The organism is Lactococcus sp. EKM203L (genome assembly GCF_011800585.1).
Classification (GTDB): Bacteria; Bacillota; Bacilli; order Lactobacillales; family Streptococcaceae; genus Lactococcus; species Lactococcus lactis.
In genome coordinates, this window is record NZ_JAALEQ010000001.1 from 458,883 (window position 1) to 516,553 (window position 57,671).

Sequence of the window (57,671 nt, forward strand, 5' to 3'; positions counted from 1 at the left end):
GCAACACTATTCGAGGAAATTCAACACTCAATCTTGATTTATCTGGTCATACAGGAAATACTTTTAAATTTCCAACAGGTAATACATATCTCTCAGGGGGAAATGGCTATGGCAATACATTAACCAAAGTAGGTTATGGATCAAGTAACGTGATTACCTTGAGTATCAAAACAGGCGATGCGACAGCCAATACATTGGCTTCTGCAATACTTTACGGCGATGGTCAATCTAACGGTAACAGCAACACTTATACTAATGTTGGAACGATTAATATTAATATCCAAAATATGAGTTCGACTACTCCAATGTCAGTAGGTTCAGTTTACGGTACAAATTATACTCAAGCGTTGCAATATAATACTAATATCAACATTTCAGATGGTGTCAATATTAAAGGAAGTGTCAATAGTGGTGGTACAAATGATAACTATCAAACATCAGTAACTACAGGAAAGGCATCAGTCGCTGCTGTTAATCTTGGGGATAATTCATCTCAGTTACCTATTAACATTTCTGGTACACTTGCTAACTTTACGAATGCAAAGATTTCTCCAAACGCTACAGTTAATGTCTCGGGTTCATTTTTAAACGGAAATGGCGCAACAGCGGTAAATCATGCAGCAAGTTACAATACAACTGGGAATTTGATACTAGGAACAAGTTCGACGCTTGCAATCACTTCTTCAAGTTCTCTCATTTCAATTGCAAAGATGACAGTCGGCAGCAATATTACACTCTCGACCCCATATGTTCAAACTTCTGGATTGATTAATCTTTCTGATTTGGATATGTCAACTAATAACGGGAGTTTATTTTGGTCGCCGATAGGAACTGCAACATCTCCAACTAATACTTTTGGCGGAGCTTATTGGGGAACACAAAGGGGATTCCCTGTGTTTACGTTTAATGGTGGAGATACTGCTACAAAATCTGGTGCAGTAAATATTAGTCCTAATAATTTTTCTGGTGTAGATTCAGCAAAAAATTATGCATTTTTAGGAGATTATACAATGTCTTCCCTCTCCACCCCAAGTAATCCAACTTGGATTGGTTATGTTGTTCCAGGGCAGGTACGTGTATATAATACAACTGGTGATGCAGATTCAGGAAATTGGCAACATCATTTAAAATCTAATGTTACAACAGGGAATCCCGTTGCTGGTCAAACGATGCAAGCATGGGCCTCGGTAGCATCTGATACTGATGCAAGTTCTATCAAAGTAATGTATGTGATGGGATATAGTGATAGCACAACAGCTCCCTTTAGCTTCACCGCTAAAGCACCATATTACATAAAATCTAGAACAGCCACGGCATTTGATGGAAAGGTTTTAAATAATTATCCATCAACTAATCCTAATTTTGATGTCAATGCTGGAACTACTGGTGCTACACGTAACTTTGGTACGAGAGACTATTTTGTAGGAAATCAACAAGATGGCACAAACGATCAAGCAATATATGGAAGTTATATTGTACAAAATGTGGCTACTGATAACACCACTAGTCTAAGTGCTGGAAACTATATCCTACCGAATAAAGTTTCTGCAATAAATGCATCATCATTGACTCAAGCACAACTCCAAAAAATTGTTGGTTTAAAAGGAGTGGGTGTAATGACAGATATTACGACGAGTGGTGATCCATTAAGTTCAATAAATAATGCAGGTAATACGATTCAAGATCCTACAACTAGTGATACTAATGTAAAAGATAAATCATATGCAGAAATACCTGTGAGCTGGACTTTGGGAAAAAGTTCTACTAATAGTAATATTGTTGTTGTACCACAGGCAGCAGTTATTTCATCAGATAGCCAGACAGCTCTTAATGTTTATGATGCAAGTATGACAAGTGATGATGCACACGATTTAAAAGATCAAAAAGATCTGGATGGTAATTGGACCTATGCTTTAGCTTTTAAAGCGGATGGAACGATAGAAGAACCAGTGATTAGCAGTCCGTCAAATTTGGTTACAACCTTGCAAACTATACAAGCCAATAATCCAATCATTGACGGAGATGGTAATATTCGTCCTGTTACTTATACTTATAATGGATTATCAAAAGATATTACACTTAATTTAACTTTTGGCTCTATAAGTCTTTCTACACCAAATTCTTACGACTTTGGTACATTAGACGTAAGTCCTAAACCATTAATTTCATGGGCCACAAGTCCTGCCAGTGATGTGGTTGTTACTGACACACGGACAGGTTCTGCCTTGAAGCCATGGTATGTGAGTGTCGCACAAACTCAAGATTTAAAAGGTTTGACAAATAATAATAATTTGGCTTCATATCTTTTCTTCAAAGATAGTACAGGAAGTAAAGTAATTACAAGTGATGCCTTACAGATTTATGCCAATACTTCACCAACTACTGGTACTTTTAAGTTAAATCAAAACTGGAATTCAACCTCTGGTGAAGGAATCCAATTGAATATTCCGGTTGATCATCAAGAGAAGGGAACCTATGAGGGACAATTAACTTGGTCTTTAAATAATGTACCTTCTAATTAGTTGCGTATAGCAATTTTATACAAAGTGGGATTAGTCCTACTTTGTATAACGGACTTATTTTAATTTTATTATAAGATTTTAATCAAAATACTACAGAGATGTAGTTCTAGAAAGAGAACATAATGAAAATTTATCAAAAAGTTTTACTGTTCATTGCCACTATCTTTACTTTAGGGACTGTCAGTAAAGAAGTTCATGCAAATGAATTTAATTTTTCTGTGAACCCGGTTCTTCCAGAAAACCAAATTGGCGAGAGCGGATACTTTAATTTACAAATGAGTCCAGGACAATCGCAAACTTTGACGATTACTCTAAAAAATACTACTGACAAAACAGTAGTGGTTGAAGAAGAAATAGCTAGTGCGACAACAAATATTAACGGTGTGGTTGAATACTCACCAAATAAAATTAAAGCAGATTCAACACTAAAGTATAATCTAGTAGACTATGCCTCAATTCCAAAAGAAGTATCACTACAACCAAACTCTTCACAGCAAGTAAAAGTGAGTGTTACTATGCCAAAGGAAAATTTTAATGGTGTAATTGCTGGTGGAATTACTTTTAAAGAGAAGGACTCAGAGAAAACAAATTCCAATTCTAAGGGATTAAGTATTCAAAATAAATATGCTTACGTTGTTGCTTTACTGATGCAACAAAATAAAAATACTGTTGCGCCTGACTTGAAATTAAATAGTGTAGAGCCTAGTCAGGTTAATTATAGAAATGTAATTAATGCCAATTTACAAAATCCAATGGCTGGATATCTAAATCAAATGTATGTTCAAGCAGAGGTCAAAGGTTTAAGTAATTCTAAATTATCTTATAAGGCAAACAAAGAGATGCTGCAAATGGCACCAAATAGTAATTTTGATTATCCTGTTTCTATTGGTGATGGAAATAAGCTTGAAGCGGGTAAGTATCGTCTATCGATGACAGTATATGGGCAAAAAAATAATGACGGAAAGTTCACTTATGTTGATTCAAAAGGAAAAGAACAAAAATTTGATTATCAATGGAAATTTACAAAAGACTTTACAATATTAGGTAAAACAGCAAGTAAATTAAATTCAAAAGATGTAACTGTTAAGAAGACTCCTTGGTATGAAAATTGGCTTATCTGGTTAGGTTTATTATTAATTCTTTTAGCTCTTTTCTTCTTGTTCTTTATTTTATGGAAGAGACGTAAAAAAGAAGAAGAGGAGCAAGATTTAGAAAAAGAAAAATTAAAAGCTCAACTTGAAGAAATGAGAGAGCAAATAAGTAAAGAAGATAATTCTGATGAGACAGACGTTTAGGTTCTACTTAGATTTTTGAATCATGATTTACATTTATTAAAGTTAAGTAAAAGTAAAACAAATTGCAGGAGGTTTTTTATGGCCGAGAATCAGCTATTCTACCCACGGTTAGAAGAATCAATAAGAATATCAAAAAAGTCTTTTAATCAAGTTGAAAGAGATCTAGGATATCCTAGAAATGCGCTTCATAATTATAAAAACGGTGTGGAACCTTCGGGAATTCGATTGATTGAATTGGCACATTATTTCGGAGTAACACCTGAGTATTTGCTAGGAATAAACAATGACCCAAAAAATAATGGAACTAGAATTATTTTTGAAAGTCTTAATGATTATCAAAAAAAAGATTTATGCATTATTTGTCAAGAATGGTTGTTGTCTTCAAAATAGAGTAAAGAGAGTATAAACTATAAATAAAAAAGCCTCATAAGGCTTTTTTATTTATAAAAATTAATTAGAATTTAATTATTTTTTGGGGCGAACGAACATTGCATCCCCAAAACTGAAGAAACGATATTTTTCATCAATCGCATGTTGGTAAGCGTCAAGAACAAAATCACGGCCAGCAAAAGCAGCGACTAACATGACCAAAGTTGATTTTGGTAAATGGAAATTGGTGTTAAAAGCATCAACAACTTTCCATTCATAGCCAGGTTTAATGAAAATGTCAGTCCAGCCAGAATCGGCTTGGATATCCCCATCAAATTTACTACCGATGGTTTCCAAAGTACGGATTGATGTTGTTCCAGAAGCAACAATTTTGTGTCCACTAGCCTTAACAGCTCTCAATTGAGCAGCCGCCTCTTCAGTTAGACGATAAAATTCGCTGTGCATTTGATGCTCATCAACATTATCCACACTGACAGGACGAAATGTTCCCAAACCAACATGAAGTGTTAATTCAACAATTTCGACTCCTTTGTCAGCAATTTTTTCTAACAATTCAGGTGTATAATGTAGGCCAGCAGTTGGAGCAGCAGCAGAACCATTCTCTTTTGCAAAAACTGTTTGATAACGTTCTTGATCTTCGAGTTGTTCGTGGATATAAGGAGGAAGTGGCATTTCGCCTAAGCTTTCCAAGATTTCAAGGAAAATTCCATTGTATTTGAATTCGACAATTCGTCCACCATGATCAAGAACTTCTACAACGACAGCTTTCAAACGACCATCACCAAAAACGACTTCCTCACCAACTTTCATTTTGCGAGCTGGTTTTGCCAATGTTTCCCAACGATTTTGCCCCATATCTTTAAGCAAGAGGAGTTCAATATGTCCACCTGTTTCAGCGCGTTCACCGTGGAGACGGGCTGGGAGTACTCTTGTGTTATTTAGGACAAGAGCATCGCCAGCTTCAAGTTCATCAATAATATTATAGAAATGTCTATCTTCAAGCTCTTCAGTTTTAGGATCAAGAATCAACAAACGTGATTCAGAACGTTTTTCCAAAGGCGTTTGGGCAATCAATTCTTCTGGCAAATCAAAATCAAAATCATTTATATTCATAAGTTGTTTTTTTATACTACTCAAATCGTATCAAATCTATTCATATCAATGTTTTTGCCATTGATATGTTTTTTATACTACTCTAATATTCTCTTATTTTCGTTGTGCTAGGGGAAACTCTGGGGAAGCTTTTTTTGGTTTACCTAAATAACAATCTTATCAAGTTTTTCAGCTGTTTCATCTTGTATTTTCTTAGAAACGTGACTATAAATCCTTAAAGTCGTACTTTCTTGAACATGCCCCACTCGTGCCATAGTTGCTTTTATAGGAACATTCAATTCTGCAAGAAGTGTAATATGAGCATGCCTTAACATATGATTATTAAATTTACGCTTGGGGTTTTCTCCCAATGCTTTAGTACAGACACTTTTTATAAAACTAAAACAACTTGCTTGCTGAAGAGGATTACCATTTCTATTAGTGAATACAAAATTAAAGTCAAGTTGATGATTTAAAAACCATTCGATTATTTCTATTGAACGAGGATTTAAGTGAATCTCACGTCTTGAACCTCTATTTTTAGGAGGATATAATGTTCTAGAACTATTAAGTGTAGCCTTAGTATCTATGACGTGCTTAATGCTTAACTTTTTATTATTAAGGTCAAGGTCAGTTACCTGTAAACCGCCGACTTCTTCAAGCCTCATTCCAGTTAAAAAAAGAAATTCCATAATTAAAGTATGCCGTATGTCACGTTTAGCGCTTTTGCAATAATTAAGGATTCTACGTAGCTCATCACGGCTTAATCCTTTATTTTCTTCAAATTCGATATCTATCAAGTTTTCTCTTGATTTAGGTAAGAGAATACTATTAATAGGATTTTCAGAGATATACTTCATTTTAGTTGCGAAATTAAACAAACTATATAACACAGCTTTTTTATGCTTTATAGTCTTCAGTTTCCAACTATTACTAAAAAGATAATCCTGTATATTAAGTTGATTAATATTTTTAATTTCCCACTCATTAAATTTAAGAGAAAAATCTTTAATTGCAGAAATGTAGCTTTTATAAGAAGTTGAAGAAATACTTTTTTTCATGGTTTGTAGCCACTTTTCTTTAACAACTGAAAAAGGTGTGAAATTGGTAATAAGATTATCTTTTTCCTTTTTCAATAGAATTTTTTCTTCCAGTAATTCTTTGGCTCGGGCTTTCATAACTTTAGTTTTAGAAGGTAGAGTAATTTGAACTTTTTGAGTTTTTCCTTTCTTGTCAACATATTTTTGAGTGTAACGGACTTGTCCGTTTTTTAATTGTTTTATATACATAGTATACCTCAGTTCTTTAAAAAAATTGAAGCATACAGCATGCTTCAATTATAACATTTTTAGAGAAGTTTAGATGATTTCGATTGTAAGAACGTTTCATAACCTGTTATAGAAATTAATACACGTTTGTAGGAAGGACGGAGTACAAAGGGTTTGAAATTTTTTGAACTTCTCATTTCAGCAATATCTTTATCTATTGTCTTAATAGGTACAGAAAATATTTTTGAAATTTCCTTTTTTGTACCATATTTGCATAAAGTATCATTCATTAAATTTTTCTTTCTGTTTTTTTGTTTGGAAATTGAATCGTTTTGAATCAAGATAAATTTTGAAAAAATAACTCTTATCAAAAACAAATTGTAAAAAGTGGGGGTAGTGTTCCGCAATTAAATCGGTAAAGTCCGCAAATTCTTGGACCTCTGAATCTCTCATGACTTGATAAAGTTGCCCCAGTAAATCAGGGCTATTCTCCGTAAGGAATTGTTCAAGGTTGAAGCCACAGCCACTTTCAATTTCATTGATATCGTATTTTATTTTATCAGGGTTTTCTGCATGTGTGAAATAATCAAACATGCCTTTGGGGGACATTACGACTTCCACGTGTGAAGGGGCATTTAATTTCTCTGAAACGAGGTCGGATACTTGTGTGTAGCTTTTGAGTGATTCAAAAAACAAAGCACCGTGTTTATGTGATTTTTTAAATTCGCCAGTTGTTGAATTGATATCTTTATCATGCCAAGGACTAAGTATAAAAGGAATGTGGAGATCTTCAAGCCTTTCCAGATAATCCTCAGGAGTGGATTCCTGATAAATTAAGAAAGCCCACTTGTTCGAACGTTTCTCTTTTTTCATAATTTTCTCATTTCTTGATTAATGATTATTGATCTATTGGGGGTCGTAGTAACCCCAATAGAATAACTTAGAAGTGGCGCTCTGTGGCTTTCACGTTGTGAGCCACAGCGCCACCCTATTATTTTCTTGTTCCGATAAGCCAAAGTCCGTTTTTATGGCGTTCAAACTCAGAGAAGAAATAAGCGGTGTTACGGGATGAAAGTTCTTCTTTAATTTGCCCTTCAACTGTTTTTAAAAGTTTTTGTCCTTGTTGAGTGTGAGGCACTTTAATTAAAACAGCGACTTGGTGTTGGGTAATATCAATCATTGATTTTCGCATAGATCGATTAAACTGAGCAGTAATAGGGTTTGGGCTGTGAGTGTTAGAGTTCATCTTGATTTTAGAGACCTCTTGTTGGTATAAGAAATGGCGTAATTGAAGGGTTTGGATGATCGATTTCATAAGGTTTATCGGGGCATCTTTAAGGATCCGTGAGAAGAGTTCACATAAGGTGAGACCAAGGAGTATTGTACCTAGTAGAAGGCTAAAATACTCTAATCCAAGGGATAGACTTGTTCCATCCGCTTCCTTTAAACTCTTGATGAACTGTCCAAGGATAAAACAGCACAAGGTAAGCCAAAAGAGGGGGAAACTGAGTGACAATCTTTTCATAAAGGATGTTTTTTTCATAAAATTCCTTTCTTGGTAGAGTAGGTGGGGCAGAGTAAGGGAAGGACTTGATAAGGATGTTCATTGTCAATCACTTGAATTAAGCCGGTTCCCACTCCAATTGGAATGACAATCCCTTCAGGATTAAGATCTGGAAAAAGGAACTGAACCGTTTTATGATTAATGTTACCAACCTGAATCAAGACACTGAGTTGTTCCCGAACCGACACAGGGATAGAATTATAATCAAAGCGTTGTGAAACAAGAAGAAGATGGACTTTCGTTGCTCTTCCCAATAAAGCGATTTGTGAAAGAAGGGAGAAAAAGGCTTCTTTAATGGCTTTGTTCGTTCCTTCTGAGAGTGCTAAAACTTCATCGATGACAAAAGTAAGATGAGTAAATGGGTGCTGAGGATTGTCATAAAGTAGGCGTTGCCGTTCAAGGATCAAGTTTAATCCCTGACTTAATGTCTCATTGATTTCAGATACAAAATCAGACTTTGAGCGGTTGGGGTTAGGATGGATGACAGGGACTTGATTTTCTCTTGCCCAACGTGAGGGAGTATCAAATTTAGGGTCAATGATGATGAGCTCGGAAATTGGTTTTAAAAGGCTCAGAAAGTAAGTCAAAGCATAAGATTTTCCTGAACCTGAATTTCCTGCGATGGCAATAGAGGTAACTTTTTCATAGTCTAAGACCAAATTTTCCATGAGGGGTAATCGTGTCCCTTTGTTGCGCTGGACAAAATCATCTAAATCCTTGATAATGAGCCGTTTTGAAATCCCTTTTTTCCATGGGAAAAAGAAGGCACGTTGGACATGAATGTCCTTAGTATCCAAGGGAATAAAGTAAGCAGAGTTTTGTTTTAAAAGCGTGTAGATAGGGTAGAGTGATGCATTGGCAATCAAAAAAATCTGTTGATAGAGTTCGCTATCTACGATATAGCCTGCTGGAAGACGAGGGATAAAGAGAAAGCCTTCATTCTCCACTTTGATATTAAAACTATTGGTGTAACTGGTTTCACCTTGGATCTGACTGGCAAGTGCCATGTTCAAACTCTGAGTAAGGTATGATTCCAGCGATTGCTTATCCATTATTTGACCTCTTTCACACTTAAAGCTTTAAAGTAGACGTTATAGCCGACCTCACAAGCTTGTAGCTCTTCAAAAGTAACCAATGCTAGGAAATCAGGAAGTTTCACATTTTTTTCAAACTTGACTTCAAAAGGAGGGAGTCCTGATTGAGCGAACCATGCCTTATAAGCCACCACTTCCTCTGTTCGGACTTTATCTATAAATTTGAATTGAGGGGTTAACTCTAGGCTTAGAGAATGAATGGATTTTGAAGCGTCCACAATTTGTGAAGCAAGGTTTGAAGTATAGCCGCTTTGGCGTTTAAGTGAGTTGGTTTTCATAATGAAATTTTTCCTTTCAGGTAAGAAGCAGAATATCGCATTATTCTACTTAGAGAATCATCTGAATCATGATTCAGATGGCAGGCAACCACCAAATTCTTTGCGATGAATTTGATAACTTTATTCTACGTTAGAAAGAAGGTAAAAATATCTATAGGATTGGACTTATTTTTTGAACTTTTGAACACCAAATTAATTACTAAAATTACACCTATAAAAAAAGAGCAAATTTGCTCTTTTTCATTTTTTCTTAAATAGCGAAATCACTAAGCTCCTTCCACACAATGAGATTAATAAAGTGATTTTGAATTCCGACTAAGTTATCAATCATTCCTTCAATATCCTCGTTAATTCTCTTTTGAAAGAGATGGGTGGCCTGGAGATTAACGGATAGAATTCCTGGTATTTTTTGTTCAGAGAAATTAAGGAAATGGCACTCGTTCATAAAAGGGGGGAGATCTAAGAGGTTATCAATAAAATCTTCAATCGTAATTTTTTGAATTCCTTTCCTAAAGGGAGTACTTAAATCTGTGATTCCCTCTATTCCCTCAAAAATATTTTCTTCTTCAATTTTTTTGAAATCTTTTTCATAAACAGGAGCTTTAATTTTAGAAAGGAAATCTACCCATTTGTCCGCAATATCTTTGACCTGTTTTTCTTGTTTTTCTTTATCCGCTATTGGCTCTGTCCGATAATGTTTTGTAGGTGGAAAATACACATCCAATGGAATATTTGTGAGATAAGATTCAGGAAGGTCTGAAACTAAAAACTCATCTATGAGTGCCTTGACCATATAGCCTATTTTAAAAATGCTATTTTTCTTTAACTTTTTAACACACTCAGGGATAATTAATTCTGAAAAATCATGATTAAGCCAGTCGTTGACCTTTTTATTAATTCGGTTATAGTAGAATTTATCGTCTTGTTCGTTAAACACTGAATATATGACTTTTTCGTTGAATGAAGCTAAAAATCTTTCTTTACACAGTTGCCATAGAATAGTGGACATTGTCAAAAAATCAATTGGATTCTCTTCTATCTGTGATTGAGGAGTTTCTTTTCTTAGGTCATACCACCTTCCAAAATCCGCAAAGGTATAGTAAAGGGTAAGGAGTGAATCTTTAACCTTTTGAGATGGAGTACTTTTAGGTGGCTTAATTCTTAATCGCTCTCTTAAGTCAGAAGGCATAAGAGAGGAAGAGAGTTCAGAAAAGAGAAAGGTCACTAGTTTTTCTAAGTCTATCCCTTCTCCAAAGATGAGGGATACTTTGGAGAGAGAAAAATAATTAGAATAGGTGTCCAAGAGTGTATCAGAAATGAAATTTCCACTCCGAGGAACCTCTCCTTTTTCAATTCTCAAAATTGCGGCTTTTTGTCCGTTAGCAATAAGATCAGGAGGAAGGTTAGAGTGTTCATTTTTTCTTAAATCCCTTAAGCGGGAAGCGATGGTATGAGTTAAATGTTTTTGTAAATCAATCATATGACCTCAATTCTATTTAGCTTGCACAACTAAATATCAGTTTTTCTGATATTATATAATAAAAAATAGAATATTTCAATGAAAAAATCAGAAAAACTAATAAAAGAGCAAAGGGATAACATTCAAAAGAGGAGATTTGTTGTAAATAGAACACAGAAAGAGAGGCATTAAAAAGTTTTTAAGAAACAATGTACTATATTCTTATAAAATGTCCACTTCAATGCTTTACTTTATTTAACAATAGCTATTTTTGATTATGATAAGTGATATTTTGATAATTATAGTCTATATTTTCTGGTTTTTTAACTTTATTCTAAGCCTTAATAAACGTTTGTAAAATTTAAGTAAACGCTGTATAATTATTGCGAAGTATCTTAAATAGTGGTCATAGTGTCATTTATAAACGCTTATAGGTTTAGAAAGAGTAGGAATATATAATGAAGAGTTATGAAGGTCAGGCAACAAGTGTTTTGCATACTAATGGATTTAATAAAATATATCCATCTGTATTAGGAGTTTTACGTTTTTCCAGAGAGCTTAATGTCATTAAATTAAAAAAAGCGATTGCCCGTCTAAGTGAAACTATTCCCCAAATATTTTGCCGTTATGAAATTAAAGATAATCGTTTCTATCCAGTGGTAACTGATATAAATGAAGTTTTTCATGAATTATCATTCGATGAGAATCCATATGATTTTTCTTTAGACTTTCAAGAAAAACCTCAACTTCAAGTTTTTTATCAACCTTATCAAAAAGGATATCAGCTTATTTTTATAGTAAGTCATATTTTTTCTGATGGAGCAGGTTTAAAACAAATTATGTCACACCTAGTAAATCTTTATAATGAACCTGAAATTGCTACTCAAATAAATCATCAAAATTTACGTTCCGTATTAGATAATCTACCTAATAAAACTTTTACCTTACCGTCTAAAGCTAATCATCCTGATGTAACTTTAGAATTGCCTTTTCCTGAAACAGATTTAGTAAAATATAGTGATGTCCATCAGGTTATATATCCCCAGGTTAAGTTCTTAAAAGTTCATGAAAAATCTAAAAAGATAGGTTTTACAATAAATGATATTTTGTTAACAGCATATATGAAGATGTTAGCCAAGTATAATCCCAAAGCTGAGAACATACCTCTTTCTTGCCCGATTGACACAAGACAGTTCTTACAAGAAAACGAAAAGCAGAAACTATACATTGGAAACTTTACCGCTCGTTATTCACCCAAACCGTCTGTTAAATTTGAAGAAAGTTTTATTACCTCTTGTCGGAAAGTAAATGAAGAAATGACAGAATTAAAAAAGCAGTATCAATTTTTAGAATCTACTCTTACATTAATTGATAATTATGAAAGTAAACCACTTGATGAATTAAGAAAAATTGCAGATGAAAACTATCATATAAAAGATATTTCCTATACAAATATGTCCTATTTCAAAAGTGAAAAATATACTTTTTTAGGAAATACACTAATTGATTGTTTTACGTCAGGTGCTTTCAGACAAGCTCCAATGTTTCAAATTTGTTTTTCAACATTTGAAGGTCGTTTAAATTTGGTAGCTAATGTAATTGGAGACCAAATCCAACATGAATTTGCAGTGAAATTTTTAAATGAAACTATTGACCAGTTAGACAATTTCTTGAAGAATGATTTATAAGATAATAAATATTTATTTTTTATTTATTTATTTGCAGTTTTATAAAAGTCAAATTGATACAGATTTTGGAAAATGTAAAAATATTAGAAAAAAGGGAAAAAATGAATTATATATTTAGTGGAAAACCTACGATCGAAGATCATCTCAAGATGGTACAGCGTTTGTCCAATAGAACGACCTTTTTGTTTTTAATCGGAGGTCTTATTATTGGAGAAGTAATTTTTACTTTTTTTAAATGGTCTGTATTACTATTAATAATCTTTGCTGTGTTTTATGTACTAATAGTAGTATTAAACTATTTTGTTTTTGTGCCTTATAGAATAAGAAAAAAATATAAAGAAAATAGTTCTATCAATCAAAAGCGTTGTTTTTCTTTTGGTGATGACATAGAAATTGAATTTCCTATATATAAAGTTGTTTACTATGACGACGCAGTTTACATTATTTCAGAAAATAATCAAGCAATGATAGTAAAAAGAGAATGGTTAGAATCTGGGAAATCATGGGAGGAGTTTATTCACTTTATAGATCATAAAGTGGTGCCAAAAATTACTCCGAAAATTTATAGAAGATAATTTAAAAAATATTTTTTTATTAATAGAATTTTATATTATAAAATTCTATTTTTGTTGATTTGGTGTATAATTACTGATATGAAGAAAAAAGTAACGATTAATGATATTGCTAGTATCTCGAAAGTTTCTAGAACAACAATTTCAAGATACCTCAATGGCAAATATGAAAACATGTCTGATAAAACTCGTCAACGTATCGAACAAGTAATTACAGAACTGGATTATCGTCCAAGTAGACAAGCTCGATTTTTAAAATCACAGAATTCCTCACTTATTGGTATTGCAGTTGGAGATATTTCAAATTTTTATACCTCATTGCTTATTAAAGGAATATTGAATCGTCTAAAAACAACTCAATATCATTCTTTGATTATGGATTCTGATTTAAGTCGAAGTCTAGAGAAGAAAAATATCGCAAAATTGATTGATGAACAAGTAGACGGCATGATTATCCAACCAATTGGTGCAACATCTGAAGAATATAAGCAAATTAAGGAGGCTTTTCCAGTCGTTCAAATTGACCGATTTGTTGAACCACTTATTTGGCCAGCTGTAGCTTCTGATAATTTTGAGAAGTCAAAAGAACTTACAGAGTTAATAATTGAAAAAGGATATCAGAGAATTATCGTTGTTTCACCACCAGTAATTCATTCGACACCACGTATTGCAAGGTATGAAGGATTAATTGAAGCTATAACAAATACTGATGTAGAAATCAAAGAAATTATTGCTCCGGAAGCCAAAAATTTAGATGTTAATGATAATTATTGGGAAGCAATAACGGAAATGCTCAATGATGACATAAAAACAGCAATTTACACATTTAACGGACCACTTTTATATGGCTGTCTAAAATTTTTAAAGGAGAAGAAGCTACGAATCCCCCAAGATATAGGATTAGTAGGATATGATGACGAATCTTTTGGAGAAGTAATGGGACCTGGAATTACTGCAATTGAACAAAATTTGGTAGAAATTGGATTTCAAGCCATGGATAGGCTGTTAGAAGCCATCGAAAACAAAACTTCAAAACTAGAAATTACCACTATAGAATCAAAACTTATCAAAAGAAATTCTTTATAAGATAAAGGTCACTACAAATAGTGGCTTTTTTTGTACAAAAAAGCAAAAAGTGTCCAAAAAGTCCATGTGAAAAAAACTATTGCAAGAAAATGAAAACGGATACTTTGAACTTTCTGTTACTTTGATTGTGAAAATGTAAAAGATGTTTTACTAAATTTGTGCTTGAATGTCAAAAATAAAATGCTATACTTTAGTTAACCGATTACGGGAATCGGTTAACTAAAAGTAGTAAGAATCACATCTACAAATAGATAGCATAACCATCCTAAGAATAATAAATGTATAAACCTCAAAGAAAGTTCCATTTCGTTTTTATAAAATAACGAAATATTATTTGGAGCTAAAAATTTATGTGATGTCAGTCTCTTCGAGACTTGCAGATAATTTTTAATTATTAGGAGGTACTTATTAAATGAGTACAATCACCGTTCACCCTGTTGAATCAAAAAAATTAGCAGGAACTCCACAAAATGCTGCAGTAAATACTGGGAGTCATTTTGATAGCAGAATTCCAACACACCAGCAGCTCTTGTATGGTTTCGGAGATTTTGGTAATGGGTTTATGTTTGACCTTGGTCAGGCTTACTTGACCAAATTCTGGATTGATGTTGTTGGAATAGGTCCAAGTACTGTTGCTGCCATCTTCTCATTGACAAAGATTTGGGATGCCTTTATGGATCCAATTGCAGGGTCAATCATTGATGGACGTAAATCTGGACCACGTGGAAAGTTCCGTCCAGTGATGATGATTTCAGCAGTCTTACTCGGAATCATGACAGTGGTTACTTTCTATATGCCAAGTGGTTTAAATATGTCACAAAAAGTGATTTATGCATTTGCAGCTTATATGATTTGGGGACTTATTTATAGCTTTACTAATGCCCCATATGGTTCCCTTGCTTCGGTAATGTCACGTAACCCTCAAGATCGTAGCTTAATGGCAACTGCTCGTCAAGTTGGTTCTGTAGGCGCACAGTTTATATGTGGTGTAGCGTTTGTTCCGTTGATGCTTGTTATGAGTGGTGGGAAGGCTAATGATCATGGTTACTTGATTACTACCGCAATTTTTGCCGCTATTGGTGTTGCGATGTTTGCGATTTGTTACTTTGGTACAAAAGAAAATGTTACGGTTCATCGTGATCCAAATGCTAAAGTTCTTGATTTTAAGACTTATGCAAAGGTAGTATTCACAAACGGTCCTTTAGGAGCGATTGTATTAATGACTTTGTTTACCATTTCAGCAATGAATACAAACAACGCCATGATGATTTTCTATGCGCAATATAACTTGCATAATGTTGGTTTAACACCTATTCTTAATTTCTTCAATATGGGCTGTGCAATTATTGGTGTATTCATGATTCCTACTTTGGTTAAACATTTTGGTCAACGTAAAGTATTGGTAACAAGTTTCGCTATTGGTGTTTCTGCTAATTTGATCAACTTCTTACTTCCAGATAATGTCATTACTTTCACAATTTTTGTATCAATAGGTTATGCTGCTCTTGCAATTCCAAACGGTATCACATGGAATATGGTTTCAAATGCCATTGACTATGGGGAATGGAATACAGGAATGCGTCGGGAAGCAATTACCTATGCAGCATTTAACTTCTCACGTAAATTGGCTCAGTCTCTTGCAGCAATTATCTCAGCTGGTGTACTTGCCGCTACAGGATATGTCGCAGGACACGCCGATGCTTCTGCCCTTCAAGGTATTCGCTCAGTTATGACTTTATACCCCGCTGTTGCATTATTATGTGCCGGTTTAATCATTTTCTTCCTTTATCGTTTGACTGATGAACGTTTTAAAGAAGTGGCAATAGATCTTGATAATGGATGTTGGAAAAACGGTAAGATTGGTGAAACTAACGCACTCAAAAAATAATTAATTAGATTAGATTAGAAATAAACAATTTAAGGAGATATTAAAATGGAACTTTTAGCAGAGGATTTTCTCTTAGAAAACGAAATGGCGAAAACATTATTTCACAATTATGTTAAGGATATGCCGATCATCGATTTTCACTGTCATTTAAATCCTAATGAGATTTATGAAAATAAAAACTACGAAAATATCACAAAGATTTGGTTGAATGAAGGAACTTACGGGGATCATTACAAATGGCGTTTGATGCGTGCAAATGGTATCCCCGAAAAATTAATTACTGGCGATGGTGATGATTTCGATAAATTCATGGCTTGGGCTGAAACTATTGAAAAATCACTTGGCAATCCTCTTTATGAATGGACTCACCTTGAACTCCGTCGGTTCTTTCATATTAATGAAACTTTTAACAGTAAAACAGCACCTAAAATTTGGAAGAAAGCCAACGCTTTGTTGCAAACAGAGGATTTTAAACCACGCAATTTGATTAAAAATTCAAATGTTAAAGCAATTTGTACCACAGATGACCCAGCAGATGATTTACACTTACATAAATTAATTGCAAGAGATGAAGAAAAAGATGGCTTTAAAACATTGCCTGCTCTTCGCCCAGATAAATTGATTCATATTGAACTTCCAACTTATGCAGAATATATGACAAAACTAGGTAGTGCTGCAGGGGTTGAGATAAAAAACTTTGCGGATATTGAAAAGACAATGCACCAACGTTTTGAATTCTTTACTTTAATGGGTGGAGCTTTATCAGACCATTCATTAGAAACTTTCCATTTTGAAGAAGCAAGTCAAGCAGAAGTTGATATAATTATTTCGAAATCTTTGAATAATGAAGTATTAACTCAAAATGAAGTAAATCGTTATGTCACAGCTTTGCTTGTACTCTTGATGAAATTGAACAATGAATTCGACTGGACTATGCAATTTCATATTAATTCAACTCGCAATTTGAATAAACCAATGTTTGAAAAAATTGGTGCTGATACAGGTTATGACATGATTGGAACGCAACCTGATATTGTCGATAGCATACAAAAACTTTATACCAAAGCTTGTACAGAAGGGTTCATTCCTAAGACAATCTTTTATTCACTTAACCAAAATGACTGGTTACAACTTGCAACATTGATGCAAAGCTTCCAAGGTGGAACAGTCCAACGTTTGCAACTTGGTGCTGGTTGGTGGTTCAACGATACAGCTGAATACATGAATAAACAGTTGACTGTTTTTGCTCAACAAAGTCTATTACCAAATTTTGTAGGTATGCTGACCGACTCACGGAGCTTCCTTTCCTATCCGCGTCATGAATATTTTCGCCGCGTCCTTTGTAACTTCTTTGGACGCTTGGTAGAACAAGGTCGTGTACCAAATGATGAAGCTATTCTTGGTAAAGTTGTTCAAGATATTGCTTACAATAACGCACATGATTATTTTGGATTTTTTAAATAAAAAAAGTTTTGAGAATTAGACTAATTTACCCGAAAATCTTTTTTAAGGTTTTCGGGCTTAGTCAGTGTAAAAATAGTTTCTATTAGGAACTATTTGACTCAATAAATATAGAGAGTAGGTTTTGTATGAAAAACATAAAAGATTTAGAGATTAACAAAGAAAATTATCCTGTTAAAGTGATTCAATTTGGTGAAGGTAACTTTTTGAGAGCCTTTATTGAGTGGCAAATTCAACAAATGAATAATAAAGGGTTGTTTAAAGGTTCAGTTGCTGTTGTTCAACCTATTGAGCGTGGAATGATTGACTGTCTTGAGGAACAAAATAATAATTATACGGTTGTTCTTGAAGGGCTCTTAGAAGGTAAAAAAATTCAAAGTGATGAAATTATTAGCGTTATTGATTGTACAATCAATCCTTATAAGGATTTTGAAGATTATTTAAAACTGGCCGATATTGAAAGCGTAGAATTTATTTTCTCTAATACAACCGAAGCGGGTATTACTTATGATGCTAATGATAAACTGGAGGATAAGCCAGCAAAGACTTATCCTGCTAAATTGACCCAACTCCTTCATCGTCGTTTTAAAAATGGTATGTCTGGTTTTCAGATTATTCCTTGTGAATTGATTGAGCACAATGGTGTTAATTTGAAAAAAATTGTTTTGCAATATGCTCAACTTTGGAATTTGGGAGAAGAATTTGTTGCATGGATTAATGCTGAAAATAATTTCTATTCAACATTAGTTGATCGGATTGTTCCTGGTTTTCCTCATGATAATAAAGAAGAAGTTTTTGCAAGAATTGGCTATGAGGATAATATGTTGGTTAAGGCTGAAGCTTTTTTACTCTTTGTTATCGAGGGGAATAAGAAACTTGAGGAGTTACTACCTTTAAAAAAAGCGGGCTTGAATGTTATTGTAACTGATGATATGCAACCATACCGTGAACGTAAAGTGCGTTTGCTTAACGGACCACATACGACGATGACTCCTTTAGCTCTACTTGCTGGTGTTGATACAGTTGGTGATGTAATGAAAGATGATGATTTCTCACAATTCATCAATGATGAAATGTATGATGAAATTTCACCGATGATTGCTCTACCAAAAGATGAGTTAACAATGTATATTGAAGCAATCAAAGAACGTTTTAACAATCCTTTTGTCCGTCATGAATTGACTTCTATCGCTTTGAACAGCATATCTAAATGTGAATATCGTTTGTTACCAACGATTATTCAAAATATTGAACGAACTGGTAAAATTCCAAAGCGTATTACACTTGCTTTTGCAGCTTGGCTTTATATCTACGGACCTTACGGCCAAACCACAGTTGAACCTCAAGATACATCTGATGTGATGGCAACTCTTGAAGAAATGAAAAAATCAAATGATTATGTCACAGCTGTTTTGGGCTATGAAGCATTTTGGGGCATTGATTTGACTAAATATCCAGAACTTGTAGCACAAGTGAAGCAAAATATTGAAGATATCCAAAAAATTGGAACTCGTGCACTCGTTCAAAAAAATAATGAAAGTAAATAATTAATAATATGAAAGATCTAATCTATCTCAATCCTCTTGATAATGTAGCAGTGGCTTTGCGCGATATTAAAAAAGGCGAAGGAGTTACTGATGGAGCTGTCAGTACTTTAGCTGTAACTGACGTCCCTCGTGGGCACAAAATTGCTCTGCGTGATTTTAAAAAAAATGATGATGTCACAAAATATGGGGCTTCAATTGGTCATGTGACTGAAGAGGTTGTTAAAGGCACTTGGATTCATTCACATAATATGAAAACAAATCTTGAAGGTGAATTGAAATATAGTTATGAACCTGATTTTAAACCTGTTACTTACCCAAAAGTAGACCGAACATTTAAAGGGTACCGTCGTGCTGACGGTCGGGTTGGAGTGCGTAATGATTTGTATATCGTGCCAATGGTTGGTTGTGTCAATGGAATTGCCGAAATTGTGTTGGAACAATTTAAGGAAAAACATCGTGGTGAGAAATTGCCTTTTGATAACATCATTATCTTAAAACATGAGTATGGTTGTTCACAACTTGGTGATGATCATGAAAATACACGCCGTGTTTTAGCTGATGCTGTACATCACCCAAATGCTGGCGGAGTTTTAGTCTTTGGTTTAGGTTGTGAAAATAACACCATGGATGCTTTCAAGGTTTTGGTCGGGAAAGTTGATCACAGTCGTGTCAAATTCTTGGTGGCTCAACACGTCAAAAATGAGCAAAAATCAGCCAATGATTTACTTGAAGAAATTTTAGAAGTGGCCAAAGAAGATCATCGTGAAGAGATTCCTTTATCAGAATTGAAAATAGGTTTGAAATGTGGTGGTTCAGATGGATTTTCAGGAATTACGGCCAATCCTTTGATTGGAATGGCTTCGGATTATTTCATTTCACAAGGGGCAAGTTCAGTTTTAACAGAAGTTCCTGAAATGTTTGGAGCAGAAAATCGGTTGATGGCACGTGCTGAAGATGAAGCAGTATTTACAGATATTGTAAATCTGATTAATAACTTTAAGCGTTATTTCCAAAGTTATGGTCAGCCTGTTTTTGAAAATCCTTCACCAGGTAATAAAGAAGGTGGGATTACCACTCTGGAAGATAAATCTCTGGGTTGCACTCAAAAATCAGGAACAGCTAAAGTGGTTGACGTGTTGACTTATGCTCAACCGATTCGTAAAAAAGGACTGAACTTGTTGCAAGGGCCTGGTAATGACTTGGTTTCAACCACAAACATGGCGGCAGCTGGCGTCAACATGATTCTCTTTTCAACAGGACGTGGGACACCATTTGGAACTTTTGTGCCAACGCTTAAGATTGCAACAAATAATGAACTTGGCCAAAAGAAAGATCACTGGATTGATTTTAATGCAGGGCGTTTATTTAATGAAGATAAAGAAGTGGTTTTTGAAGATTTTATTGAAAAAATTATTGCCGTTGCAAGTGGTGAAGCAACACGTAATGAAGAAAATAAATTTCAAGAAATTGCGATCTTTAAAAATGGAGTTACTTTATAAATAATTTTTCAATGAGAAACTTAACTGCTGTGTTTCTTTATTAGAATTGTGAGGAAAGAAAATGTTAGATATAAAGAATCAAAATTTAACTGTTTCTATTGATTCTCATGGGGCAGAACTGACTCATGTAGTAAATAATAAAACAGGTCATGAATATATCTGGAATAATATGGCTTGGGCTAAGCATGCACCTATTTTATTCCCTGCGATTGGGCGTTCCACTGATGATGAGTATCTCATCAATCGTAAGAATTATTCAATGCAGCAACATGGTTTTGTATCAGATTATGATTTTGAAGTGATTTGTCATCGTGATACAGAATTGATTTTGAGTTTTAAAGGAAATGAGGAAACTTTAAAATCTTATCCTTTTGCTTTTGAATTGAAGGTAAGTTTTATATTGAATTTGAATCAGTTAATGGTGAACTTTGAAGTTCAAAATTTGTCTGATAATATTTTGTCGTATTCACTTGGTTTTCATCCTGCTTTTAATGTTGAAGGCGACTTTGAAGATTATTCTTTGTCAATTGAGCCTGAGTGTGAGCAATTGACAAAGTTTGAAATTGTGAAGAATCCATTTCCTTATCGTTCAGGACTTGTGAAAGACTTGCCTTTTGCTGGTTCAACTTTTGATTTGAATCATCATATCTTTGATGAGGGCTTGGTTATTTTGGCAGACAAAGTAGATGCTGTTAAATTACAAGGTCCGTCTTATGCAGTTGGCATGGATTTGAGTGATTTCTCTCATCTTTGCTTGTGGACCAAAGAAGATGAAGAACTGCCTTTTATTTGTTTGGAACCTTTCTTTGGTTTGCCGGACAAGATTGACGAAAAACAAGAATTAGCAAATAAAGAAGAAAATGACAGACTTGTAGTCGGTCAAGTCAAAAAATATCAATGCAAATTGACTTTTGAATAATTGAGAAGGATTAAAAAATGGCAGAATTTTTAACCATTGGAGAACCACTGGTGGTACTTGCTTCGCAAGATATGGAGTTGTCTTTAGATAAAGCAAGTCATTTTGAAAAATTTTTGGCTGGTGCAGAGCTGAATGTAGCTGTAGGGATTAGTCGTTTGGAACATGAAGCGGCCTATCTCTCAAAAGTTGGGGATGACCCATTTGGAGATTTTATCATTGAGACATCAGCTAAGTCTGGCATTGATGTGAATCATTTGAAGAAAGATTCCAAATATCTGACGGGTTTTTATTTGAAAGAGCTTGTGAGTGATGGAGATCCTGAAGTTGCATATTTTCGTAAAAATTCAGCAGCGGCAAATTTTGCAGTTCCTGAGCTTGAAGATGTGGATTTGGCTGGGGTAAAGTTAGCGCATTTGTCGGGTATTTTTCCTGCTTTATCAAGTACGAGTCTTGAAACTTTCAAAGTATTTAATGCTCAACTGAATGAGGCAAATATTTTGACGGTTTTTGACCCAAATTTGAGACCGGCTCTCTGGGAATCTCATGAACAAATGGTTGATGTAACAAATGAATTAGCTCGTGGGAGTCAAATTATTTTACCAGGAATTAATGAAGGCGAACTCTTAATGGGTTCACGAGAACCTGAAAAAATTGCTGATTTTTATCTAAAGCAAAGTGATTTGACCCATACGGTAGTTGTAAAGTTGGGAGCAGATGGCGCTTTTGTAAAAACTAAGAATGACAAAAGCTTTACCGTTTCTGGTTTTAAAGTAAAAAAAGTTGTAGATACGGTTGGTGCTGGCGATGGTTTCGCAGTCGGATTAGAATCGGCTTTACTTGAAGGATGGCCAATCGAAGATGCAGTGAGTCGAGCTTGTGCTGTTGGTGCTTTGGCTGTTCGGAGTCATGGAGATAGCGAGGGTTATCCTACAAAAGAGGAGCTAATTGAGTTTTTCAATACTGATGACCGTTTTGGTCATTGTTATTAAGAAGAAATGGGAAGTACATATAATGCAAAGAATGGATATTATTAATAAATTAGTAAATTCTGGAGTGATTTCTGTTGTGCGTGCAGATAGTCCAGAAAAAGCCTTGAAAATTGTAGAGGCAGTTGTAGCAGGAGGAATTAAGTCTATTGAATTAACTTATTCTGTACCTAAAGCTAACGATGTTATTGCAGACTTAGTGGCTCAATATGCTGGAACAGATGTGGTTGTAGGTGCAGGAACAGTGTTGGATCCTACCTCAGCTCGTTTGGCTATAGTTGCCGGTGCTCAATTTATTGTTAGCCCTAGTTTTGATAAAGAAGTGGCTAAGATATGTAATCTTTATCAAATTCCATATATTCCAGGTGTTTTGACACCACGTGAAGCTGGAGAGGCTTTACGTTATGGGTCTGAAATTATTAAATTATTTCCTGGAGACATAACAGGTGCAGCAATGATTAAAGACCTCAAGGGACCCTTCCCTTATATTAATGTGATGCCTTCTGGAGGCGTTGGAGCAAGTAATATTGAAGATTGGTTCAAAGCCGGAGCAGTTGCCGTTTCAGCAGGTGGGGGGGTAACCGGTCCAGCATCCAAAAACGATTACAATAGTGTGACAGAGAATGCTAAAAAATTTATGGATGCTTTTTATACAATTAAATTTAAAGAATAAAAAAGTTGTAAGTATAATTGAACTAATGACTATAATATAAATTTAAGAAAAATATTATATGAATAGGAATTCATTCCATTGAAAGATAAAAATAGAAACTTTTAGAAAGGTTAGGTGAACTATTTATTTTAGAGCCATTTACTGAAACAAGAAGTGAAAATTAAAATAAAAATCAATAAAAAACTTCTAGCTAGAACAGCTAAAAGTTTTTCTTTATTCACATATGTAGTTTATTTTCAAAAAAGGAAGTGTTTTAATTGATTAATAATTAGTGGTATTTAAATTTTGATAATTGTTATAAGTCGATATATTGACCTCTATTGAGGTGTAATGAAACCCTTACTCATAACAGCATGAAGAGTTGTGGAATGCATTATTTTTTTAATTCGATATATACTGTTAATAGTTTTGCGTGGTCTAAGTCAGGTAGTTGAAGCTCAGTTGTTGGATTCAAAGAGATTTTTTTCTCTTCTTTAAGGTTAACTAGTTCTGCTACTTTAATGTCTTTATTGAAGAACAATCTGATTTTATCGTTTTGTTTATATTTTCCGTTGTAGAATCGGATAATAAACCCAGGACGACTCTCTGCTTTTTTAACAATACTCAGTACCCCATTATCTTGAGCATTGAATAGTGAATATACTAAAGGTAAGGATTTTGAAGGGGAGGTTTGTGTAAATTTAAGACGAGTATTTAGGTATTCTGCCTCTTGGTATAAATTGATATCTTTCAAGTATTCATTTACTTTATGTGAAAGATGATAAGTGGAGAGATTGCCTTGATAATATATTGCTGAAAAATCAAAAGTCAATTCCTTATGTAATTGAGCATCAGGGGTAGAAATTACAGTTTCTCCAGAAGCGCGACCTGGACGATATAAGAGATCTTCTTTTCCCATAAATCCATAGCTCCTAAAGAGAGTTAATCTAATAGTATTATAACTTTCTCCAACGATTTCATATTCTCTAACCCCTCTAGGAATTAAAGCAACTCCTCTATCATCGTTCTCTAAGCTTACAAAACTTTGGCATGTTTCAATTGAGATAGGGACTTCATTCCAAGATTCGGGATTTGTTTTCCATAGTTTCAATTCCTTTTCGCGAATTACGGGTCGTTTAATGACACCAAATTGTTGATCTGCGAAAGAAAAATTTGAAGGTATTTTGGAATCAAACAGCACACACATTCTATGGCTATCTATATTTTGGTTGTTTACTGTGAACTTAAAGTCAATGAAAGGTGTATTTTTTTTAAGTGTTACTCTAAGTGTTACTGGCAGTGAAACACTAACTTTTCCTGCTTTTCTCTCCTCTAGATTTTTAGGAACTAAAAGTTTGTATTCTAGTTTAATCATACTCATAATTGAAGAAGTAGACACTTTTACTTTAGGAGTGAAATCAGAAGAACGGATGACTTGATCTTTTTTAGGTGGAGAGTAGTTAAAAGAATCCCCGTCCTCCCCATTCTCTTCAATAACTGCTTGATTTTTATATACGAAATTCGTTTTTTTATCTAGTATATCAATAGTATTAGAGTTATTTAGTTCTATTTTATAAAATTCATTTTCAATAAAAGAATCAGACGACTTAGTTAATTTTTTAAGAGAAGAAGCATGTAAATCAATGTGAAACTGTTGATATCCGAACGAAGGAACGTTTTCTAATTCACACGCAATATCTACTTTATATACTGTTTGTGGTTTGTAGTACTTTTTGGAAGGATCAAGGATATTTCCTTGACCTAGAATATAATGAGTTTGATCTTCGTATCTTAGGATTGTAAAATCGTAAGGTTTTCCTTCGGAATCTTTTATCGAAAAATCTAAACTTGGAACGTATAAACTAGTTTCAAAAATCCCCGATTTTGAGGAAGAAGTGGTATTAAAAGCAGTAATTGTGATGTCTTCTTGGTTGTCAATCCGAGTAGAAATTTCTCTTAATTTTAATTCTACTAAATTTTCTGCTAGGTCATTTGCTCTTTTATATCTAAAGTAAACATCTTCATTAGTTGTATCTGAAACGCATGAGCCGATTGAATCGTGTGCTGCATTTTCAAACATTAGTTTCCAAATTTCTTTAATTACTTCAGTCGGATATTCAAAACCTAAACTATAAGAAATTGACAAGATCGGCTCTAGTGTGTTGACTAGGTAACTTTGAATTTTAGTATTTAGTGCTTTTAAATCTGACCTAGATGAGAAGATAGATTTATGGATTCTCATTAATTTCCCATTGAGTAGTTCACCAGAAATTTGTTCCAATTCAGGATGGTGAGATTTAACACTATCTATGTAGTTTTGAAAGTTGGAAACTTCAAATTCCAAATCTTCATAATTATGGTTCATATGTGTTATGAGTTCTGGTAAGTTCTCACGTGGAGGGGCCTGGTCGAAACCATTTGGAAGTAGTACATTTTTTGTAGTGCTCCTAGACCATAATTTGTTGAAAGGTTCTTCAAGTAAAAAGTTAGATAGGTGTTTAGGGTCTTCTGGTATTTCTCCACCTATATAATATCCTGAAGGAATTTGATAAACGTTTACGCAACTCCCATCCTCACCTTTCCAAGTATATTCAGTATGTTTAACATCATCATCACTTACTCCTCGCCAGAAAAGTGTGTCTTCTATACCAAATTCTTTATATATTTGAGGCATTGCCGCCGATTGTCCAAATGAATCAGGAACATATCCGATATTCATGTATTTTCCGAATTTATCAGAGATTTCCATTCCGTACTGCATATTTCTGACTATGCTTTCTCCAGAAATCAACATCTGATCTGTTTGTGTATACCAAGGGCCAACAATTAATTTTCCATCTTTAACGAGTTTCCCGATTCTCTCTTTATCTTCAGGTTTCCAAGATAAGTAATCATCTAGCAAAGAGGCTTGTCCATCCAATACATAATAATTATAGCCGTTATTTTCTTCTAGAAGTGAGAGGACTTTTTGGAAATTATTCATTAAATATATTTTAGAACGACTAGTTGTAAAATACCATTCTCTATCCCAATGAGAATGAGGGACCACATGTACTTTCTTTTTCATCTTTTCTTCCTATCTTATATAACAATCGCTTATTATTAGTATGAATGAGCGATTAATTTATCATTGTTCAAAACTAATTTCAATATCATCAAGATTAATTTCACCTTTTGACGAAGTTTCAGTATCATTAAAATTCACAATTAATGGAGCAACAAATCCAATGAATGCAGCTCCTACAAACAACCCAATTAGGTATGCCCAACCATTTCCTACGGTAAAGAATCCATAAACCCCTCCGACAGGTGGCATTTTTGCATACATCCCTAACGCAATTCCTAGGCCGGAAGCAAGAGCTCCTCCAATCATGTTAATAGGCATAAGTTTCAATGGATTAACCATGGTAAATGGAATTGCACCTTCAGTAATACCGATAAAGCCCATAACATAGTTATTACGACTAGCGTCTAGAAGTTCATCACTCATTTTGTTCTTATGGAATAATGATGCTAAAGCGTAACCCATTGGAACGGCACAAATTGCGACATTTACAATAATAGCTGGGAGATAAATCCCTTCTGTTAACAGGACGTTTCCAGCCATCCAAGATGCTTTATTAATAGGCCCACCTAAATCGGAGCCAATCATAGCACCCATAATAACTGCAAGAAGGACTTTATTAACATCATTTTCGATCATACCTTTTATCCATGCCACAAGACTAGTGTTTACCCAGCTAAGAGGACCAGATAATATTACTCCCATAACAAGAGCAACAATAAGAGTAGCAAATAAAGGGAAGACTATTAGTGGTAAAACTCCAGTATATTTTTCTGGGACTTTAATATATTTTTTACATGCAACAACAACATAACCTGCTAAGAATCCGGCAATCATTGCTCCTAAAAAACCTGCATTTGTACTTGTTGCAACTGCCCCTCCGATTAATCCAGCACCGAGTGCAGCCTTATCTGAAATTGAGTAAGCGATAAATCCAGCTAACACAGTATTAATTAATCCTATACCAGTCCAACCTACTTGCTCAGTTAAATAAAGAAAATGCTCGATCCCAGTTTTGGTTGCATAAGGGTCCAAACTTGTAATCCCCATAGCTAAAGCAATCATTTTAGGTATAGCAATCACCAAAGAAGCACCAATAATCATTGGTAAAGCAAAACTAATTCCGGTCATTAAATGACCTTTCGCTGTATTTAAAAATTTTTTCATTTTATATTCCTTTATTATATATTTATACTTCCTTAACAGCTTGAATACATTTTTTTAAGACCGCTTCAGGCGCTTTAATACAAGTAGCAATGTTTACTCTTATTTGTTTCTTGTCATTAAAGCGTTCCTGATCTATAATTTTTTGATCAGTAGCTAACAAAACAAAATCAGCATTTTTAATCTCCAAAGGTAATAATTTATGAACTTGTCCTAAAGACCCTTGTTGCTCAATTCTTACTTCAATTCCTAATTTTTGTCCTGCTTTTTCTAGTGCTTTTGCGGCCATTGGTGTGTGTGCTAGCCCTGCAGGGCATGATGTTATTCCAACTATTTTCATATCAATTTTCTCCTTGCATTGCTTTAGAAATGGATTTTTCCAAATCATTTATATTTTTAGTATTTTTAATTAGCTCTGTAAATTCTTCTTCTAACAATAGAGTAGCAATATTACTAATCATTTTTAGATGCTCTGTTCCTTCATATTTCAAAGGCACAAGAAGGGCAAATACATTGGAAATTGGTTTGCCATCAAAAGTTTCCCATTGGATAGGTTGAGAGATCTTTAGAAAGATAACAGTGGGCTTTTTGATAAAATCAGCTTTCGCATGTGGGATAGCAAAGCTATCCTGGAGACCGGTTGAGACTTCTTTTTCTCTTTCTAATAAAGCGTCAACTAATTTCTGTTCATCGTCAATAATATTTTTTGACAAGGCATAAGAAGCAATGTATTTAAAAAGTGATAGTTTGCTATCTACGTTTACATCAAGTAAAATATTATTAGTTTCAAATTTCATATGTTTCTCCTTAATTTATTTGGATACAAATAATATATCACAATACGTAAGCGCTGTCACTAACATCTTTTTCCATATTAAAATGGAAAAATGAAGAAATTTTTATTTAAGACATTTCCGATTTTACTGGAAAAAAGTTAAAAAAAATAAATGATTTAATGTGTTAAAATATGGTCATACATAATTTAAATGGGAGGCATATGATGAAGCTCAGTTTTCAAAGATTAGACGATATTTTAAATTATTTGATTACTCAAAGTAGTCCAGTCACTCTTGATGCTTTGAGTAAATTGACGAAAGTCTCAGGCCGTACAGTGAGATCTGATATTAAATCTATTAATGAACTAATTTCAAAACAAGGAGCAGAAGTTTTTTTAATTAGAAAAAAAGGATATCTTTTGTCTTATCATAATAAAAAAATTTTTGAAGACTTTTGGAATAATAAAGATACAGGGACTTTTCTGTTTACAAGTTCTGAATCTCGGGTACAATACTTATTAAGGCTTTTTCTAACCTCTGACTCTTTTATTACACAAGATTTTCTCCTAAGTGTGCTATTTGTCAGCACAAATACTCTGTATAATGACTTTCGTACAATAAAACACTTACTAGCTGATTATCAACTCAGTATAGTTAATAAAAGTAACCTGGGGTATCGTTTAGAGGGGGAAGAGATAGACATTAGAATGGCAATTAATCAACTTATTTTTCAAGAAAATTTAACGGATTTTATAACTGCTTCAAATACCAGAGAGAAGGACTTGTGTTTGAATATTGATTTTCAGAAATTTTCATTATTTTTCGAAAAATATTTAAATAAGATCGTTCAAAAGGATTCGGATTATTTTCACAAAAATGCCTTTTCAGGTATTCTTTTAAGCTTTAGTAGAATTAAAGAAAAGAAAATAATTAATAACTTTGATTTGAATCCCAGTTTGAAGGAAAAAGTTAAAAAAGCGATTTTAGATTTCTTAAGAGCTTCGGAAGATGAGTTCAAAATAGTAATCCCAGAAGTTGAACGAAGATATATTATTTATCTTCTTACAGAAAATTTTCCAAATCTCCTCTTCGACAATAACAATAAAGAAAATATGCTTTTAGCAAAACAAATCGTCAATGATGTGACTTTTGATTTATTTCAATTAACTAAATCTAGATGGACTTTGGATGAAGGCTTAAAACTTAGTTTAATTGACCATTTCAATAGACTTTTAAATATACATCAAATAAAATCTACTCGTAATAACCCTATATTAGATGTAGTGAAGAATGATTTTCCTTATCCTTTTGAATTAGCAATTTCACAGGTACAAAAAATAGAAAAAAGATACGATATTTCCCTTACTGAGGATGAAGTTTCTTACATAGCATTGTATTTTGCCAGTGCAATTGAAAATAGTAATGATAATGTATTAACCATTGCTGTTGTTTGTGGCACTGGAAAAATATTAAGTTCAATTATTGAAGGTAGAATAAGAAAAAAATTTCCTTACACTTTTTCTGAAATAAAGAAGTTATCATATTTAGAATACGAAGAATTAGAAAATAAAAATAAATATCAAATTGTTGTCACTACAATCCAAAATAAAAACTTGGCTAAAAAAAATGTAATTTTTTTTGATAATTCCAATTTGGATAAATCATTTAAAAATATAGAAAAAAGAATAAAAGAAATAAATCTAATAACCATTTCAAATAGGCATTTTAATCCCTCACATTTTATGGTAATCGAGGAGAAGAAGTCTAAAGAAACTGTTTTGGAAGAAATTTCTAATATATTATATAAAGATAAAAGTGTTACCGTAGATTTTTTTAACGACCTGCTCGCTAGGGAAGAATTGTCCAGTACAGTCATTAATGATTCTATTGCCTTACCACATCCTCTAAATGATAGTGTTATTAAAAGTACAATATTTGTGGCAGTTGTTCCAAGAGGGCTTGAGTGGGATGAAAATACAAACGTAAAATTTATCTTTCTATTAGCAATTAAGAGCAATGAAGTTGAGGAGTTACAGAATGTTTATGATACCCTTTTAGACTTTATTTATTCTAATGATAAGCAAGAAAGTTTAATAAAAAATCCTAATTACAATAATTTATTAAATATTTTCACCTAAAATTAGTTAAATTATAAAAAGTCTGGGATGAAATTAAAATAGGCTATTCTTACCCATCGTTTGTTGAAAATATTTTAAGAAAAGAATAGGATTTCGATTGATAATGGAAGTTTGATCGTCCACTTAATAAACAAAAACTAAAAGTCATGATTACTATAGAAATCACGCCTTTTAGTTCTTTAGTAGCTGCGGTATTGTTGGTTTTAGCGCCTAAATATCGCCTGTTTTATTTTAAATAAAAAATTTTGTAATCTTGGTATGTCGGTAATATTGGGACAAAATAGTCTGGTAAGAGTATAAAAAAGAAGATCTCTAACGATCTTCCTTTTTATTTATTGTGGTTAAATAACAACTTCTAACAAAAGAGTTAGAAGTTGTTATTTGTTCACATATCGTATTTTCAAAAAAGAAAGTGAAAAAGGCAGTGTTTCAATTGGTTTATTAGGATTTATTATATATACTTCATATCAAGAAAAAAATATCATAAATAAAAATATATAGCAGATTTGCCATATATTATACTGTATGCTTTAGGAAAGGGAAACTTTGGGGAAGTCTCTCGATATTTGCAATCTTTGTTTCAGTTATAGTAAGAGTTGAGAGTAATAATATTAAAATCATTTATATTCATAAGTTGTTTTTATTTTACTCCATTCCGTAAAAGGATTCTAAAATACATTTATTTCAAATTAGTTTAGTTGATTTAAAGGTAATTTTTCTTTCAAATCACTAAATCAATTGGTTGATAAAAAAGCAATGCATATTGTTTTTTTATATCATTTTTTGGATAGACTAGCTTTAGGAAGAACGAGAATTATTGTATGGCAAAAACACCATTTTTGTAAGATTATTACTAAATAATATAAGAAGTTGCAGAAAAAGAAATTTTAATATTACAATGGTAAAATAAAAATTAAAAGGAATTTTATGAAAAAAAGGAAAAAAATTATTGCTTGGATTTTAGTAGTTTTATCCGTTGTTTTGGTCGGTGGCTATTTTGCAATAGGAAACTATTTTTATGACTTAGCTGTTAACGCGCATACCAATAAATCTTTTCTAACTGCCGGGAGCAAGCAGAAACCTCTTTCTAAAAAAGAAGAAAGAAAAAAGGAAAATAAAGCATTTTTAGCGGATATAAAATCCGACGCTTGGTATGTTACCTCCTCTGATAAGTTGAAGTTGAAACTCTATGCTGCGGATTATAAGCAACCGACTAAAACAAATAAATGGGCTATTGTTGTTCATGGGTATGGTGGACAATCGACCGATATGGCAAGTTGGACACGTCATTTTTACAATAAGAATTATAATGTTGTTACGCCAGATTTAAGAGGACATGGTAAAAGTCAGGGTGATTATATTGGTATGGGCTGGGATGACCGTAAAGATATGTTGCTTTGGATTACCAAAATTATTCAAAAAGATCCACAGGCAGAAATTGTCTTATTAGGCGTTTCTATGGGAGGAGCAACGGTGATGAACACTTCAGGCGAAAAGCTTCCCTCTAGTGTCAAAGCAATTGTGGAAGATTGTGGGTTCACATCAACAGGTGATGTTTTTGCCTATCAATTAAAACAATTATATGGATTACCAAAATTTCCAGTTCTTTATGCGGCAAATACCGTTGTTAAAATAAGAGCTGGCTATGATATCTTTAAATCTTCGACAATTAAACAAGTAGCCAAAAGCAAAATACCAATTTTGTTCATTCATGGTGATAAAGATACTTTTGTTCCATTTAAAATGTTAAATCCTCTCTATGATGCAGCAAAAGTTGATAAAGAAAAGCTGATTGTTCATGGAGCGGGTCATGGAGAATCAGAAAAAGTTAATCCAGACTTATATTGGAGCCACGTTTGGGATTTTGTTGGAAAATATATGTCTTAATTGATTACAAAAAAGTCCTTTTTTAAAAGGACTTTTTATTTTTGCTAATGTATTTTTTGAAGACAATTTTTAGTTGACATGGAGATAATTTATGATATAATGAAAGTGTAGAAAATTGATATATACCAATTTAGAAATGGAGCATATAAAATGAAAGTTATCGTAGTAAAAAATCAACTCGAAGGTGGAAAAATCGGACTTGACCTTCTTAAAGAAGCAATGGCCAATGGCGCTAAAACATTGGGACTTGCAACAGGCTCAACACCAGTAGAATTTTATAACCAAATTGTTAACTCAGACCTTGATTTTACAGACATGGTTTCAGTAAACTTGGATGAATATGTTGGACTTGACGGTTCAAATGATCAATCTTACCGCTATTTTATGACTAAACATTTGTTTGGAGAAAAACCATTTAAAGAAAACTTCTTACCAAATGGTAAAGCAGCTGATCTTGAAGCTGAAGCAAAACATTATGACCAAATTATTGAAGAAAATCCAATTGACTGGCAAATTCTTGGAATTGGTCAAAATGGACACATTGGTTTTAATGAACCAGGAACACCTGCTGAAATTACAACTCATGTTGTTGACCTTCAAGAAAGCACAATCAAAGCCAACGCACGTTTCTTTGAATCAGAAGCAGATGTACCACGTAAAGCAATTTCAATGGGACTTGCTTCAATTATGAAATCAAAAAATATTGTTTTGATGGCTTATGGTAAAGAAAAAGCTGAGGCAATCAAAGGAATGGTTGAAGGAGAAGTGACAACAGAGCTTCCAGCATCAATTCTTCAAAACCACGCTAATGTTACTGTTATCGCTGATGAAGCAGCTGTATCATTGTTGAGCAAATAAAATAAAAAAAGTCCTGACAGGACTTTTTATTTACTGACAGAAATTCTGTCAGTATTTTTTTATCTTTTTTTATACTTACGGTGATTATCAACAACTTCTGAAACGGAGTAATCTGTCTCATCATTGAAAGAAATATTATGATTCAAATCTAAATATTGATTGAACATGTTTTCGTATTCAGGAATTGATAGACGTGTTCTTGCATCCAACATTGAATGATGCTCGATTTTAAGTAAATGATTTTCATAACCTTCAACAAGTTCACCAGAGAAAAATTCAGCAACGGTACCAGAACCATAACTAAAAAGTCCAATACGCTGACCAGCACTCAATTTATCAGAGTTTTCCAAAAGTGAAATCAAACTCAAATAAAGAGAACCAGTATATAGATTACCCACACGACGATTATAAACGATACCACGTTCAAATTGTTCCATTAATTCTTCAGCATTGGCTGGCTTTTCTGATTCAAGCATTGGCAATAAAGCTTTTTTACCCATTTTAGTATAAGGGGTATGAAAGGCGATAGCTGCAAAGTCTTCAAACTTTAAATTTGTTCTATGGCTATACTCTTTCCAGATTTTAGCAAAAGCATCGATATATGTTTCGTTTGAAAACTTACCATCAACAGAAGGATAAGCCTGACCAAAAGGACGCCAGAAATCATAGATGTCTTGAGTTAAAGCAACGTTATCATTATTTAAGGCCAAAATTTTAGGATCGGCCGTAATAAGCATTGCAACACTTCCAGCGCCCTGAGTAGGTTCTCCACCAGTATTTAGCCCATATTTGGCAATATCAGAAGCAATAACTAAAACTTTAGTATCAGGATTCAAAAGAACATGATCGCGAGCAAGAGCAAGGCCAGCAGTAGTTGCATAACAAGCCTCTTTCATTTCAATGCTTCGAGCAAAAGGTTGAATACCAAGCAAATCGTGAACAACAACGGCTGAGGCCTTTGATTCATCAAGACTTGATTCAGTACCAACGATGACCATGTCAATGGCTTTTTTATCTTCCTCAGTCAAAATACTTGCTGCCGCGTTAGCAGCAAAAGTAATAATATCTTGAGTAGCAGGATTGACTGCCATTTCATCTTGACCAATACCAATTTGGAATTTTGCAGGGTCAACATTACGAGCATTTGCTAAATCCCTCATATCAACAAAAGTATTTGGGACAAAAAATCCAAGTTTATCTATACCGACTTTCATATTTTAAAAATTTCCTCACTTATTATTATAAAAGAAAGGAACTCCTTTCAATGTCTTTGGAATGCTTTAATTTTATCATAAAAATACGTTAAATTCTTTGCTAAGATATTTTCTTTCTATAAAATACACACATTTAATTTTTTGTTTAATTAATAAAAATTGGAATTAAGTAAATTGGTTTGCATTTTAAATGGTACAAAAAATACTTGAATAGAGTCATTGATTAGATATTGTTTATTAATTTAATGTAAAGAGACTTTGACAAAAGTAGTTTAAAATATGCTATAATGGCTTTCGGAGGTTCATTCGTGAAAGAAATTGTAATCATTGACGCCTTAAGAACACCAGTTGGAAGATACGACGGTGCTCTTGCTGAATATTCAGCAGCAGAACTTGGGACACATGTTGTTTCAAACTTATTGTCAAAACATGAAAATATAAAATCAGATGTTGAACAAGTTATTTTTGGGAATGTTCTTCAAGCTGGTAATGGTCAAAATATAGCACGTCAAATTGCGATTCATAGTGGTCTATCTAATACAGTGCCCGCTTCAACAATCAACGAAGTTTGTGGTTCAGGAATGAAAGCAGTGATTTTAGCTAAACAATTTTTACAGCTTGGTGAAGCAGAAGTTGTAATCGCTGGTGGGACAGAATCTATGTCTAATGCCCCAATTATAAAGAATCGAAAAACTCAAGAAGAAACATTAAGTATGTTAAATGATGGCTTAGTTGATGCCTTCTCAGGAATTTCTATGGGGATTATTGGTGAAACTATTGCTGAACAATTTGATATAAGTCGAGCAGACCAAGACGCTTTTGCGCAAAACTCTCAAGAAAAAGCGGTCGCTGCAAGTCAAGCCGGAATTTTTAAAGAAGAGATTGTTGCGATTGGAGAAGTCGGAGTCGACGAAGCACCACGTCCCTCTTCTAGTTTAGAAAAATTAGCCACTTTAAGGACAGCTTTCAAAGAAAATGGAACTGTGACAGCAGGTAATTCTTCTCCTGTTAATGATGGAGCTTCAGCTGTCATTCTTGCAACGAAAGACTATGCTGAAAAACATGGGATTTCGTACCTAGCAGAACTAGTTGATAGTACAGAAGTTGGAATTGACCCTGCTATTATGGGAGTTTCACCAATTGAAGCTATCAAAAAATTAATTAATCGTTCAGAGCTTGAACTTTCAGATATTGATCTGTTTGAAATTAATGAAGCATTTGCAGCATCAAGTCTTGCTGTCAATCGTGAACTTGGTTTAAATGAATCACAAGTTAACATTTATGGTGGTGCAATTGCATTAGGTCATGCTATCGGTTCAAGTGGTTCTAAAATTCTCACGACTTTGTCTTATGCCTTAAAACGTGAGCAAAAACGCTATGGAATTGCTAGTCTTTGTATCGGTGGAGGCCTAGGTTTGGCTGTTCTTTTAAAAAATCCTAACCTTTAAAAATTATTGTGGTTTAAACAAGTAATTTTTAAGAAATTAATGGAGGAATTGCCCAGCGTATCTGGGCATTTTTGGAAAATATGAGAAAAAAATTTTATCAAATGTCGCCCAAAGAGCGATTAGATTCATTGAATCTGTCAGAAGATACTCAGGAAGTTTTGAGTGAAATGGCTTTAGATACAAATATTTTAAACAATCTAATTGAAAATCAAATTTCCGAATTTGAATTGCCAATGGGACTTGCTCAAAATTTTGTCATTAATGGAAAAGAATACATCGTTCCGATGGTTACAGAAGAACCATCAGTTATAGCTGCTGCGAGTAATGGAGCAAAAATAGCGGAAAGTTTTACGGCTAAAATAGATGAACGGTTAATGCGTGGGCAAATTGTATTTTATGACGTAAAGAAACCAGAAGAAATTATTAAGAAAATATCTGAATGCAAAAATGAAATATTTGAACAAGCTAAGCTTTCGTATCCTTCAATTATTAAGCGTGGGGGTGGTTTGAGAGAAATTTCGAGCAGACTTTTTTCAAGTGAGAAATTTATTTCAGTTGATTTCAAAGTGAATGTCAAAGATGCAATGGGTGCCAATATTATTAATTCTATATTAGAAGGTGTAGCAGAACTTTTTCGTGGCTGGTTTTCTGAGGAAAAAATTCTGTTTAGCATCCTTTCAAACTATGCAACTGAATCTTTAGTAAAGGTGAGCTGTGAAATTCCAGTTGATGCTCTTTCAAAAAAATCAAATGGTTTAGAAATTGCTCAAAAAATTGCAGTTGCTTCACAATACTCAAAAATTGATCCTTACCGTGCTAGCACACACAATAAAGGGATTATGAATGGGATTAATGCTGTAATTCTTGCAACAGGAAATGATACGCGAGCTATTTCAGCAGCAATTCATGCTTATGCAGCAAAAGAAGGAACATATCAAGGTTTGGCTAAATGGGAAGTTCATGCCGAAAAGTTATTTGGAGAGTTAGAAATTCCTTTACCTGTGGCGACCGTTGGTGGTGGGGTGAAAGTCTTACCTAAAGCACAAGCGGCAATGGAAATTTTAGGAATCATAGATGCTAGAGAACTGGCCAAAGTTATCGCCGCAGTTGGTTTAGCACAAAATTTAGCAGCTTTGCGCGCACTTGTTTCAGAAGGAATTCAACAAGGACATATGAGCTTACAGGCTCGCTCTTTGGCATTATCCGTGGGTGCAAAAGCAGATGAGATAGCAGTCATAAGTCAGCAACTTCGGCAGGAAAAAGTGATGAATCAAGAAGTAGCTCGCCGTTTATTAAATAGTCTCAGAAACTAAAAAAGAACTGTCAAGATTTTTTCTTGACAGGCCGAAATTAGTCTGCTATAATATTAAATATAATAAAAATAGAAATAGGAAATATAAAATGTCTGTAAAAATTCGTTTGACTCGTATGGGTTCTAAGAAAAAACCTTTCTACCGTATCAATGTTGCTGATTCACGTGCTCCACGTGATGGTAAATTCATCGAAACAGTTGGGACTTATAACCCACTTGTAACTGAAGAACAAGTAACTCTTAAAGAAGAACGCGTATTGGAATGGTTGAGCAAAGGAGCACAACCTTCAGATACAGTTCGTAACCTTCTTTCAAAAGCTGGTGTTATGAAAAAATTCCACGAATCAAAACTTTCTAAATAATTTTTGAGATAAGCTGCTTTTTAGCAGCTTTTCGTGAATAAAGAAATCACATATATTGAACTTGAAGATTTTTCAAGTTAGAGTAGAGGTAAGAAATGCAAAAAGATGTGAAAGAATTAGTTCTAACAATTGTTAAACCATTGGTTACTCAACCAGATGAAGTCTCTTTGGAACTCATTGAGGGTGAGGAATTTATGGAATATCACCTTAAAGTTGCGGAGGGTGATATCGGTCGAATTATCGGACGTCAAGGTCGGATTATTCAAGCAATTCGCACAGTGGTTTACTTTGTTCCTGTAGAAGGAAAAAAAGTTCGACTTCTTGTTGATCAATAAGAATTAAAGGCTCACTTAGTGGGTCTTTTATTTTTGCTACTGATTCGGATTTTACTTATTTTAAAGTAAATTAAATATTAAAAGAGTTGGAAGAGTGAGGTTTTTTAGATTAGACGAATATTCCTAATAATAATCAAAGACTTCTTTAAGATTCACTTTAATTGTATGAAAAATTATGCTAGAATGAAAAATATTGATTAACAATTGTAGATACAATCGGTTATAAATATAAATAAACTGATTTTTTATATAGGTGGAATAATGGATAAAAAAAAAGGAATCTTATTAGTAGCTTTGGGAACTCCGCGCTCATGTGAAGCAGATGATGTGAGGGATTATTTAAAAGAATTTTTGGGTGACCCTCTTGTTATACAAAAACCAAGATGGCTTTGGTTGCCGATTTTAAATGGAATTATTTTAAAAGTTAGACCGCAAAAATCAGCAGAGATGTATAAAAAAATCTGGACAGATGAAGGTTCCCCTTTGATGATTTACACAGTAGCACAAGCAAAGCAACTACAGGATATGCGCGAAGATTTTGATGTTCGTTTTGCCATGACTTACGGAGAGCCACGCATTGATAAAGTAATCGCTGAGATGAAAGAATCTGGTGTTGAAGAAATTACTGTTCTTCCACTTTACCCTCAATATTCTTTAACAACAGTTGAACCTGTAATTCAACAAGTTAAAAAAATTGATGATAAGATAAAAGTAATTAGAGATTTCCACAAAGTAGAATCTTATAGCGATTTACTTGCAGAGTCTATTAGAGAAAAGTGGCAAGCAAATGACTATGATAAATTGGTCCTTAGCTATCATGGAATTCCCTTGTCCTACGTGACCAAGAAAAAAGATGCTTATGAAGAGCAATGTAAAGAAACAACACGTTTGGTAGTAAGTAAACTTGGTTTGAGGGAAGAAGAATACGAGCATACTTATCAATCAAAATTTGGTCCTGAAAAATGGTTAGAACCTGCGACTATTGATAGAGTTGCTGAACTTCCCAAAGAAAATGCTAAAAAAGTATTGATCTGTTCACCAGCATTCGTTGCAGATTGTTTAGAAACTTTATTTGAATTAGAAATTGAAAATAAAGAAGTATTTGTTGAAAATGGCGGAGAAACATTTGATTTTGTTCATCCTTTTAATGACTCTTTAGACTTTACTAGAGTATTAAGTGAAGTAGTTGACCAAAATAGACTCTGAGAAATAAAATCATTATTTTATTAGTTTTGGCCTTTAAATTTTATAACATTACTAAAGAGAAATAGGATTTGTTATAATGGTTCATAATATGCTAAAAATAGTAAGGAAATCCAATGAAAAAACAGTATGAAATTATTTCAATGAAAGACCATTACCGAATTCGCCTTGGAATTTTTGAGCCAGACCAAAAAGCAAAAGCGGTAGTACAATTAGTTCATGGATTTGGTGAATACACAGGTCATTATCTCTATTTAATTAATGAATTAGTCAATGCTGGTTTTGTTTGCCTAATGCACGATCAGAGAGGACATGGTGTTTTGGCAGCTGCTAATCCAAAACTTCAAGGACGAGCTAGAGCTTACGAGAGCCTAATTAGCGATGTCTTAGAAGTGAGGAAGATAATTGGTAAAAAGTATCCAAAACTACCGGTTTATCTGTTTGGACATAGTATGGGGGGAAATATTTCACTCAATGTTCTTCTAAGAAATATTGAAAATCAAAAACTTTACCAAAAAGCAGTAATTGAATCTCCTTGGCTGGCGCTGACAAACCCACCAGCCGTCCCGCTTCAAAAACTGGCAGGTTTTTTAGGAAAAATAAGTCCAAAAATTCGAGTTCGAACAGGCTTAAAAGTTGAAGCAATTTCTCACCGAAATGATTTAGTAGATTTAGTAACCAAAGATGGAATATATCACGAACTTCTTTCTTTGCGGCTCTTTTCACAGATTATGAAAGCGGGGCGTTTTGCACAAAGTCAGGCTGGAAATTTGAAAATACCAACTTTATTATTCTGTGGTGAATCAGATCAGATTTGCTCGCCCGTGGCCATTCGTTTATTTGCAAACAATGCTGGAAAAAACTTAGAATTAATAGAGATTGCAGATGGTTACCATGCTCTCCATTTAGATACAGAGGCAGAGAATTTTATTGAAAGAACTAAAGATTTTTTTCTAAAAGAAAATTTTTAATTAGTATCAAAGTAAATATAAAAAAAAAGAGTCATTCAATTTGAATGGCTCTTTTTTCAATAAAATCAGAAAATAATTTTATTTTGTTTTCGATATTCTCCAGGAGTCATTCCAACTTGTGTTTTAAAAAGTTTAAAAAAATAGGTCTTGTCTGAATATCCAATTTTTCCGAGAATTTCCTGGATAGATAAATTAGTTTGAGTAAGATAATTTTTAGCGTGCTTAATTCGATAAGTGGTAAGCCAAGTGGAATAGCTTAAACCAGTTTGATGCTTGATAAGTGAAGAAAGATAATTGGGATGAAAATAAAATTTGGTAGATAATTCCTCTAAACTTGCTGTACGAATATTATTTTCAATGTAGGAAAGAATTTCTTTTATAAGCACACTAGAGGAAATATTGGAATCTTTAAGGATTAAATACTCTTCAGAGTGATGACTTAATTCAACAATCAATAAAATAAAGGCAGCTTTTGTAACTTTATTATTAAAGTAACACATTTTTACAACTTGTTTTAAAAGGAGTAAGGCGTAAAAGTGTGTATCCTCAAGGATTGTGAATTGATAGATACAGAAGTGACTTAATTGCTCACTATCTTTTTCAATACTTTCAACAAAGAAGCGATAAAGCATCGGTTCTTCAATGATTTGGCTGAGGAGAGAATCATCAAAATATTCGGGTTTAAAATAAAAACCAATGATGACTGTCTCATCTGATAACTCTTGATAATCAATTTTTGTCCATTTATTAGCCAGAATAAGACTTCCTTCTTGATAAATTGATTTCTTGTTATCTAGGTAAAGTGATATTTTACCTGACAGAACATAAATAATTCTAATGTAAGGAGCAGAATAGGTTAATAAACCTGAAGTATTTTGACAAACTAAAGCTGCAATTTCCCGATTTGGATTATTCGCAAATTCTTCTAGTTCTTCAATCATTCCTGATTCACTTTTTATATAGCAATCAAGTGTCTTTAAAAAGTCCCAAAAATGGGTAAATTGTTCTCTAGATACTTTATACATTTTTTTCCAATCTTAAAATAACCTACTAAGAAAAGTATATCTGACATATTTAATTTTTGCAAGCGATTCATTATAATTATGAGTGCAGATGAAAATATTGTGAAAAAATGAGCAATATTAATTTAGTATTTGGAGGAACTATATGACAGATGCACTTAAGAAAAATGTACCTAAAGTAACAACTATTGCTGTTGCTGCGGTTATTGCTAACATTATTTGGGGGACCCCTTTTAAACTTATCAAAGTGATGAATAATGAGATGAAAATTTCTCCGGAAATTTTTGGTAATCATTATCTGGGGCAGGTTTTGGCGACAATAAGTCTTCGTTTCTTTATTGCTGGGATCATGACATTGATTTTTGCAAAATTTATCAAACAAAACATATTCAATATTAAAAAGAGACAATGGAGAGAAGTCATTATTATGGGACTTCTATCTACTACAGCAGCTTATTTCTTTTTTAACATTGCAAATGTCAATATTACTTCGACAATAAATTCAACAATTTTAGCTCAATCCACCATATTTTTTGCAGCAATTTTAGCTCATTTTGCCTATAAAAATGATAAATTAACTCCGATTAAGGTGATTGGATTGGTTGTTGGTTTCATGGGGTTAATTATTTCTCAGTTAACTGGTGGGGTACGTTTGAGTGATATGTTTTCATTTTCACTTACAGGAGAGGGCTTTATGTTGATATATGGTTTACTAGCAGCTTTGGCTACAATGCTAGCTAAAAGAATCGGTTCAACTTTAAATTCTTTTGTAATGACTGGTTGGAACTTAATCATTGGTTCGTTAGGCTTATATATAATTGGTTTTGTTATGGGTGGTCGTTTATCTGCAATAAATTGGACTGTAACTGGTGGAGCTTTATTGATAATTTTAGCTGCGGCATCAGCAATTCCATTTAGCTTATGGTATTGGGCTGCTCAATACGGCAATTTAGGGGAGATTACTGTTTATAAATTTATTATGCCAATTTCTGGTAGTATTTTGGCGGTCCTTTTAGGAGAAAGTGTTACCGTTTCCTTAATGGTAGGATTAGCCTTAGTATGCTTATCAATTATCTTAATTAATCGTCCACCTAAATTTGAAGGAATAAAAGAATCATTACGAAAAGTTGATCAAGTATAAAATTACATATTGAAAGATTAAAAAAAGTTATAACGGAACTTTAAATGTTCTAAAACAGAAAGAAGAAAAACATGAAAATTGGATTTATTGGAACAGGAAATATGGCGTCAGCAATTATCAAGGGAATTATTGAAAAAGAATTTATTAAAGCTAAAAATATCTATCTCTTTGATGTGATGACTGATAAGGTAACAGAATTTTCAAAGGAAATTGGAGCAAATGTTTGTCGCTCAAATGATGAATTAATTCGATCAGTGGATGTAGTTGTTCTTTCAGTTAAGCCAAATATTATTGAAAAAATATTAAATGAAACTAGAGAGTTAATTATTGAGAAAAGACCCTTGCTTATTTCAATTGCTGCTGGAACGCCAATAGAAAAATTATCAACATTTTTAAGGAGTAAAGAAGAAGTTTCCATCGTTCGAGTTATGCCAAACGTTAATGCCATGATTGGTAAAGGGGCTGCTGCGGTTTGTGGAAATGAATTTGCAAGTAAAGAGCAAGTAAGTTATGTTCAAAATATGTTTCAATCCCTCGGTATGGCTTGGATTTTACCAGAAAAGGATTTTTCAAACTTTACTGCATTAGCTGGAAGCTCCCCTGCCTATGCTTATCTTTTCATTGATAGTATCGCTCGTGCAGGTGTAAAAAATGGACTTCCAAAAGATCTAGCAACTCAAATTGCTGCTCAAGCTGTCTTAGGGAGTGCAGCGATGATTCTTGAGAGTGCTGAAAATCCATGGACCTTGATTGATAGAGTTTCTTCTCCAGGAGGAACAACAGTTGCTGGTTTGATTGCTCTAGAAGATGAGGGATTTATTTCAACTGTTGTTAAAGGAATTGATGCAACTATCATTAAAGACATCGAACTTAATAGTAAATAGTCTGATTTATATGATAAATAATTTATGTTATTAAAAAGCAAGAGAGAGTTTTCTTGCTTTATTTTTTTATAAAAAGAAATTCTAATTATAAAATATACTTAAAAATAGTTTCATTTAAATCAGGGGTTATTAGGTATGGTATAATTGTAGAATGGAAAAATTTTACAAGGTAGGAACAATTGTTAACACACAAGGACTTCAAGGAGAGGTTCGCGTGATGCCATCGACAGATTTTGCTCAAGAACGCTTCTCAAAAGGTTCAATTTTGGCACTTTTCGATGATAAGGATAATTATATTCAAGATTTAAAGGTGAAGTCTGGTCGCCCACAAAAGAATTTTTATGTCGTTAAATTTGAAGGATTTTATCATATTAATGATGTTGAAAAGTATAAGGGATATATTGTCAAAATTGCAGAAGAAAACCAAGAGGATTTAGATGATGGAGAATTTTACTATCATGAAATCATTGGCAGTGATGTTTATGAAAATGATGTCCTAATTGGTCAAATTTCTGAAATACTTCAACCAGGGGCTAATGATGTTTGGGTTGTTAAACGTAAAGGAAAACGTGATTTATTATTGCCTTATATTCCGCCAGTTATTTTAAACGTAGATGTGAATCAACACCGAGTGGACGTATCTATTATGGAAGGATTGGATGACTAGAAATATGAGAATTGATATTTTAAGTATCTTCCCGGAAATGTTTGGCCCACTTAATCAGTCAATCGTAGGTAAAGCTCAAGATAAAGGTATTTTGGAGCTACATACACATGATTTTCGAGAAAATGCAACGAATAAACAACGCCATGTTGATGATATGCCTTATGGTGGTGGTCAAGGGATGTTATTAATGCCACAGCCAATCTTTGACACAATGGATAAAATACCTCAGAAGTCTGAAAAACCTGCGCGTGTTATTCTTTTAGACCCAGCTGGGAAAAAATTTGACCAAAAAATGGCCGAAGAATTATCTCAAGAAGAGCAATTAATTTTTATTTGCGGACATTATGAAGGCTACGATGAACGCATTAAAACATTGGTGACGGATGAAATTTCATTGGGAGATTTTGTTTTAACTGGTGGAGAAGTTGCAGCAACGGTGATGGTTGATGCGGTTGTGCGTTTAATTCCAGGCGTTTTAGGAAAAGTGGCTAGCCATGAAGATGATTCTTTTTCTAGTGGACTTTTAGAATATCCGCAATATACTCGCCCAGAAGATTTTAGAGGTATGAAGGTTCCTGAGGTATTAATGAGTGGTCATCATGAAAATATTCGTAAATGGCGGTTAAAAGAATCTTTGAGAAAAACCTTAGAACGCCGTCCAGATTTATTGGATAAATATGAGCCTAATGAAGAAGAGTTAAAAATGCTACAATTATTGCGTGAAAATGTTCAAGATGTGGTAGAATGAAGTAGTGTTAAGATTTTAGTTGAATATTGGGGAATATCCTCTGAATTTGGATGATGAAATCTTTGTTCTTATTGTTCATATCTGGATATAACTAAATTTATAATAAAAAAATAGGGGATTTTAAAATGGCTTTAACGATCGAACGAGAACAAGAATTTGTTAACCAATTTCATTATGATGCTCGTAATTATGAATGGGAAAAAGAAAATGGAACACCTGAGACTAATCTAAATGTTCAATTTCAACTTGTTCCCAAAGAACAACTTGAAAAACTTGGTGAAGGTGACACTGGTATTCACGCTGTTTTGACTTACTTGATTGTACTAGATAATATTGTACTTTCTGGTTTTGTGAGTCAATTGAACTATGTACGTGGACAAATTATTAAGGAACAAGAAGAACTTGAACAAGAGGAATTAGCCCAACTTGCGGCGCCTTTGTTTGAACTTCTTAAACGCTTGGTCTATGAAACAACAGAGGTTGCCTTAGACCAGCCTGGAATAAACTTGGAATTTTAATTAATAGAATAGAATTTATGAAATTAGCTGTTATTACTGACTCTTCGGCAGATTTTGCTGAAAAATATAAAACTTACGAAAATCTTTTTGTCTTAGATATTCCAATTTCCATTGATGGAGTGGATTATGATTTGCAAAAAATTTCTCATGAAGAATGGTACGATCTTATGGCGGAGGCCCAAGAAGTACCTAAAACTTCGCAACCTAGAGTTGCTGAACTTGATAGACTTTTAAAAGACTTAGAAAAACAAGGGTATACTCATGTTTTAGGTCTGTTTTTGCCAGCAGCAATTTCTGGATTTTACCAAAATATTTTTTACTTACAAAGTGAATATGAGCAAATGAAAGTAGTATTTCCTGAAACTTTTATTACCTCAAGTCCGTTGGGCTATATGGTGGAAACAGTATTGGATTTGGCAGAAGCTGGTGTCGAATTTGAAGAAATTATCGCAAAGTTTGAAGAACAAAGAGACGGTGACCGTGCTTATATGCTTGTCGATGATTTACACTGGTTAGCAAAAGGTGGGCGTTTGTCTAATGGTGCGGCTGTGCTTGGGACTTTATTAAATATTAAGCCTGTGCTAACTTTTAGTACTGAAGGTAAGGTTGAAGTTTTTGAAAAAGTTCGGACTGTGAAAAAAACGATGAGCCGGATGAAGGAACTTTTGTTAAAAGATGCCAAAGATCCTTTGGCCTACAAAGTTTATGTTATTCATACTAGAGCTGAAGATCGGGCACAAGAGTTATATGATTATGCTTTATCTCAAGGTTTTGATGATGTGGAAATCGTCACTTTTGGGCCTGTTATCGCAACTCATTTGGGCCTGAATACAGTGGCTTACGGTATTTCACCAAAAAAATAAAGCACGTTTTTACGTGTTTTTATCTAAAAACAAATATTCTGAATAATAAAAATAATAGCTACTTCTATAAAATACTAATTTCTTTATAAATGAATGGGGGATGAAATTGAATAAAATTAAAGTGATTGTTGCTGGATTTCGTGGAAAAATGGGAGCTACTGCGGTACAAATGATTCTGAATGCTCAAAATTTTGAACTTGTGGCTTTATTAGGAAAGAAAGAAGAAGTCTCAGAAGCGTTTGGAGTTCCTGTTTTTAGTCGAAAAGAGGATTTGATTGGATTTGATGCTGACATTTGGCTAGATTTAACGGCTCCTGAAGCGGCTTATAACAACACTCGTTTTGCTTTAGAAAATGGCTTTAGACCAGTGGTTGGAACGACTGGGTTTACCGATGATGAAGTGGCAGATTTAATTAAATTTTCTAGAGAAAAAGAATTGGGTGGTCTTATTGCACCAAATTTTGCCTTGGGTGCGGTTTTATTGATGCAATTTTCTAAGCAGGCTGTTAAATATTTCCCAGATGTGGAAATTATTGAATTGCACCATGACGGGAAAAAAGATGCTCCTTCTGGAACTGCTGTGAAGACAGCAGAATTGATGTCTGAGGAACGTTTGGCTCATCATCAAGGGGCAGTGGATGAAAAGGAAGCTTTAGCTGGTGCTCGTGGTGCCGATCTTGAAGGAATGAGAATCCATTCGGTTCGTTTACCTGGTTTGGTGGCTCATCAAGAGGTTATTTTTGGTTCAAAAGGTGAAGGGCTGACTTTACGTCATGATTCTTATGATCGTTCAAGTTTCATGACCGGTATTGCTTTGGGAATTCGTAAGGTAATGACGGTGTCTGAGTTAAAATATGGTTTGGAACATTTTTTGGATTTATAATATTTACTGACGAAATAGACTGTGACCGGATGATTAGAGGGGGATTTTATGAGTGAATTAGAGATTCGTAGATTAGAATTAAGTGATGCAGAAGCTTTTATGGTTTATATTGCCAATTGGGCAACAGATACAAGTCCTTTTAAAATCGATGCTGTTAAAGCTTATGCGGAGCTTTCTTTGGAAAATTTTTCGGACTATGTGGAAAAAACTCATAGAGAAGAAACTTTTGCTGAAAATCCCGATTGGTCAACAGCAACTAAATATTTTGCTTTTATTAATGGGCAAATCGTTGGTGAAATTTCTTGTCGTTGGCAAATCGAAAAAGGAATTTTGTTAGAATGGGGTGGTCATATAGGTTATGGTGTGGCTCCTGATTTTAGAGGACATCATTTTGCTGAAGAAATGGTCAGATTCGCTCTTCCTAAATATCAGAAACGTAAGATTTCTCAGGTCATGATTTCTGCTGACAAAGAAAATTTGGCAAGTCGTAAAAGTATTGAAGCAAATGCGGGCATTTTGGAAAATATTGTAGATATTGATGGTGATGAAATTTGTCGTTACTGGATTAATTTAGAAGAACAATAGGATAAAATTACTGATGGATTGCTCGGGTTAATCTGGCAGAGCTTCAAGACGAATTCACAGGTGAATGATACAGGGTAAAGCTTAAGAACAAGCTTATGACAGAAATTGATGAGAGCTAAAAGTGCTGACAGGTCTGTATAAACTTTCTGTCAGTAAAATTTTAAGGTGTACAATGGGGCTATGCCCCGTTTTTGTTTAAAAAATGATAAAATAATAGATATGAAATTAGAAAAATTACCCGAGGAGTTTGTACAGGCCAAGCCGGTTTTAGAAAAAATAATCGAGCATGGGTTTGAAGCTTATTTTGTGGGAGGTTCTGTACGTGATATATTGCTTGGGCGAGAGATTCACGATGTGGATATTGCAACAAGTGCATATCCAGAGGAAATTAAAGATATTTTTCCTTATACCATTGATGTGGGAATCGAACATGGAACAGTACTTGTTTTAGCTGGAAAATCAGAAGCTGAACATTATGAAATTACTACTTTTCGGACAGAATCAAAATATACAGATTACAGACGGCCAGATCATGTGGATTTTGTCAGAGATTTACGAGAGGATTTAAAACGTCGTGACTTCACGGTCAATGCCTTTGCTTGTGATGTTAATGGGCAAATTATTGATTTGTTTGATGGACTGACGGATTTGAAGGAACGCAGGCTAACAGCGGTTGGTAGCGCTTTGGAACGTTTTAATGAAGATGCTTTACGGATTATGCGGGCCATGCGATTCGCAGCAACTTTAGACTTTCAAATTGAAAATAAAACTTTCTTAGCGATGTGTGAGTCGGCTCACTTACTGGAAAAAATCTCAGTTGAACGAATTTTTATTGAATTTGATAAGTTGTTGTTAGGTCAGGATTGGCGAAATGGTTTGACCTTACTGCTTAAATCAGGGGCTTATAAATATTTACCAGATTTGCAAGATTCGGCCTTGAAAAAAGTACTGACAGACTTGTCAGTAGATTTTCATTTTCAGAATTCTGAGCAAGCATGGGCAGCTTTACTGACCAGATTTTCCAATGTTGATGTTAAAACATTTTTGCGAAAATGGAAAGTGTCCAATGAATTTGCAAAATTTGTGGCAGACCTTGTATCAGCTTATGAACTTGACTCTTGGGATTTGATGAGTCTTTATCATTTTGGTTTAGAAAAAGTGCTTTTGGTTGATGAATTGAAAGTGGCTTATGGTTTGAAGATTGATAGAGAACAAGCTGTCACTATTAATAACCAACTTCAAATTCATGATAAATCAGAGATTGTCATTGCTGGAAAAGATTTAATGGAGGAATTTTCGCTTGAACCTGGTCCAGAACTTGGTAAAATTTTAAAAATTATTGAAGAAAAAATTGTCAAAAATGAATTGAAAAATGAGCAGGCTGCTATTTTTGCAGAAGTTAAAAATGCTCTGATTAAATTTTACTGACAGAAATTTTGGCAAATAACCAATTGAAATTTAGTATTTATAATAAATACAATTTCTTGGTTTCTAAGTAGTGTATTCTATAGATTATAAAGGAGAAATAAATGAAAATTGAAAATCGCCGTAAAGGCTCATGTACAACAGTTCTTGTGGGAAGAAAAGCATCAATTGATGGTTCAACCATGATTGCTCGTAATGATGATGGACACGAAGCTTTGGATCCACAACGCTTTATTGTGATTCAACCTGAAGAACAACCTCGTCATTATAAAGCTGTTTTATCTGATTTAGAATTAGATTTACCTGAAAATCCATTACGTTATACTTCAACGCCAAATGCAGTTTTAAAAGAAGGGATTTGGCCAGCGGCTGGGATTAATAGTGCTAATGTTGCGATGTCTGCAACAGAAACAATTACTACTAATCCAAGAATCTTGGGTCTTGACCCTTATGTGGAAAATGGGATGGGTGAAGAAGACCTTGTAACACTTGTTTTGCCATACATTAAAAGTGCTCGCGAGGGGGTTGAGCGTTTGGGACAATTACTTAAGACTTATGGAACTTATGAGCCAAACGGGATTGCTTTTGCTGACAAAGAAGAAGTTTGGTGGTTAGAAACAATCGGTGGTCATCATTGGGCAGCAGTTCGTATTCCTGATGATTCTTATGTTGTAGCGCCAAATCGAATGAATATTGATGAATTCAAATTTGATAATGATGATTATATGTGTTCAAGTGATTTGAAACAATTAATTGACGCAAATCATTTAAATCCTGATTTTGAAGGCTATGAAAGTCATTATAATTTACGTCATATCTTTGGCTCATCTTCAATCAAAGATTCTGTTTATAATAACCCGCGAACTTGGTATGGTCAAAACTTCTTGGGGAATCCATCTGAAGATCCACAAAATCAAGAACTTCCATTCATTTGTGAAGCTAGTCGAAAAATTACTGTTGAAGATGTTAAATTTGTTTTATCAAGTCATTTTGAAAATACAAAATATGATCCTTACGGCAGCACAAATAGTCCAGAAGAAAGAAAACTTTTCCGTCCAATCGGAATAAATCGTAATCATAGTGTTCATATTTTGCAAGTTAGAAACAATGTTCCTGATGAATTAGCAGGAGTTCAATGGCTTGCTTTTGGAGCAAACACTTTCAATCATGTTGTACCATTCTACACTGCAATTAATGATACGCCAGCTTCTTATCGTGATGCTAAGGGAGAATATGATCCAACAAATATGTACTGGTTGAGCGCAACAACAGCTGTTCTTGGTGATTCTAATTATGATTTATTTGTTGATTTACGAAATACTTTTGAATTAAATACCATGGCAAAATTCCATGAAATTCAAAATGAGACAGATAAGAATTTTGAAACAGCTAAAGATAAAATTGCTTATTTGACTCAAGCAAATGAAAAATTAGCAGAGGCGGCGTTTAAAGCACAAACGGAACTTTTGGGACGTATGGTCGTTCTTGGTTCAGCTAATATGAAATTGCGTTTTGATTTTAATGACTAATTTAGTTTAAAAATAATTGTAAAAAAGTAGTTGAAAAACTACTTTTTTTAGTTTTCTTTAAAGTACAAAATGGTATAATACTAAATAAGTCTCAAAAATAGAAAAGGGAAAGAAATAAATTCTAGAAAAAGTAAAAAAGTGAGAAAAGGCCGAGGAGGTAAAATTTTTGCGATTTTATTATTCATTGTCATATTTTTTGCTTTAATTATTTTTGGAGTAGTCATGATTGGACGCCAAGTCATTTCAAGTCAAACGGATAATATTGTTGCCCAACTTTTACCGAATTCAGGAAATGGAACTAATGGAGTAAGTCAAATAATGACAGCAACACCATCAGCTATTGCCACAAAATTAAATGAAAATGCAGATGTAATTAAGAGTCAATCGCAAGGAATGATAAGTTCAGCAAAAGCAACGAGCACTGGCTCTAAAGTGACTTACACCTTGGAATCCTCTAAACTCAATAAAGCAACCGTTGGCGCCCTTTTATTAGCAAGTGGTGACCAAGTTGAAGAAGTAGCGGATAAAGTGTTAGATTCAATGAAAAAAGCTGGGGTTGCTCAACCTAAATTGCAAGTTGATTTGACTGATGATAAGGGGAATGTTATCAAAACGTTGAATTATAGTGCTTAAAATTGGATTTTACAAAAAAACAACATTTATTCAGTTAAATGTTGTTTTTTTGAATCTTAAGTGATAGAATATTCTAATAATTACTTAATTAGGAGGAAAATTATGAATATCTCAGAAGAAGTACGTCCCGGAGCCAATAGATATGTGAGTGGTCAAGGAATTTTGCAAGATTTAGAAAGCTATCTTGCGTCTTTTAATAAACTTGCGATAATTACTGGGGAAAAATCTTTTCAGGTTTTTCAAGATTTTTATCCTAAAGACTTAAGTTATCCTGTTTTTCATTATGATGGCTCGGCCTCTATCGAAAATGGAAAAAAACTGGCCAAAGAAATTGGTCAATCCGATGGCCTTCTTGCAATTGGCGGAGGGCGTTTGATTGATACTTGTAAAGTTGTAGCCCAGGAGCTAAACTGTGAGTTAATTATTATTCCGACCTTGGTTTCTAATTGTGCTCCTTACACACCGGTTGCAGCTCTTTATCACCCTGACCATACTTTTGATAAAGTGGGTTATTTAAATAAAGTGAGCTATTTAACTTTAGTTGATTATGATTTTTTATTGGCAACACCTCATGATTATTTTGTTGCTGGAATCGGGGATACACTCGCCAAATGGTATGAAATGGAAGGAATCGTTCGTCAGGTTTCACAGGAAGAACTTTCAGCCTCAGTTCGTTTGGGATTTGCGAGTGCAAAGGAAATTTTTAAAATATTATTTGCTGATTCTAAAGCAGCACTTAATGATTTGGCTGAACAGAAAGTGACGCCAGCTTTTGGGCGAATTGTTGATACAATCATTGAACTTTCAGGAACAGTTGGAGGTTTTGCTGGGACTTATGGAAGGATGTCAGGGGCTCATGCGCTTCATAATGGCCTATCACTTTGCTCAGAGACACATCCTATTTTACATGGCTCAAAAGTCGCTTATGGAGTCTTGGTACAATTGGCTTATACGGGAGATACTTCAGAAATTGAAAAACTCTTGCCATTTTATAAGGAAAATCATTTACCTGCTTCTCTAGCAGAAATTAATTTGCCATTTGATTTGGAAAAATTGCAAGCAGTAGCAAAATTTGCAGCCAGTCCTGTAGAATCTTATCGTTTGATTGATTCAAAAGTTACTGACGAAAAAATCATAAGTGCCATCAAAGCCTTAGAAGCTCTTGTCAGCAAAAAATAAGGTTTGACATTCTGTCATTGAATCTAAAAGTTACTGACAGAAATTTTGAAAAATAGAATCAAAGTTTCAAGGTCAAAAATGAAATAAGGAAAAAGGAATGACGATAAGTTTACAACAACTCAAATATTTTATTGAAGTAGCCAGAGTGGGTTCAATTAATCAAGCTGCTGAAATTCTTTTTATTACACAACCTTCATTGTCAAAGGCGATTAAAGATATTGAAGTGGAAGTTGATTTGTCGCTTTTTCAACGGTCAAGTAAAGGAATTTCGCTGACAGCAGATGGTGCAGAGTTTTTGGGATATGCACGACAAGTTGTAGAACAATCTGATTTATTGGAAACACGGTGGTTGGACCGAAAGCCCTCTCGAAAACTTTGTGCGATTTCGACCCAGCATTATGCTTTTGCAGTGAATGCCTTTGTCAATATGGTCAAAAAAACAGAAAGTCAGGGGATTGGAGAATACGAATATACTCTGCGAGAAGCTAGAACTTATGAAATTATTGAAGATGTAAAGTCACTGCGCAGTGAGTTAGGAATTCTTTATAAAAATTCATACAATGCAAATGTTATGGATAAGATTTTAAAAGAAAATCGATTAACTTTTCATCCACTTTTCTTGGCGGAGCCGCATATCTTTGTCAGTTCAACAAATCCTTTAGCTCATAAAAAATTTGTAACATTAGAAGATTTAGAAGAATTTCCCCGCCTCTCCTATGAACAAGGAGAACACAATTCTTTCTATTTTTCAGAAGAAATTTTATCTACGGTTTATGCTAAAAAAGACATTAAAGTAGGAGACCGAGCCACCATTTTCAATTTGATGATTGGATTAAATGGATATACAATTTCAACTGGAATTGTCAGTCAAGACTTGAATGGTGACAATATTGTAGCCATTCCCTTAGCAGTGGAAGATAATATTGAGATTGGTTGGATCTCACTAAGTGAACTTCAATTGACCAATCAGGCTGAACTTTATTTAAAAGAACTGGAAAAAATTGTACATCCTTTTGATGTTCGTGAAGGTAAAAAAAATACTGACAGCTCATCAAATGAAATCTGTCAGTAAAAAAATACTGACAGAAATAAGTAGTTTACTATCCAGCTTTTTTATCAGTAAAAAATTAAAGCCGTCATTACTGACAGGCTTTTTTTGTGGTATAATCAAAGGTAATATAAGAGAAATTAGGACGAAAAATGGCAGACTTCATCGCACAAAATTTAAGTAAATCAGTTGGAGAAAAAACGGTTTTCAACAAAATCAATTTTATCATTCATGATCTTGACCGAATTGGTCTTTTGGGAGTTAATGGTACGGGTAAAACAACGCTCCTAAATGTTATTTCAGGACTTTCAGGATTTGATGGAGACCGCACGCCCTTTGATCATCCACAAAATTATAAAATTACATACCTTACTCAGGAACCTGATTTTAATCCAAAAGCTACAATTTTAGACACCGTCTTAGATGATTCGCTTCCGCAAATGCGAGCAATTAAAAATTACGAAGCAGCCCTTTTAGATTATGAAAATTTAGCTAAGTTAGAACGTGCCCAATCAGAAATGGATGCTCTGAATGCTTGGCAAGTAGAAGCAGATGTCAAAACAATTTTGACTAAACTTCAACTTCCTGACTCTGCCACTCTAATCGAAAGCCTTTCAGGTGGACAAAAAAGACGGGTTCAATTGGCTCAAGCTTTAGTCAATGATTCCGATTTATTATTACTTGATGAACCAACCAACCACCTCGATGTTGAAACCATTGCTTGGTTGCAAAATTATCTAAAAAATTCTCGAAGAACTGTTCTTTTTGTCACGCACGACCGCTATTTCTTAGATAATGTTGCAACACGAATTTTTGAACTTGAAGATGCGGGTCTTAAAGAATACCAAGGAAATTATCAAGATTATCTTGCAAAAAAAGCTGAAGATGAAGAAAGAGAAGCCGCAGCAAGTCACAAGGCAAAACAACTTTATCAATCTGAATTAACTTGGATTCGTAAATCACCTCAAGCACGTGCTACAAAACAACAAGCACGGATTGACCGCTTTGAAGACCTTAAAGATTCTATGAAAACTAGTAAAAATCTAGGAGATTTAGAACTCAACATTGCGAGCAGTCGCTTAGGGAAAAAAGTAATTAATTTTAAAAATGCCGCTTTTTCTTATCCTGACCGACCAATTTTTAAAGATTTTGAATTAATCGTTCAAGGGCATTCGCGCTTGGGGATTGTTGGTGATAATGGCGTCGGAAAATCGACCTTACTCAATATCATTGATGGTGAGCTAGCATTAACTGACGGGATTTTGGAAATTGGTGAAACAGTCAAAATTGGTTATTTCAGTCAAGAAATTCGTGGACTTGATGAAAATAAACGCATGATTAACTTTCTTGAAGAAGTTGCATCTGCTGCACATAACAGCAGCGGTGAAAATATTTCAATTGTTAATTTATTAGAGCAGTTTCTATTCCCAAGAAGTAGTCATGGAACACTGATTTCTAAACTTTCAGGTGGTGAGAAAAAACGACTCTATTTACTTAAAATTTTATTATTACAACCCAATGTGCTTTTGCTTGACGAACCAACCAATGACTTGGATATTGCAACCTTAACCGTGCTTGAAAATTTCCTAGGCTCTTTTCCGGGTGCTGTTTTGACAGTTTCTCATGACCGCTATTTCCAAGATAAAGTGAGCAACGAATTACTTGCCTTTGAAGATGGGCAAATTAATCATTATTTTGGTGCTTACAGTGACTATTTAGCTGTCAAAACGGAAGAAAAATCTGCTGACAAAGCTGTCAGTAAAATCGAAAGTCCAATAAGTACTGACAAAACTGAAAATACTGACAAAACGAAACTGACCTATATGGAAAAGAAAGAATGGGAAACCATTGAAAGTCAAATTGCTGAAATCGAAGAGCGAATTTCTGAGATTGACACAGAAATGAATGAAAATGGTTCAAATACAGAACTCCTACTGGATTTACAAAAAGAACTAGACAACAAAACAAAAGAACTTGAAGAAAAATATGAACGTTGGGAATATCTATCAGAAAGGGCTGACTAAAACATTATGACAACGCAAGAACTTATTGAAACCTTACAAAAATTTCCGGCAGAAGCAACTGTAAAAATCATTCAAAACGATATCAGTGGTGACCGATTTTTTGATGTTAATACAGTAGAAAATCTGGCCAGAGTCCGTGTTACCACTGCAGGAGTTGAAACCGTAGATACCGTGATTATTGGTATTTAAAACCAGAGACGAAAGAGGAAGTCAAATGTTAAAAATCGGAATTATGGGTGCCGCTAAAATTGTTCCAAGATTTGTAGCAGGTGTAAAAGAGAGTGGTCAAGCTGAAGTTACTGGGATTGCCGCCAGAAATAAGGAAAAAGCACAAAAAGCCGCTTTGGAATTAGAAATTCCACAAGTTTATGATGATTATGCAAGCTTAGTAAATGCAGCAGAAATTGATTTAATCTATATTCCACTCATCAATAAACAACATTATCCTCAAGCAAAAATGGCTTTAGAAGCAGGTAAAAATGTACTTCTAGAAAAACCATTTACCTTGACTCTTGAAGAAAGTCAGGAATTATTCAAGATAGCAAATGAAAAAAATCTTTTTTTGATGGAAGCTCAAAAATCTGTTTTCCTACCTGTGATGGCCCAAATCAAAAAATGGCTTGATGCCAATGAAATTGGTAAAATATCTCGTCTTGCAATAAATGATTTCAGACCCCATACCAACCGGGAGAGCTGGGCCTTAGACATAAAAGAAGGCGGTGGCGCTTTTATCATGCATGCCAGCTATCCACTCTCTGTCTTACAATTCTTATTTGGAACAGGTTTTGATGCAGCAAAAGGAATTTATTGGTCTTCTGAAGAAAATAAAGCAGATTTAGATTACGAAATTCTCTTAAAAAAAGCAGAAATTATGATTAATATTTCACTTAGCACGCGCTTAGATAAACCAAATACATTTATCATTTATGGTGAAAAAGGAGAAATTTCAGTTCCAAATTATTGGAAATCAAACCAAGCCAGTCTTATTAAAAATGATGGAACGGTTGAAGAATTTTCTCATCCAATGCCAAGTGAATTCAGCTATGAGATTGATGAAATTGCTGAACTAATCAATAAGGGCAAGAAAAAAAGTGAAAAACTTTCCCCAGAAATGACAATGACGACAGTCAAAATTGTGGAAGACCTATACCAAGAATGGTTTGGTAAAGAGTGGCCAAATATAAAATAAAAACACTAGTTATCTAGTGTTTTTTCTTAAAAATTTAAATTTCCCTTTAAAACGTTGTAAGGCTAAATAACGTTCACGTGCTTTGTGCATCGCTTGGTAACGTTTAGGATCTTTTTTATAGTATTGTTGATGATATTCTTCAGCTGGCCAAAAAGTTTTTGCCTCTTCAATCGGAACAACAATTGGTTTATCCCAAATTCCAGATTTCTCTAAGGCAATTTTACTTTTTTGAGCAGCAATTCTTTGTTCTTCACTTTCAACAAAAATCACTGGACGATAATTTGCACCTCGGTCATAAATTTGTCCGTCAGCATCAGTGGGGTCAATCAATGACCAATAAATATCTAATAGTTCATCATAAGAAATCAATTCATTATCAAATAAAATTTCAACTGCTTCCGTATGGCCAGAAGCTTTTGAGAGGACTTGGTCATAAGTAGGGTATTCGATATGTCCACCAGTATAACCACTAGTTACAGCCAAAATACCTGGACGTTCTTCAAAAGGTTCAACCATACACCAAAAACAACCACCAGCAAAAATAGCTCGTTCTGTACTCATTTTACACCTCCATTTGCTCTAATTTAATTATATCATGTGAAAAAAATGCCACCTCATCATTTGACTCGAACTTTAAAAATTTTGAATTTGCCTTTTTTGTGATAGAATAGTTAAAAATAGAAAAGGGGAACGATTTTTTAATGCTAAAAACAACTTTTGCAAATGCGGAATTCGCTAATCCATTCATGAACGCTTCAGGAGTCCATTGTATGACAACTGAGGATTTAGAAGAATTAAAAGCCTCTCAAGCAGGGGCCTATATCACCAAAAGTTCCACATTAGAAAAAAGAGAAGGTAATCCACTCCCACGTTATGTTGACTTAGAATTAGGCTCAATTAATTCTATGGGCCTACCTAACCTAGGGTTTGATTACTACTTAGATTATGTTTTAAAAAATCAAAAAGAAAAGGCTCAAGAAGCGCCAATCTTCTTTTCCATTGCTGGTATGAGCGCAGCCGAAAATATCGCTATGCTTAAGAAAATTCAAGAAAGTAATTTTTCAGGAATTACAGAATTGAACCTTTCTTGTCCAAATGTCCCTGGGAAACCACAGCTTGCTTATGATTTTGAAGCCACTGAAAAACTCCTAAAAGAAGTTTTTACCTTCTTCACAAAGCCTTTAGGTGTAAAACTTCCTCCTTATTTTGACCTCGTTCATTTTGATATCATGGCAGAAATCCTCAATCAATTTCCGTTGACTTATGTTAACTCAGTCAATAGTATTGGGAATGGACTTTTTATTGATTCAGAAGCAGAAAGCGTAGTTATTAAGCCTAAAG

General features: G+C 34.0%; 54 protein-coding genes (2 of these 54 cut by a window edge). 39 read left to right on the plus strand and 15 right to left on the minus strand.

The features are described 5' to 3' along the window. The 3 genes from HFD15_RS02450 to HFD15_RS02460 all read left to right on the plus strand — a co-directional run. On the plus strand, positions 1–2,522 hold the 3' portion of the coding sequence (locus tag HFD15_RS02450) for a hypothetical protein (protein WP_167593197.1). The gene continues 2,335 nt to the left of window position 1, outside the view; the window shows 2,522 of its 4,857 coding nt (coding positions 2,336–4,857); the start codon falls outside the window, past its left edge; the stop codon is at positions 2,520–2,522. A 122-nt stretch (positions 2,523–2,644) separates the two neighbouring features. Next, positions 2,645–3,817, plus strand: coding sequence for a DUF916 and DUF3324 domain-containing protein (locus HFD15_RS02455; protein WP_023188713.1), 1,173 nt, complete (start codon positions 2,645–2,647; stop codon positions 3,815–3,817). Positions 3,818–3,895: 78 nt separating this feature from the next. Next, positions 3,896–4,207: a helix-turn-helix transcriptional regulator gene (locus HFD15_RS02460; RefSeq protein ID WP_167593196.1), complete on the plus strand. Its 312-nt coding sequence runs from the start codon at positions 3,896–3,898 to the stop codon at positions 4,205–4,207. 75 nt (positions 4,208–4,282) lie between these two features. Here the strand turns inward: HFD15_RS02460 and queA are convergent, their stop codons facing one another. The 8 genes from queA to HFD15_RS02495 all read right to left on the minus strand — a co-directional run bounded on the left by queA (position 4,283) and on the right by HFD15_RS02495 (position 10,983). After that, the gene (queA, locus tag HFD15_RS02465) at positions 4,283–5,320 is read right to left on the minus strand and encodes a tRNA preQ1(34) S-adenosylmethionine ribosyltransferase-isomerase QueA (RefSeq protein WP_025016688.1); all 1,038 of its coding nucleotides are present in this window, start codon (positions 5,318–5,320) and stop codon (positions 4,283–4,285) included. A gap of 143 nt (positions 5,321–5,463) precedes the next feature. After that, positions 5,464–6,588: a site-specific integrase gene (locus HFD15_RS02470; RefSeq protein ID WP_167593195.1), complete on the minus strand. Its 1,125-nt coding sequence runs from the start codon at positions 6,586–6,588 to the stop codon at positions 5,464–5,466. 59 nt (positions 6,589–6,647) lie between these two features. Further along, positions 6,648–6,857 carry a hypothetical protein gene (locus tag HFD15_RS14245; RefSeq protein WP_058205805.1) on the minus strand — a complete coding sequence of 70 codons (210 nt, stop codon included), beginning with the start codon at positions 6,855–6,857 and terminating at the stop codon, positions 6,648–6,650. Continuing rightward, the gene (locus HFD15_RS02475) at positions 6,850–7,440 is read right to left on the minus strand and encodes a replication protein (RefSeq protein WP_058224393.1); all 591 of its coding nucleotides are present in this window, start codon (positions 7,438–7,440) and stop codon (positions 6,850–6,852) included. The genes HFD15_RS14245 and HFD15_RS02475 overlap by 8 nt, the downstream gene beginning before the upstream one ends. Before the next feature lie 118 nt (positions 7,441–7,558). Continuing rightward, positions 7,559–7,882 (minus strand): hypothetical protein, encoded by a 324-nt coding sequence (locus HFD15_RS02480; protein ID WP_143464162.1) that lies wholly within the window; start codon positions 7,880–7,882, stop codon positions 7,559–7,561. 224 nt (positions 7,883–8,106) lie between these two features. After that, complete coding sequence (locus tag HFD15_RS02485; RefSeq protein ID WP_167593194.1) at positions 8,107–9,183, minus strand: cell division protein FtsK; 1,077 nt, start codon at positions 9,181–9,183, stop codon at positions 8,107–8,109. Further along, positions 9,183–9,503, minus strand: coding sequence for a hypothetical protein (locus HFD15_RS02490; RefSeq protein WP_058205801.1), 321 nt, complete (start codon positions 9,501–9,503; stop codon positions 9,183–9,185). Before HFD15_RS02490 ends, HFD15_RS02485 begins: the two co-directional genes overlap by 1 nt. A 250-nt stretch (positions 9,504–9,753) precedes the next feature. Beyond that, complete coding sequence (locus HFD15_RS02495; protein WP_167593193.1) at positions 9,754–10,983, minus strand: hypothetical protein; 1,230 nt, start codon at positions 10,981–10,983, stop codon at positions 9,754–9,756. Positions 10,984–11,420: 437 nt separating this feature from the next. Here HFD15_RS02495 and HFD15_RS02500 point away from each other — a divergent pair, with 437 nt between their 5' ends. The 10 genes from HFD15_RS02500 (at position 11,421) to HFD15_RS02545 (ending at position 23,281) form a co-directional block, all read left to right on the plus strand. Continuing rightward, positions 11,421–12,650 (plus strand): hypothetical protein, encoded by a 1,230-nt coding sequence (locus HFD15_RS02500; RefSeq protein ID WP_058205799.1) that lies wholly within the window; start codon positions 11,421–11,423, stop codon positions 12,648–12,650. 65 nt (positions 12,651–12,715) lie between these two features. Continuing rightward, complete coding sequence (locus HFD15_RS02505; RefSeq protein WP_143464163.1) at positions 12,716–13,225, plus strand: hypothetical protein; 510 nt, start codon at positions 12,716–12,718, stop codon at positions 13,223–13,225. A 78-nt stretch (positions 13,226–13,303) separates the two neighbouring features. Beyond that, positions 13,304–14,308 (plus strand): LacI family DNA-binding transcriptional regulator, encoded by a 1,005-nt coding sequence (locus HFD15_RS02510; protein ID WP_058205797.1) that lies wholly within the window; start codon positions 13,304–13,306, stop codon positions 14,306–14,308. A gap of 412 nt (positions 14,309–14,720) precedes the next feature. Continuing rightward, positions 14,721–16,196: a glycoside-pentoside-hexuronide (GPH):cation symporter gene (locus tag HFD15_RS02515; protein WP_058205796.1), complete on the plus strand. Its 1,476-nt coding sequence runs from the start codon at positions 14,721–14,723 to the stop codon at positions 16,194–16,196. 45 nt (positions 16,197–16,241) lie between these two features. Further along, positions 16,242–17,660: a glucuronate isomerase gene (gene uxaC / locus HFD15_RS02520; RefSeq protein ID WP_058205795.1), complete on the plus strand. Its 1,419-nt coding sequence runs from the start codon at positions 16,242–16,244 to the stop codon at positions 17,658–17,660. 125 nt (positions 17,661–17,785) lie between these two features. Then, positions 17,786–19,204 carry a tagaturonate reductase gene (locus tag HFD15_RS02525; protein ID WP_167593192.1) on the plus strand — a complete coding sequence of 473 codons (1,419 nt, stop codon included), beginning with the start codon at positions 17,786–17,788 and terminating at the stop codon, positions 19,202–19,204. 8 nt (positions 19,205–19,212) lie between these two features. Next, positions 19,213–20,703, plus strand: a complete 1,491-nt coding sequence (locus tag HFD15_RS02530) for a UxaA family hydrolase (protein WP_058205793.1) — start codon at positions 19,213–19,215, stop codon at positions 20,701–20,703. A 61-nt stretch (positions 20,704–20,764) separates the two neighbouring features. Further along, complete coding sequence (locus tag HFD15_RS02535; RefSeq protein WP_167593191.1) at positions 20,765–21,622, plus strand: aldose 1-epimerase family protein; 858 nt, start codon at positions 20,765–20,767, stop codon at positions 21,620–21,622. A 17-nt stretch (positions 21,623–21,639) separates the two neighbouring features. Further along, the gene (locus HFD15_RS02540; RefSeq protein ID WP_167593190.1) at positions 21,640–22,611 is read left to right on the plus strand and encodes a sugar kinase; all 972 of its coding nucleotides are present in this window, start codon (positions 21,640–21,642) and stop codon (positions 22,609–22,611) included. A gap of 22 nt (positions 22,612–22,633) precedes the next feature. Continuing rightward, positions 22,634–23,281: a bifunctional 4-hydroxy-2-oxoglutarate aldolase/2-dehydro-3-deoxy-phosphogluconate aldolase gene (locus tag HFD15_RS02545; RefSeq protein ID WP_098403404.1), complete on the plus strand. Its 648-nt coding sequence runs from the start codon at positions 22,634–22,636 to the stop codon at positions 23,279–23,281. A 373-nt stretch (positions 23,282–23,654) separates the two neighbouring features. Here HFD15_RS02545 and mngB read toward each other — a convergent pair whose 3' ends face one another. Genes mngB through HFD15_RS02565 form a run of 4 tightly spaced genes read right to left on the minus strand, consistent with a single transcriptional unit; the run spans position 23,655 to position 28,285 of the window. Further along, positions 23,655–26,327, minus strand: coding sequence for a mannosylglycerate hydrolase (mngB, locus tag HFD15_RS02550; RefSeq protein WP_167593189.1), 2,673 nt, complete (start codon positions 26,325–26,327; stop codon positions 23,655–23,657). Between the two features lie 60 nt (positions 26,328–26,387). Further along, entirely contained in the window at positions 26,388–27,491 is a 1,104-nt protein-coding gene (locus HFD15_RS02555; RefSeq protein WP_058205789.1) for a PTS fructose transporter subunit IIC, read from the minus strand. Positions 27,492–27,513: 22 nt separating this feature from the next. Next, entirely contained in the window at positions 27,514–27,828 is a 315-nt protein-coding gene (locus HFD15_RS02560; RefSeq protein WP_058205788.1) for a PTS fructose transporter subunit IIB, read from the minus strand. 1 nt (position 27,829) lies between these two features. Continuing rightward, complete coding sequence (locus HFD15_RS02565) at positions 27,830–28,285, minus strand: PTS sugar transporter subunit IIA (RefSeq protein WP_167593188.1); 456 nt, start codon at positions 28,283–28,285, stop codon at positions 27,830–27,832. 200 nt (positions 28,286–28,485) lie between these two features. Between HFD15_RS02565 and HFD15_RS02570 the strand changes: the two genes are divergently transcribed. From HFD15_RS02570 to HFD15_RS02580, 3 genes are all read left to right on the plus strand, one after another. Next, positions 28,486–30,402 carry a transcription antiterminator gene (locus HFD15_RS02570; protein ID WP_167593187.1) on the plus strand — a complete coding sequence of 639 codons (1,917 nt, stop codon included), beginning with the start codon at positions 28,486–28,488 and terminating at the stop codon, positions 30,400–30,402. Between the two features lie 927 nt (positions 30,403–31,329). Continuing rightward, entirely contained in the window at positions 31,330–32,289 is a 960-nt protein-coding gene (locus HFD15_RS02575) for an alpha/beta hydrolase (RefSeq protein ID WP_058208290.1), read from the plus strand. 150 nt (positions 32,290–32,439) lie between these two features. Continuing rightward, on the plus strand, positions 32,440–33,147 hold the full coding sequence (locus HFD15_RS02580) for a glucosamine-6-phosphate deaminase (protein WP_017864764.1): 708 nt from the start codon (positions 32,440–32,442) through the stop codon (positions 33,145–33,147). Positions 33,148–33,206: 59 nt separating this feature from the next. Here HFD15_RS02580 and HFD15_RS02585 read toward each other — a convergent pair whose 3' ends face one another. Next, positions 33,207–34,361, minus strand: coding sequence for a hydroxymethylglutaryl-CoA synthase (locus HFD15_RS02585; RefSeq protein ID WP_039115674.1), 1,155 nt, complete (start codon positions 34,359–34,361; stop codon positions 33,207–33,209). 308 nt (positions 34,362–34,669) lie between these two features. Between HFD15_RS02585 and HFD15_RS02590 the strand changes: the two genes are divergently transcribed. From HFD15_RS02590 to HFD15_RS02615, 6 genes are all read left to right on the plus strand, one after another. Further along, entirely contained in the window at positions 34,670–35,809 is a 1,140-nt protein-coding gene (locus tag HFD15_RS02590; protein ID WP_081042647.1) for a thiolase family protein, read from the plus strand. An 80-nt stretch (positions 35,810–35,889) separates the two neighbouring features. Then, positions 35,890–37,122, plus strand: a complete 1,233-nt coding sequence (locus tag HFD15_RS02595; protein ID WP_039115672.1) for a hydroxymethylglutaryl-CoA reductase, degradative — start codon at positions 35,890–35,892, stop codon at positions 37,120–37,122. An 88-nt stretch (positions 37,123–37,210) separates the two neighbouring features. Further along, positions 37,211–37,483 carry a 30S ribosomal protein S16 gene (gene rpsP, locus HFD15_RS02600; RefSeq protein ID WP_003130711.1) on the plus strand — a complete coding sequence of 91 codons (273 nt, stop codon included), beginning with the start codon at positions 37,211–37,213 and terminating at the stop codon, positions 37,481–37,483. 95 nt (positions 37,484–37,578) lie between these two features. Continuing rightward, the gene (locus HFD15_RS02605) at positions 37,579–37,818 is read left to right on the plus strand and encodes a KH domain-containing protein (RefSeq protein ID WP_003130710.1); all 240 of its coding nucleotides are present in this window, start codon (positions 37,579–37,581) and stop codon (positions 37,816–37,818) included. Positions 37,819–38,079: 261 nt separating this feature from the next. Next, positions 38,080–39,024, plus strand: coding sequence for a ferrochelatase (hemH, locus tag HFD15_RS02610; protein ID WP_003130709.1), 945 nt, complete (start codon positions 38,080–38,082; stop codon positions 39,022–39,024). A 113-nt stretch (positions 39,025–39,137) separates the two neighbouring features. Continuing rightward, positions 39,138–39,992 carry an alpha/beta hydrolase gene (locus HFD15_RS02615; RefSeq protein ID WP_039115670.1) on the plus strand — a complete coding sequence of 285 codons (855 nt, stop codon included), beginning with the start codon at positions 39,138–39,140 and terminating at the stop codon, positions 39,990–39,992. Positions 39,993–40,057: 65 nt separating this feature from the next. On the opposite strand, the gene HFD15_RS02620 is transcribed toward HFD15_RS02615, so the two are convergent. Further along, positions 40,058–40,933 carry an AraC family transcriptional regulator gene (locus HFD15_RS02620; protein WP_023188719.1) on the minus strand — a complete coding sequence of 292 codons (876 nt, stop codon included), beginning with the start codon at positions 40,931–40,933 and terminating at the stop codon, positions 40,058–40,060. Positions 40,934–41,159: 226 nt separating this feature from the next. Here HFD15_RS02620 and HFD15_RS02625 point away from each other — a divergent pair, with 226 nt between their 5' ends. The 16 genes from HFD15_RS02625 (at position 41,160) to HFD15_RS02700 (ending at position 56,330) form a co-directional block, all read left to right on the plus strand. Further along, on the plus strand, positions 41,160–42,155 hold the full coding sequence (locus HFD15_RS02625) for a DMT family transporter (protein ID WP_081042646.1): 996 nt from the start codon (positions 41,160–41,162) through the stop codon (positions 42,153–42,155). A gap of 71 nt (positions 42,156–42,226) precedes the next feature. After that, positions 42,227–43,039, plus strand: a complete 813-nt coding sequence (gene proC / locus HFD15_RS02630) for a pyrroline-5-carboxylate reductase (RefSeq protein WP_017864757.1) — start codon at positions 42,227–42,229, stop codon at positions 43,037–43,039. Positions 43,040–43,190: 151 nt separating this feature from the next. Continuing rightward, entirely contained in the window at positions 43,191–43,706 is a 516-nt protein-coding gene (gene rimM, locus HFD15_RS02635) for a ribosome maturation factor RimM (protein ID WP_023188721.1), read from the plus strand. 4 nt (positions 43,707–43,710) lie between these two features. Continuing rightward, on the plus strand, positions 43,711–44,454 hold the full coding sequence (gene trmD, locus HFD15_RS02640; RefSeq protein WP_026138922.1) for a tRNA (guanosine(37)-N1)-methyltransferase TrmD: 744 nt from the start codon (positions 43,711–43,713) through the stop codon (positions 44,452–44,454). 125 nt (positions 44,455–44,579) lie between these two features. Next, positions 44,580–44,972 (plus strand): DUF1149 family protein, encoded by a 393-nt coding sequence (locus HFD15_RS02645; RefSeq protein WP_015426726.1) that lies wholly within the window; start codon positions 44,580–44,582, stop codon positions 44,970–44,972. A gap of 17 nt (positions 44,973–44,989) precedes the next feature. After that, on the plus strand, positions 44,990–45,835 hold the full coding sequence (locus HFD15_RS02650; RefSeq protein ID WP_010906033.1) for a DegV family protein: 846 nt from the start codon (positions 44,990–44,992) through the stop codon (positions 45,833–45,835). A 100-nt stretch (positions 45,836–45,935) separates the two neighbouring features. Next, positions 45,936–46,718, plus strand: a complete 783-nt coding sequence (gene dapB, locus HFD15_RS02655; protein WP_032943313.1) for a 4-hydroxy-tetrahydrodipicolinate reductase — start codon at positions 45,936–45,938, stop codon at positions 46,716–46,718. Between the two features lie 48 nt (positions 46,719–46,766). Then, on the plus strand, positions 46,767–47,303 hold the full coding sequence (locus HFD15_RS02660) for a GNAT family N-acetyltransferase (protein WP_023188723.1): 537 nt from the start codon (positions 46,767–46,769) through the stop codon (positions 47,301–47,303). Between the two features lie 219 nt (positions 47,304–47,522). Then, positions 47,523–48,731, plus strand: a complete 1,209-nt coding sequence (locus tag HFD15_RS02665) for a CCA tRNA nucleotidyltransferase (protein ID WP_058208298.1) — start codon at positions 47,523–47,525, stop codon at positions 48,729–48,731. 101 nt (positions 48,732–48,832) lie between these two features. After that, positions 48,833–50,257 (plus strand): C69 family dipeptidase, encoded by a 1,425-nt coding sequence (locus HFD15_RS02670; protein WP_023188725.1) that lies wholly within the window; start codon positions 48,833–48,835, stop codon positions 50,255–50,257. A gap of 138 nt (positions 50,258–50,395) precedes the next feature. Continuing rightward, entirely contained in the window at positions 50,396–50,890 is a 495-nt protein-coding gene (locus HFD15_RS02675; protein ID WP_235586161.1) for a hypothetical protein, read from the plus strand. Between the two features lie 102 nt (positions 50,891–50,992). Further along, positions 50,993–52,069 carry an iron-containing alcohol dehydrogenase family protein gene (locus HFD15_RS02680; protein ID WP_003130693.1) on the plus strand — a complete coding sequence of 359 codons (1,077 nt, stop codon included), beginning with the start codon at positions 50,993–50,995 and terminating at the stop codon, positions 52,067–52,069. A gap of 97 nt (positions 52,070–52,166) precedes the next feature. After that, positions 52,167–53,141 (plus strand): LysR family transcriptional regulator, encoded by a 975-nt coding sequence (locus HFD15_RS02685; RefSeq protein ID WP_023188728.1) that lies wholly within the window; start codon positions 52,167–52,169, stop codon positions 53,139–53,141. A 128-nt stretch (positions 53,142–53,269) separates the two neighbouring features. Further along, positions 53,270–55,141 carry an ABC-F family ATP-binding cassette domain-containing protein gene (locus HFD15_RS02690; RefSeq protein WP_017864747.1) on the plus strand — a complete coding sequence of 624 codons (1,872 nt, stop codon included), beginning with the start codon at positions 53,270–53,272 and terminating at the stop codon, positions 55,139–55,141. A gap of 6 nt (positions 55,142–55,147) precedes the next feature. Continuing rightward, complete coding sequence (locus tag HFD15_RS02695; protein WP_012898161.1) at positions 55,148–55,330, plus strand: hypothetical protein; 183 nt, start codon at positions 55,148–55,150, stop codon at positions 55,328–55,330. A gap of 25 nt (positions 55,331–55,355) precedes the next feature. Continuing rightward, a complete protein-coding gene (locus HFD15_RS02700; protein ID WP_003130682.1) occupies positions 55,356–56,330 on the plus strand; it encodes a Gfo/Idh/MocA family protein in 975 nt (324 codons plus the stop codon). Between the two features lie 9 nt (positions 56,331–56,339). Here the strand turns inward: HFD15_RS02700 and msrA are convergent, their stop codons facing one another. After that, positions 56,340–56,891, minus strand: a complete 552-nt coding sequence (gene msrA, locus HFD15_RS02705) for a peptide-methionine (S)-S-oxide reductase MsrA (RefSeq protein ID WP_003130680.1) — start codon at positions 56,889–56,891, stop codon at positions 56,340–56,342. A 140-nt stretch (positions 56,892–57,031) separates the two neighbouring features. Between msrA and HFD15_RS02710 the strand changes: the two genes are divergently transcribed. After that, positions 57,032–57,671 carry the 5' portion of a dihydroorotate oxidase gene (locus tag HFD15_RS02710; RefSeq protein WP_058208295.1) on the plus strand. It continues 296 nt past the right edge of the window, so 640 of the gene's 936 nt are visible here — the first part of the coding sequence; it begins with the start codon at positions 57,032–57,034; the stop codon falls past the right edge of the window.

Coding starts and splice junctions, on each gene's coding strand:
- HFD15_RS02510 (WP_058205797.1), top strand. CDS start 13,304: ATGAAGAAAAAAGTAACGATTAATGATATTGCTAGTATCTCGAAAGTT.
- HFD15_RS02535 (WP_167593191.1), top strand. CDS start 20,765: ATGTTAGATATAAAGAATCAAAATTTAACTGTTTCTATTGATTCTCAT.
- HFD15_RS02545 (WP_098403404.1), top strand. CDS start 22,634: ATGCAAAGAATGGATATTATTAATAAATTAGTAAATTCTGGAGTGATT.
- queA (WP_025016688.1), bottom strand. CDS start 5,320: ATGAATATAAATGATTTTGATTTTGATTTGCCAGAAGAATTGATTGCC.
- HFD15_RS02530 (WP_058205793.1), top strand. CDS start 19,213: ATGAAAGATCTAATCTATCTCAATCCTCTTGATAATGTAGCAGTGGCT.
- HFD15_RS02680 (WP_003130693.1), top strand. CDS start 50,993: ATGAATATCTCAGAAGAAGTACGTCCCGGAGCCAATAGATATGTGAGT.
- HFD15_RS02690 (WP_017864747.1), top strand. CDS start 53,270: ATGGCAGACTTCATCGCACAAAATTTAAGTAAATCAGTTGGAGAAAAA.
- HFD15_RS02670 (WP_023188725.1), top strand. CDS start 48,833: ATGAAAATTGAAAATCGCCGTAAAGGCTCATGTACAACAGTTCTTGTG.
- HFD15_RS02475 (WP_058224393.1), bottom strand. CDS start 7,440: ATGAAAAAAGAGAAACGTTCGAACAAGTGGGCTTTCTTAATTTATCAG.
- HFD15_RS02605 (WP_003130710.1), top strand. CDS start 37,579: ATGCAAAAAGATGTGAAAGAATTAGTTCTAACAATTGTTAAACCATTG.
- HFD15_RS02500 (WP_058205799.1), top strand. CDS start 11,421: ATGAAGAGTTATGAAGGTCAGGCAACAAGTGTTTTGCATACTAATGGA.
- mngB (WP_167593189.1), bottom strand. CDS start 26,327: ATGAAAAAGAAAGTACATGTGGTCCCTCATTCTCATTGGGATAGAGAA.
- rpsP (WP_003130711.1), top strand. CDS start 37,211: ATGTCTGTAAAAATTCGTTTGACTCGTATGGGTTCTAAGAAAAAACCT.
- proC (WP_017864757.1), top strand. CDS start 42,227: ATGAAAATTGGATTTATTGGAACAGGAAATATGGCGTCAGCAATTATC.
- HFD15_RS02595 (WP_039115672.1), top strand. CDS start 35,890: ATGAGAAAAAAATTTTATCAAATGTCGCCCAAAGAGCGATTAGATTCA.
- HFD15_RS02580 (WP_017864764.1), top strand. CDS start 32,440: ATGAAAGTTATCGTAGTAAAAAATCAACTCGAAGGTGGAAAAATCGGA.
- HFD15_RS02525 (WP_167593192.1), top strand. CDS start 17,786: ATGAAAAACATAAAAGATTTAGAGATTAACAAAGAAAATTATCCTGTT.
- HFD15_RS02555 (WP_058205789.1), bottom strand. CDS start 27,491: ATGAAAAAATTTTTAAATACAGCGAAAGGTCATTTAATGACCGGAATT.
- HFD15_RS02645 (WP_015426726.1), top strand. CDS start 44,580: ATGGCTTTAACGATCGAACGAGAACAAGAATTTGTTAACCAATTTCAT.
- HFD15_RS02625 (WP_081042646.1), top strand. CDS start 41,160: ATGACAGATGCACTTAAGAAAAATGTACCTAAAGTAACAACTATTGCT.
- HFD15_RS02490 (WP_058205801.1), bottom strand. CDS start 9,503: ATGAAAACCAACTCACTTAAACGCCAAAGCGGCTATACTTCAAACCTT.
- HFD15_RS02575 (WP_058208290.1), top strand. CDS start 31,330: ATGAAAAAAAGGAAAAAAATTATTGCTTGGATTTTAGTAGTTTTATCC.
- rimM (WP_023188721.1), top strand. CDS start 43,191: ATGGAAAAATTTTACAAGGTAGGAACAATTGTTAACACACAAGGACTT.
- HFD15_RS02585 (WP_039115674.1), bottom strand. CDS start 34,361: ATGAAAGTCGGTATAGATAAACTTGGATTTTTTGTCCCAAATACTTTT.
- HFD15_RS02515 (WP_058205796.1), top strand. CDS start 14,721: ATGAGTACAATCACCGTTCACCCTGTTGAATCAAAAAAATTAGCAGGA.
- uxaC (WP_058205795.1), top strand. CDS start 16,242: ATGGAACTTTTAGCAGAGGATTTTCTCTTAGAAAACGAAATGGCGAAA.
- dapB (WP_032943313.1), top strand. CDS start 45,936: ATGAAATTGAATAAAATTAAAGTGATTGTTGCTGGATTTCGTGGAAAA.
- HFD15_RS02660 (WP_023188723.1), top strand. CDS start 46,767: ATGAGTGAATTAGAGATTCGTAGATTAGAATTAAGTGATGCAGAAGCT.
- HFD15_RS02685 (WP_023188728.1), top strand. CDS start 52,167: ATGACGATAAGTTTACAACAACTCAAATATTTTATTGAAGTAGCCAGA.
- HFD15_RS02665 (WP_058208298.1), top strand. CDS start 47,523: ATGAAATTAGAAAAATTACCCGAGGAGTTTGTACAGGCCAAGCCGGTT.
- HFD15_RS02540 (WP_167593190.1), top strand. CDS start 21,640: ATGGCAGAATTTTTAACCATTGGAGAACCACTGGTGGTACTTGCTTCG.
- HFD15_RS02460 (WP_167593196.1), top strand. CDS start 3,896: ATGGCCGAGAATCAGCTATTCTACCCACGGTTAGAAGAATCAATAAGA.
- HFD15_RS02480 (WP_143464162.1), bottom strand. CDS start 7,882: ATGAAATCGATCATCCAAACCCTTCAATTACGCCATTTCTTATACCAA.
- HFD15_RS02650 (WP_010906033.1), top strand. CDS start 44,990: ATGAAATTAGCTGTTATTACTGACTCTTCGGCAGATTTTGCTGAAAAA.
- HFD15_RS02695 (WP_012898161.1), top strand. CDS start 55,148: ATGACAACGCAAGAACTTATTGAAACCTTACAAAAATTTCCGGCAGAA.
- msrA (WP_003130680.1), bottom strand. CDS start 56,891: ATGAGTACAGAACGAGCTATTTTTGCTGGTGGTTGTTTTTGGTGTATG.
- HFD15_RS02570 (WP_167593187.1), top strand. CDS start 28,486: ATGATGAAGCTCAGTTTTCAAAGATTAGACGATATTTTAAATTATTTG.
- HFD15_RS02470 (WP_167593195.1), bottom strand. CDS start 6,588: ATGTATATAAAACAATTAAAAAACGGACAAGTCCGTTACACTCAAAAA.
- HFD15_RS02495 (WP_167593193.1), bottom strand. CDS start 10,983: ATGATTGATTTACAAAAACATTTAACTCATACCATCGCTTCCCGCTTA.
- HFD15_RS02560 (WP_058205788.1), bottom strand. CDS start 27,828: ATGAAAATAGTTGGAATAACATCATGCCCTGCAGGGCTAGCACACACA.
- trmD (WP_026138922.1), top strand. CDS start 43,711: ATGAGAATTGATATTTTAAGTATCTTCCCGGAAATGTTTGGCCCACTT.
- HFD15_RS02485 (WP_167593194.1), bottom strand. CDS start 9,183: ATGGATAAGCAATCGCTGGAATCATACCTTACTCAGAGTTTGAACATG.
- HFD15_RS02620 (WP_023188719.1), bottom strand. CDS start 40,933: ATGATTGAAGAACTAGAAGAATTTGCGAATAATCCAAATCGGGAAATT.
- HFD15_RS02565 (WP_167593188.1), bottom strand. CDS start 28,285: ATGAAATTTGAAACTAATAATATTTTACTTGATGTAAACGTAGATAGC.
- HFD15_RS02700 (WP_003130682.1), top strand. CDS start 55,356: ATGTTAAAAATCGGAATTATGGGTGCCGCTAAAATTGTTCCAAGATTT.
- HFD15_RS14245 (WP_058205805.1), bottom strand. CDS start 6,857: ATGAATGATACTTTATGCAAATATGGTACAAAAAAGGAAATTTCAAAA.
- HFD15_RS02615 (WP_039115670.1), top strand. CDS start 39,138: ATGAAAAAACAGTATGAAATTATTTCAATGAAAGACCATTACCGAATT.
- hemH (WP_003130709.1), top strand. CDS start 38,080: ATGGATAAAAAAAAAGGAATCTTATTAGTAGCTTTGGGAACTCCGCGC.
- HFD15_RS02455 (WP_023188713.1), top strand. CDS start 2,645: ATGAAAATTTATCAAAAAGTTTTACTGTTCATTGCCACTATCTTTACT.